This is a genomic window from Bradyrhizobium sp. USDA 3397, assembly GCF_054060965.1.
Map to the genome: position 1 here is coordinate 3,720,988 of NZ_JBSSDS010000001.1, position 57,671 is coordinate 3,778,658.

Here is a 57,671-nt window from a genome sequence, read left to right on the forward strand (position 1 = left end):
TCCTTGCAGGAGCGCAGGGCGAGGATGAAGATGGACGCGTCTCAATGCTTGGCCGCAATAGCTCGGACTTAACGGCCGTAGTAGCCGCCGATATTGTAGGAAGTGGCGTTTGCGAAATCTATTCGGATGTATGTGGGATCTACACTGCCGATCCGAGAATTCTGAGGCAAGCAAGACTGCTCCCGGAAGTCTCCTATGCCAACGCAAGCCGAATGGCGCGCTGCGGTACGAAGGTGCTTCACTATGGCGCAATTGATTATGCCGCTAGCCGTGGAATTGTTATTTCCTGCAAATCCTTGCTGCCAAGTGAGACAACCGGGACGCTGGTGGCGAACGAGGGAGGCGGGGCTTGCGTGGTCATCAATCCATCGGCAATAAGGGTCACATTTCAAAGCGACGTCGACAAACGTAGAGCGGAAGACGTGTTTCATAGGCTTGGTATTATGTGGATCGAGTTAAAGCAGCATAGTGAGCCCGAGGGGTATTTAACTCACGACGTCGAGGCCGCGCTTCTCGCCCTGCGTGAGGAAGGTATCTGCCCTCTTAGAAGCCTGCAGAGCATCGTGATCGTGGAAGCGGGTGAGCGCGAGCCGAAGACATACGAATTTGGAGATCTTGACGCAGCGTCATACTGCGCTCAGAGAGTTCATGCTGAGCTCTGCCCCATTGGAGCGCCTCGTTAGCTGTCTGGCCTGCATTTTGTCATTTTGTCATCTGCCGCTCGGTTAGATCGGGCTAGCCTTGGCTTGCAGAAATGAACCGTCGGTGTCGAACCCGGCCTACTTGACAACTGCTGTGAGATGAGGCGCCGTCAGGATCAGCGCGGACTTGACAGGTCCGCGCGCAGAGCGTGCCGCATGCCGCCTCTGGGCAGCTAAGCGTGTTACGCAGGGCGTCGGACGTACGGGCTGCCAGTACCTACGAGGCAGGTGAATCTCAACCAAGTACCGCTGGTCTGCATCGAGCAGACAGTCCGCGTCAGACTGAACGGTTCTGACGGCTTCTTTTGCTCATTCCTAAGCGCTTAGCCGGAACCCTTGCTTCGGGATCGGTATAGCTGTGCGAAAGAAGCCTCGGGCTTGGACGGAGGTTTGGGATGGGACTAAAGCGGGATGGGTTTAGGCTGAATCGATTTGGGATTCCCAAATCAGCCGGTTTCTGATTCACCATGCTGGCTGGACGGAGGCCAGCATGGATGGGCAAGCCGTACTCTCTTGATCTTCGCAAGCGTGTTGTGGCCGCGATCGAGGGCGGGATGTCCCGCAATCAGGCCGCCAAGCAATTTGGGGTGGCAATCAGCACGGCCATCGGCTGGATGAAGCGGGTTGATGAGACTGGCAGTGTCGAGCCTAGCCAGATCGGCGGCTACAAGCCGAAGGCAATCTCGGGTGAGCACGCGGTCTGGCTGTCGCAGCGGATCAAGGACGGCGATTTCACCATACGCGGTCTCGTTGCTGAGCTCGCCGGGCGCGGCCTGAAAGTCGATTATCACTCGGTATGGGACTTCGTGCATGCCGAGAAGCTCAGCTTCAAAAAAAAGCGTGGCGGCTGGCGAACGCGATCGTCCCGAGGTCGCGCGGCGGCGAGCCCAGTGGGCAAAGTATCAAGATCGCGTCGAAGCTGAACGGCTGGTCTTCATCGACGAGACCTGGACCAGGACCGACATGGCCCCCTTGCGGGGATGGGCGCCGCGCGGGAGCAGACTTCACGCAAAAGTCCCCCACGGCCGCTGGAAGACCATGACCTTCCTGGCGGCCCTGCGCCATGACCGGATCGATGCGCCATGGTTCATCGAGGGGCCGATCGATGGCGTGAGCTTCCGCACCTATGTCGAGAAGGTTCTCCTGCCGACCCTTCAGCCCGGTGACATCGTCGTCTTGGATAATCTCGGTAGCCACAGGAGCAAAGTGGTTCGCCAGCTCATCCGTTCGGTCGGCGCCAAACTCTTCTCCCTGCCAAAATACTCGCCAGACCTGAACCCGATCGAACAAGTCTTTGCCAAGCTTAAGCACTTGGTCCGCAAAGCTGCCGCGCGAACCGTCGACGCTGTCTGCGCAGCAATCGGCCACGCACTCGATGCCTTTACCTCAGAGGAATGCGCCAACTACCTCAAAAATTCAGGCTATCGAACCTAACACTACTTTGGCAGATTCTATTTGCGCCCGTGTTTTTCAAGGATTTGTTTTCGGCAGTAGGGACGCCGTTGAGGCGGCGGCCGAAGGATGAGATCGACGATGGCGTGACGTACGGCGGGCATGGTTGGCTGAGGCGGTGGCCCGTTGATTCTTTTTTTTCCGCCCCGCGTGGGCGAGGCGACGATGTTGCAGGAAGGCGTAGGCGATCATTGTCATCAGGGCGTGGCGATGAAGACCCTGCCATGATCGCCCCTCGAAGTGATCAAGTCCAAGCTCCTCCTTCAACTGCTGATGCGCCTGCTCACAAATCCATCTTGCCTTGATGGTGGCGGCTAGTGTGCGCAGATCTGTCGCCGCAGGGAGATTGGCAAGATAGTATTTCTTCTCCCCTGAGGCACGTTGCTCGCCAATGAGCCAAGCTTCGTCGCCCGGGAGATGCTGCTGTCCCTTGTCCCAAATCCGCTGCGGAGGGCCATCGGCGGTGCGGACCCGGAGAGCAGCAAATCGGGCTTTTAGCCGACCTTTCGTCCCGCTGCGCCAACTCACGGTTTTCCATTTGGCGCTGGCCAGCATTTGTTCTGCCGCAATCGATAAGATATCGGGCACGTGGTGCTTTCGTGGTTTCCCGCGGACTTTAGTAATCGGCCAAATGAGCTTCACATCGACCGGATACACTTTCAGGTGCCGAGGGATACCGACAGCCCAGGCCAGCCCGCGCTCCGTTAGCCCTTGTCGAAACGGTGCGCTGAGGCCGTATCCTGCATCCGCCAGCACACATCCAAAGCGCACCTTGGCTGCCATCGCGCGGTCAATCTCGGCCAAAGCAATCTCCGGCTTGGACCGTGGCGATCGGTGTTCGACTGGTACGCGAGCGCGCTTCAAACGAGACATGTCGCTCGTCCAACTGTCGGGCAGAAAGAGACGTAACGCGACCATCACAGGCACTTCGCCGCGCGCAAGCGTTAAAGACACCAGCGTTTGGCAATTTGCTGTTTTACCGAGAGCCGACGCGTATTGAGCCGCAACACCGACCGAGCGCTCCCCCTTCTTCGGCAGTGAGGTGTCATCAATAACCAACACCGCATCGCGGCCGCCGACAAGTCGGTCCGCCTGGTTGAGCAGCTCTGTCTCCAGCGGCGTCGCGTCCCAGACACCGTCCGCAATGAAATGGTGCAACTGGTCGTAGTTGCTCGTGGCAAGGCGTTCCGCCATCGGCTGAACGCTCTTGCGATCGCCAGGACCGATCAGTCCCGCAACATACAGAGGACACATCCGCTGTCGGGTCTTATGACCCAGCCGGTCCAAGAACGGCATCAGCCAGCGTTCGAGTTCGTCTTCCCATCCCGGCATGGTCAGCCCTCCAAGAGCCGACCACCCATGAATCATTGAAAAATCGATTCGGGAATCCTATAAAACGCGACAAAATCAACAATCTGCCAAAGTAGTGCTAATGTCATCACGCTTTAGACAGCAAAAAGGGAGTCCATTTGCACGGCTCAACGACGGGGTCGGTGAGCCGGCTGGAGGTTCTTGAAGGACCATCCGGGCGCCGCGTACGTTCTGAAGCTGAGAGAGCTCGGATCGTCGACGAGAGTCTGTTACCCGGTGCCCAGGTATCCGAGGCGGCGCGCAAGCACGGAGCGACGCGCTGGCAGATCTACGATTGGCGTCGGCGGTTTCGACAGCGAGGCATGTTGCCGCTATGCGAGGCGATGCAACCGACATTCGCGCCGCTGGTCGTGGAAGGTGCGTTGGAGGAGCGTCAGGTTCCGGCGATCAAGCTTGAGATCGCGATCAGCGATGTCGTGCTGCGGACGGATATGACCATTGATGCCGAGCAGCTGTCCCGACGGATTCGCGCGGTGCGAGCGTCACGATGATCGCGGCTGGTGCGGATCTGAAGATTTACGTTACAACGCGGCCGATCGATTTCCGCTGTGGCCATGATAGGCTTGCGACGAAGGGGCAGGAGATGCTTCGTCTCGAGCCATTCAGCGCCGGCCTTCGTGTTCCGATCGAAACGAGCTGACCGCATCGAGAGTGTGGTCTGGGATCGAACGGGCCTGGTTTTGGTGCACAGACGCTTCGAAGGTTGCAAGTGCGTTTGCCCAATGTCGCGGACGGCGTGATGCGGATGTCGCCGGCGATGTTCGCGACCTTGTTCGAGGTACTGGATTGGAGGTTGGTCCGTCCGGAGGAAGCACGACGCCCGCGGTCGGCGGGATAACTGCGGCAGAATGACTCGGAAGCTATTTTGAACGTTGCAGGCGCCGCGGCGGTGCGCTCGAAATAGCGCATGACATCGCGGCGCTGCGCGACGAAAATGAACAACTGAAAGCGCTTTTTGGCGCAACGCAGGCGGCCTTGAGCGAGCATCAGGCGGCACTGGCGACGTCTGAAGAGGCGCGGCGTCGGTTGGATGTCATTCTCAGCGAATTTCGGCGACACGTCCGAGAAGCTGCCGCCAGATTAGTATCACTTACCGCTGGAAGACGTGGAGATCGCGCAAGGCATCCTGGGCGCGGCGCAGGAGAAAGCCGAGGCTCTGATCAAGGGCCGATCGCGGAGCGCGCCGGATCAAGGTTCTCGTCGCAATCGCGGCTGCTTGCCTGCCCATTTACCGCGGGTGGAACGGATCATCGAGCCTGCGAGCACGCTCTATCCGTGCGGTTGCGGCGCCATGACGAAGATCGGCAAGGATGTCAGCAAACGTCTCGGCGTGATCCCGGCGAAATGGCGGGGTGTTGGTCACGCGCCGTCCCGCCGCTGCTCCGGCCCTGTCGTGCAGGCGCACGCCCCGGAGCACGTCGTACCCAGCGGGCTGCCGACCGAAGTGGCCATTGCGCACGTGGTCGTCTCCAAGTTTGGTGACCATACACCATTTTACCGCCAGTCCGAGATCTATGCGCGCCAGGGCATTCGGCTTGATCGGCGACGCTGGGCAACTGGTCTGGTCGCGCCATGCTTCATCTTCAACTCATCGCAGACCAATGCGCCGCCACCTGGCCCTGGCGGATCGTCTGGTCATGGACGAAACCACGGTGCGCCAGTGCTCGATCCCGGGCGCGGTTAACCTAAGAAAGGTACTTCTGGGCGATCGTGTCCGGTGACCGCGGCCATAGCGGCCCAAGTTCGCCGATCGTGCTGTTCCGATATGCCGCCAGTCGCAGTGGTGCCTTCGCCGAGCAATTCTTGGACGGCTTTGGCGGACACTTCCTGCAATGTGATGCCTATGACGGTTATGATCGGCTGACCGAAGTCGCTCGATTGCGAGCGCCTTGGACGCTCGTGCATTGCTGGAGCCATTTGCGCCGGCGCTTCGTCAAATTGGCCCGCAACAGCAAATCGCCGATTGCCGAGTCCGCCGTTCGGCCCATCGCACAGCTTTACGCCATTGAAGCCATGGTGCGCGGTGCATCGCCGGACATCCGGCTCGCCGCGAAAGGAGCATTCGTTGGCTCTCGTCACCGCTTTGAAAATGTGGTTCGAGAAGCAGCTATCGATGATCTCCAGGGGATCGACACTTGCCGAGGACATCCGCTATGCGCTGAATCACTGGCAGGGTCTGACCCGCTTTCTCGAAGACGGGCGCCTCGAGCTCGACACCAACCCGGTCAAGAACGCCATCCGGCCAGTCTGCCTAACCAGAAAAAATGCTCCCTTCGCCGGGCATGAGGTCGGGGCAGAAAACTGGGCCTTGCTCGCGTCGATCGTCACCACCTGCAAGCTCCACGACGTCAACCCGGTCGCTTACATCGCCGAAACACTCGAGGCGATCATCGACGGCCTTCCTCATAGCAGGATCGAGGACCTCATGCCGTGGCGTTTCCGCAAATAGTCAAGCCGGCCCCAAGAAGGATCCCGCCTAAGCGCTCACGTTCATTCTTGACGTGACGTTGGCGAGCGCCGGTTCGTTAAGCCAAAAGTGGCCCATCTCGCACTGGGATATCGAAGTTCATGCAGCTTTATCATCGCCTGAGTGAGGCGCACTCGTGTAGCCCGAAAGGCCAATTGTTCCAAATGGCCGAGATCCTCACAGGTTGGGTAGCCTAGCGAACGGTGACGCGCGTTCAGTAGCATACGCGTGAACTGATTGAAGATCAAATACACGCTTGATGCTCGAGAAGAGCCATCATCGGGAACTTATCAGAGCTCTGCGCTAAACTAATGTTGATGTTGTCAACTGCGCACCTTGAGCCGACAGCGGCCGTGTCCAAGTGCGGATCGCGCCCCGGCGAGTTGATAAGGCGCGTCTGGAGCGTCACTTCAGGAGAGGTCGCAGACTGACACTCTGGTCCCGAAAGTGTAGCACTCGTGACATGCGGAAAAGGACGACGGCTAACGTGCCCGGCGATGGTCCAGATGGCTTTGAGGGGCCGCCTAAGGGAGAATTGATCGGATGGCACAGGTCATGTCAAAGCAGCGCTCGACTGGCTCACGGTTTCCGCTAAGCTCTCTTCAAAGATGTCCAAGCCTTTGTTCAAGGTCTCAGAGTCGATTGTTAGCGAAGGAAAGAATTTGATGACCTCGCCCGTAGGACCGCATCGCTCGATGATCAAGCCGCGACTGTACGCTTTGCGTGCTGCAGTCTCTGCGATCTCGCTCGTTCCGCAGTCGAAACCGAGCGCCATCCCGCGGCCTCGAACCGTGAACCGTCTACCATGCGTACGCGAGATAGTGTCAAGCCGGTGATGCATCAGCGTTCCCATGTGGTAAATGCTCTGCGAGAAGGCGCCACTCCGCCAGTAGATATTCAAAGCTGCGGTTGCGGAGACAAGCGCTAGGTTGTTGCCTCGAAAGGTGCTCGTGTGCTCTCCCGGTTCCCATTTGTCGATCGCAGCTTTGATCAACAACATGGACAGCGGGAGGCCATATCCGCTCAACGACTTGGACAATATGACGATATCCGGCGACAACTCCGCGAACTCAAAGCTGAAGAAATCGCCAGTGCGGCCACAGCCCATTTGAATATCGTCGACGATAAAGACGGCTCCAACCTCCGCCGCTATGGCCTGAATCGATCGCAGCCATTCCTTTCGGGCGACGTTAATACCGCCCTCCCCCTGGACTGTCTCGAGGAGAATCGCGGCTGGCGCATCGATGCCGCTGCTCGAATCCAGTAGTACGTGTTTTAGATATTCAGCGGTATCAATCTCCTCTCCCAGATAGCCGTCATAGGCCATAAAGGTGACGCCAGAGAGTGCGACTCGGCTGGCCTTGCGATAGAATTGGTCGCCGGTCGCTGCGGCAGCGCCGAGACTGAGGCCATGATAGCCGCGTGTGAAAGAAATGATGTTCTGCCGCCCTGTGACTTTACGCGCGAGCTTCAATGCGGCCTCAACGGCGTTGGCACCTGTGGGTCCCGTGAGTTGAAATCGATAATTTAAGCGCCGCTCCCGAAGGATAACTGAATCGAAAGTCTCCATAAAGGCGAGCTTGGCTGGAGTGGTCATATCAAGTCCGTGAATGACAGCATCCGATGCGAGATAGGCCCTAATAGCAGCTTTTATCTGGTGATTGTTATGCCCGTAATTGAGTGCTCCGGCACCGGATAAGAAGTCGATGAACCGTTGGCCCTCCTCGGTCAGCAGAAAAGACCCGCGTGCACGGCTAAAACAAGCCGGGAAGTAACGTGAGTACAGGCGAACGTTGGAGTCTAGCGAGTCTAAAACCTCTATAGTACGCGAGGAGCCGACAGAGTCATTCATAATCGCACCTTCACCTTGTCCAGGAATATGGCCGGTGCCGATGACTTAGCCGAGCGTCCGAAATATTGAAGCTCTCAACACTGGTAGCTCTCGTTAATCGATCAGAACTCGTGGATTTGGTTGAAAGACCGTCGAGCGCCAGGGCGCTTTGTTGCGAGTGGCCTCCGCGGTTTTTGCCGAAGCTAGGCTTTTGTGGCATCTGTCGATGCGACGGGTGCGACAGGCCCGGCGCTCGTCATAGGCGCTGGGCCGCGGGCGCGAAGCCACTAGAATCGAACGCGGGGCGAATGTCATGCTGGCGGCCATCGTCTCTCATGTGTGAGGCGAAGGGACGACGGCGACAGTGCAGCGTGCAGTCAGCGGAGGAGACAGCTCGAGTCGTTAGTGTTCTCTGACGGCCTGATGAAGTCAGCGGACAGGCTCGCCCTGTGAAGAGCGGACCAGAAGAGCCGTCATGCGTTCTGCCAGCCTCTGGGCGCGTATTGTAGCCGGCGCCCTGCGCCTTTGAGCGTTAGCTCGGTTGCAGGACCGCCGCGAGACCACGGCGGGGTTGTCGACTGGGTTAGGCGTAGCCGTCAACCAGCATAGCAGGTGCGTTCCCCGATCTGGAGTTCAAGCGATCAATACGGTTTTTTTCGCTTACTGGCTATTCGTGGAACAACGACGTATATGGTTAAGGTGCTGGGCTGGCCGCCGGCGAGCAGCGCGCAGAACAGCATGGCAGTGGTGTCTGCGGACCGCTGCTCGGTCTGCGTCTTTGACCGCCGCTTGAACTCTTCGTATACTCGTTCGATCGCAACGGTAGGCGGGTGAGGGCGAACAGGCGCTTGCCCGCATTCTCCAGACTGTCGGCGACGGCGCGGTGCTTGAGCCGCCGTTTGCGGATGAAGGCCTTGCGGCGAGCCTCGATCTCCTCGCAGGTCGTCGCGTAGATGATGTCGCTATGGTCGACGGTGATCTCCTCGTGTGGCGCTCTGGGGCGTGCGCCAGTAGGTTCCTGTGCTTGTGCACCGGGCCGCGCGGGACCGGCACGCCGTCCCACACGGCGGCGATAGCCTTGTCGAGCCCCGGCGCCCCATCGACGATCAGGAACTCGGGCCGCCTGCAGCCCGCGCCGGACGAGATCGTCGAGCACACTGTGTCCGGACCTCGGTACTCTCGCTACCCATGCTCTTGATCGCCAGCAGCACGTTCTGCCCGTCCGCGCGCACGCCGATGACGACCAGCAGCGAGATGGAGGTCGCCTTATGGAGATCGCCTTGCGGTGGAGCCGCACGCGGACCACGGTGCTGTCGAGAAGCAGCCGCACGATCGGCTCCTCGGTCAGTAAGCGGGCAGTCCAGTCGTCCCGGTCGCTCTTCACCTTGCGCCAGGCCCGGCTCACCGTGTCTTTGCCGACGGTCCTGACGAACAAGGCCGCGAGCGCGCGGCGAACTCGGCGAGCGTCGGTTCCGGCGAGATAGCTCGAAGCAATCAGCGCGTCGGCGGCCAGCCTGCGACGCTGGTAAGTCCGCAGTGCCGAGCTGTGCCACTCGGTGGTCTTGCGGTCGGCGTCCAGTCGGGCGCACGGCACTGCGATCTCAACCGGCCCGAATATCCCGGTCAGTGTCCGCTTCCGACTGCCGTGGTGGTGGCCTGCAACACCCGCTCTCCCTTCATCGCAAGCCAACTGACTTCGTCCCGTAATGCGGCCGGACCAGCACGGCGTCGAGTTCGCCGCGGATCAGCTCTTCGATGAACCCCCGCGCTAGCAAGAGATTTGGCCAGTCGGCGGCAAACTGCAGAGGGCATCTATTCCGGAAAGAGGAGTGCACAAACAGCGGTGTGTCTAGGACCAAGCGCGCGCCTTGTCTCAAAGCGGCCAATCGTTCCGAACGCGACGTGATGCATGAAAGGGCGTTGCGCAGTTCTCGCGGTGGCACAAATCCTGCCAGACTTGGAAACGGCGTAACAGCTTGATGCCATCTCAGTGTGCCGACATGCATACTGCTCCTACATGCCTGAAGTGGTGTTGCCGCACTTCGGCCCATCGGTAGACGGGTGTCGGTACGCCAGTTGCTGACTTCCTTCGGTCTGTTGTTCGAAAGAATGCGCGAACGAGGTAATGATGAGATCTGGGACTCCACTTTTTAGATTACGGAACGGTAGCGGCGTTCGTCATCGGTTCTGCCAATGTGGGAACCTCGCGATTACCATGAGGGCTTCGGGTTCGAGCGGCGCCGGACGACGTACTGATATACGCGTAGGTAGCGGCTATCGCCCGACATCCGTTGAGCTTCCGCGGTCCGTCTGGGGCGACGTCCTCGATGGCACTGTGTTCCTACTGCTGCGGCTGCCTCACCCGCGACGCGCGTTGAGATCGACTCGGTCGCGCGCCCATCATAACGCAGACCACGTGGCGTCGCCCGCTGTTCTCGCTTGGCTTTCGCCGGCTCGCTTGGCCACAGCGCTGACCACGGCTGGCTTGCAAATCTCCCAAGCCCCCGACAAGCTGCCGTTTTTAACAACGCTCTTCGTTCGCTTTCCGAATGCTAGTTCGATCGGGCCCGGCTTGGGCCGTCAGCGCGACCGGACCGCGAGTTGATTGTGCAAAACCGCAAGCAAAAAGCGGCGATCCGAGTGGTGATCGCGTTTGTGCTTCCGCTCTGGTTGAAGCAGCCCGTGCGCGCTACGATTGTCCTCGTCGGCTTCATGGGAGCGGCGGTGGCCGATCTGTTCATGCCGATTTACTCGGGTCATTTGGTCGATGCATTGAGGTCGGGTCCGTCCGACCCCGCCGCTCAACATGCGGCGCTGGTCGCGTTCGGCGGCATCGTCTCGCTCGGCCTGCTCTCGGTGGCTCTGCAGCTCGCGGGCGGGCTGGCGAAAGTACCGTTCACACTGAAGACCATGTCGGATGTGGTGCAGGAGACCTTCATGCGGGTCCAGCGATTCGAAACCGACTGGCACGCCAACCGCTTTGCTGGTTCGGTCATGCGCAAGATCACGCGCGGCATGTGGGCGCTGGATGTGCTCAACACGACAGTCTTGGCCGCGCTCTTGCCCTCGCTAGCCGTGCTGACCGGCTCCGTGATCCTGCTCGGTCTGCATTGGCCATTGTTCGGCGGAGTGCTGGCGTTTGGCGGGGTGAGCTATCTCGTGATGACGGCAGTATTTACGATCGGCTATATCGCACCGGCGGCGCGTGTCTCGAGCGCCTGGGACAGCAAGCTAGCCGGCGCCATGACGGATGCGCTCACTTGCAATGCGGTGGTGAAATCCTTCGGTGCGGAGGCGCGCGAGGATGCGCTTCTCCACACAATTGTCAGCCGCTGGCGCAGGCGAGCCAGGCACGCCCGTCAGCGCTATAGCGCGACTCAGGCGGCGCAACTCGTCGTGCTTTTGTGCTTTCGCGCTTCGGTGATCGGTGGTGCTATCCTGCTGTGGCTCAAGGGGCGCGCCACGCCAGGTGACGTCACTTATGTCTTGACGAGCTACTACGTGATCCACGCCTATCTGCGCGAGGTCGGTTGGTATATCTACACCCTGCAGCAATCGGTGGACGAAATCGAGGAGCTGGTGGCCGTTCTCGGCGAGCCATTCGGCATTGATGATGCGCCCGGCGCCCGGCCGATCGAAATCCGGAAAGGAAGGATCACGTTTGAGGAGGTCACCTTCCTCCACCGCGGCCATCGCGCGCCGCTCTATGATGGGCTCTCGGTCGATTTGCGTGCGGGCGAGCGGGTCGGCCTCGTCGGCTGTTCGGGCTCCGGAAAGACGACGTTCGTCAAATTGATCCAGCGAGTGTATGATGTGTCAGCGGGAAGGATCTTGATCGACGGTCAGGATATCGCGAAAGCAACGCAGCGCTCCCTGCGCAGCCAGATCGCGATTGTGCAGCAGGAGCCGATCCTCTTCCACCGCTCGCTAGCGGAGAACATCGCCTATGGCCGGCCCGGCGCCACGATGGCGGCGATCGAGCAGGCGGCGCGGCAGGCCAACGCGGATGAATTTATCATGCGGCTGCCATTGGGCTATGGTACGCTGGTGGGCGAGCGCGGCGTCAAGCTCTCCGGCGGCGAGCGGCAGCGCGTGGCCTTGGCGCGCGCCTTCTTGACGGATGCACCGGTATTGATCCTGGACGAGGCGACATCAAGCCTTGATTCGGAATCGGAGGCTCTTATTCAGAAAGCGATGGAGAATCTGATGAATGGGCGTACATCGATCGTGATCGCCCACCGCCTTTCGACGGTACGTAGGCTCGATCGCATTCTGGTTTTCGACCGCGGCAGGATCGTTGAGCAAGGTACGCATCTCGAGCTTATCAAGCAGCCCGGAGGCACATACCGCGCGCTGTTCGAGCGGCAGGCCGGCGGCTTCGGTCAGATCTCCGCTGCAGAATAGCACCGACCCTGAAAGTTGACTGCGATGGAGCCGGCAGCCTCGTCGGATCGCAATCCGCCACCATTGCCTCGTGTCGGTTCGATCGGTTTGCTGGCAGAGGTGGAGTCGGCCGGGCGTGACCGCTTTGTCGTTGAGTAAGATTGGTCCTTCACGCGCCGCATATCGCGCGCCCAGCGTCGCGTCATGAGGCTGTGACCGACGGTTTCCGGCTGGCTCGAGAACCATGGCCAAGGAATAATGTAGCGCAGGTGCGCGCGGTGGACTTCATGGGCAAGCGCGGCTGCCACCAGGCAAAACCAATTGGCGGCTGAGCGTGATGAGCTTGGAAGATAGTTTGCGATCTGGGGGAGGAACCGATTGTTGCCAGGGAGAACTTGGGGATCGAACCGTTGAATGCGGGTCGAATGGATCTTGCGGACGCATCGAGTAGCTGAGTGTGTTGAACGTGTGCCACGAACAATATGCCGTCATGGCGTGTGTCAGCCGGCTCGCAAGTTGACGTATGCTGTGGCACGATGTCGCTGCGAACTGTGCGCTCGTACTGAGTATCGAGGACGTATCGCGCCGGAGGTCGAGATGGCCGTCGTTGAGCTGGCGATCGACCAGCCCGCCTGGGGTCAGGTGCGAGTAAGCAATGAACTCAGGAGCCGCGGCCTGTCGATCTCCCGTTCGGCATGCGGCTTCACGACCGCGCCAACGTCAAGAAGCGGCTGACGGCGCTGGAGGCCATGATAGCCCAGGCGGGTGCTGAACGAGGACTAGCTCGTTGCGTTGGAAGAGGACAATACCGAGAAGGATCACGTGCGTACTCGGGGCGCCGCCTCGTCCACTCCAGGTCCGGCAGCGGGCTGGGGTCCGGGGTGGCTTGGAAACCAGGGCGTGGGCGGGCTGCGCGACGAGCCGCGCTTCGAACGCGACCGCCGACCCGCCACCTGGTACGCCGCCGCCCTTGCCAAGGCGATGACTTCGAATTCCTGATCTACGACGCAGGGTCCAATGTTCTTGTCGAGTGTTTCGACGGAGTCAGTCAGCGTGCCCTTTGGGATCGCAAGTCCTTGTCAAGGCGGTGGCACCGCAACCAAGACGCGGGAGACGCCCCTTGCGTTGTGCGCAGCCCTCTTGCGATATGTATCGTGCGCGTCTCGCCGGCAGTGTGTCGCTCGATGAAAGAGCCGATATCGGCCCTTGGGGCGGCTACGCTGCGACAGGCGCCCGCCAATTCTTCTTATCGGTGAGGAGCGCGAAGAAGCGCTCCTTCTCCATCCTAGGCAGAGCGACGCAAGACGACTGCGGATCAACGATTGCGGACTGATGGCTCGGGGCACTAGCGGGGCACAATGACCATCGCAAAGCATGCACGAGTATGCTTGAGAATGCGATGCGCCGGAAAATCGGCTCCCTAATACCTCTCTTCTCCTCTACGTATGGTGTCATCTTGTCGCTGCTAGTTCGGAGGGGGCCAGCGTTTCAGAGGCAAAGCTTTGCATTGACTAGTCGTGAGATGAACGTGCCAAAGTCGGGCATGTGGCTTGAGTCCGCGCGTGCCAGGTCACGGTGTAATTGCTGGACGGGGCTTAGAACACGGCGTCAACACCGCACTCGGTCAGGATGGCAGGGTGGCGTATGCCCGATGGTATGGGAACGCCAGGGGTGCAGCGTCGGCCGTAATCTGTGGGCACGTGAACCATGTCATCTGAGGATACGTCCCTCTGAAACTGCATCCGAACGCATTGAAATCGACATTTCGTACGCATTCAGCCTTTCTCCACGTCTCTGTAAAAACCATGGATGTCTTGGGTGTAAGCTCGTTTGCTATTGATGCGTGATTTCATTGATCCCAATCTCCGGTAGCGCCGCTTTGCCTGTTCGATGACAGCACAATCGGCCGTAGCTTCTCCTAGGGCTTAAAGGCTTGAACGGAGTGACGCAGAGATAGCAATCAAATACGCAGTCGATGTGGCGCAACGGCCTTCTGGCAGATGTTGCGATACGGCTGATGAACTACTTTACTGGCGCGCGTTGGCGGGCGCTGATGCGAACGTAGCGATAGGAGGGCGAGCATCTGCCGGTGTCACGACATCGATCAGCAGTGGACGTCGCAGTCTCCGGCTTTTCTGGAGCGCAATGTCGAATTCTGCCGGCGTAGTGACCCTTATGCCGTCGCAGTTTAGTGTGCGTGCCAGCTCCGCATAATTGACGGGGGTAAAAGACGTCTCGACTGTCTTGCCGAAACGATGGATCTCGTAGTGCTTCTGAAAGCCTAGTATGCCGTTATTGAGCACGATCACGCAGATCGGCACGTTGTAGCGCGCCGCCGTCTCCATCTCCATCGCAACATAGGAGAAGCCGCCGTCACCGGTGACGCAAAACACAGCTGCTTCCGGCTTAGCGAACTTGGCTCCGATTGCCGCTGGCACGCCCCATCCGAGACCGGCGAAGCCACGCGGCGCAAGGAACTTGCGACCCGCCTTCTTGTAGCGCAACAGGTCCATGCCCCAAGCCGACGAATAACTCGCATCCGTGGTTACAATGTCGTCTTCGCCAAGGATGGCATTGAGGGATCTATAAATGAGGCGTGGGTCGATCTCACCAGAGCTCATGTTGATCGCTTCAAAATCCGCGTGCCAGGCCGAGATCTTAGATTGCAGATCGCGAGTCCAGGCAGATGGCTTTGTTCGCGGGGCTAGCGACTGACCAAGTTGATCAATTGCCAACTTTGCATCAGCGGCGATCTCAAGCGCAGGATAAGTTCGGCCAAGCTCTACTGGATCGATGTCGATATGGATGATCTGCTGGCCGACTGAAGGGACGGTCCAATCGCTTGTCGCGATTGAGTCAGTTTTTGTACCCACGAGGATTACCAGATCTGCTTCGCGAATGGCTTGGTTCGCGATCCATCCCCGCGCCTCAAAACCCGCCGTGTAAGCACCGACCACGCCGGCGGCCAGCGGATGCGTCTCGGCAATGGCCCCTTTGCCCAACGGTGTAGTCGCGACTGGAATCTGTAGCCGCTCCGCAAACGCTTGCAGCGCCTCGTAACCCTGAGAGAGATGTAGCCCGCCACCGGCAATGACTATCGGACGAGAGGCAGACTCAATCTGCTGCACGGCTATGTTAATGAGCGCCGGATCTGCCGCCATGCGTACGCGAGGATAGGTAGCTGGCTCGGTGATGTGTGCGGGATTGACGGGACCGTTGGTCAGAGCGAAATCTGGGAAGGTAAGCAGAACAGGTCCTGGTCGACCTGTCGTTGCCACGCGCATCGCATGAGCGACGTACTCAGCAGTTCGCTCGGGAGTATCGACCCGCCTGCCCCACTTGGTCACCTGCTCAAATAGGCGGACGTGGTCAATACCTTGTATGGGGTTGCGGTCAATATTTGCAGTTGCGACGTCGTTGACGAGGGCCAATACCGGCGTAGACGAGTTATAGGCCTCCGCTAGGCCTGAAACCAGATTCGTTGCGCCAGGACCGCGAATTGCGCTACACACTCCAACTCGACCTGATGCCCTGGCGAACGCGTCGGCCATAACTGCGCCTGCGCGCTCATCGTGGATTGTGATTGCCCTGATGCTCGGATCCAAGTCAATGTATAACGGCGCAGGGGTATCCATGCCGAAAATATGTGTTACACCAAGCTTGACGAGCGTATCACTTACGGCCTGAGCACCTGTTGTGTTACTTTTGTTAGACATAGCGTTCCTTGCGAATTTGCTTTCGAAGATTGGCGAACATTTACCGGCGCGCACGGCGCGGCAAAACGCGAGAGTTCTAGCGCTTTGACGTGAAGAGAACCTTCACGTTATGACATATCCTCCGTTTGGACTTAGCACCTGTCCGGTAATGAAGGACGCCTCGTCCCCAGCCAGGAAGGCAATAGCTTCGCCCATTTCCCGCGGTTGAGCGTACCGCCCGAGCGGGATTGTCTTAGCCTTGGCGGCGCGTGACTCCGGTGCGTCATTGCGCACCGTCATCTCAGTCTCCGTATGACCAGGTGCAACGACATTGACGCGGATATTCCAGGGCGCGAATTCCTTGGCCCAACCCTTGGAGAGCGCGAGGATAGCGCCCTTCGCCGCGTTGTAAGTCGCGCCTTCGGTCCAACCAACAAGTGCCTGGATCGACGAGAGATTGACAATGCTCCCTGAGCCCCGACGCTTCATGTCGACGATGACCGCTTGCGTGGTCCAGAGAGTCCCGCCGACATGTATTCCAATCGAACGCTGGAACATTTCCTCTGTGACTTTCTCAATAGGACATCGGTCGGACGCAATTCCAGCATTATTGATCAAGGCGTCGATTTGGCCAAAGCGACCCACCACGGCCGCCACGACATCATGCATACTCTCGCGATTGGAAACATCGGCGACATAGCTGTGCGCATCAACGCCTAGCTCGCGGATGAGCACAGCGGTTTCGTCTGCCGTCGCCTCATCAATGTCGTGCACGGCCACGTCGAAACCACGACCACCGAGCAAGACAGCAGTCGCCTTGCCGATTCCGCGACCCGCACCAGTAACCAACGCAACTTTCCGCCTGCCTTCGGACATCGTAATTCTCTTTCTCGGATCCTAGCTGGGACACTTCAATACGAACTAGAGCTTCCTCAAAGCTCAGACTCCTAGTCGAGCGAAGCTCACGCCCGCACTATGGGCACGCTGGCATAGCCAGCGAGATAGCGCGTGGCCGCAAAGCTCTTCCCTGGGTAGGCTCCCGCGGAGCGGTTGCCTGTGTCGCGCCGGGCAGTTTTGCCACCCGATCGCTACGCTATGCTCTCGCTGGCTCCGACTTCAGGGGCTGGTTTCCGGAAGGGACCCGTGTTGCGTGACATTTTTTCCTCTTGGCCATACCATCGTTGCACAGCAAAGTTTGTGCCAGTGAACAATGGCCTCTCGCCCAGCAATGACCAATTTAAGCGGGGAACTCGGAAGATTATTGGTCTAAGAAGGGTGAGCGGCGCCGCTCGCCCTCGGCGCTTCTTGAGAGGCGAGCGATGCGGCTCCCGATGGCTCGACCGACTCAGATCAATTCGTTGAACTTGACGCAGTGCCCACGTGCTGGTGCCGGCCGACGTGGGGCACGTCAGGTAGATTCGACTCGCCCATACTGGATGTCGGACAAGGATAAAGCTTTGTCAGATTCAATGCAGTGAGCGTCTTTGTCGGCAAGTCGTTTTCCGTGGCCAATCAGGGAATAGCCAGGTATAATTGGCATGAACATTGCTGCATGAACTGAAGCCGTCAGACCGGCCGATTGAGGATCACGATCAGCTTGCGCATGCGGGCGGTGAGTACAACCTTCGGTTCTTTGCCGTTGACGATCAGCCGATGTAGAGGCCTTGAGCACTGGATTGTGCCGTGACGCGGCTCCCACGCACTGTCAAGCAAGGTTTGCCTTGGCGCCAGCGCGCAGAATATTGGTCAGTGGATCATCGATCTCGTCGGGCTGACGAAGCGGGACAATGTTGCTGGTCTCGTTGATGGCGTATCGCTCTTCTACGCTGCCCATCCCATTCCGTCATCACCCACTTTCCTGCATAGTTCCCGACCCACCGGCTCTGTGCGCGCTCAAGCCCACTATGCGCCGATGATCGCCATTCTTGTTGAGAGTCTCAAGTATCTCCGGAATTCTGTCGTTCTAGAATGAACATATTGAGGTCTAGCGGGGCGATGATCCATCTCTCCCCTTGGATTCATCTCACGTCGTTTCGCACTCTTAATGTCTCATATCCGACATGCAAGTCCTCTCAGTGGCGCGCGTTGGCGGGCGCTGATGCGAACGTAGCGATAGGAGGGCGAGCATCTGCCGGTGTCACGACATCGATCAGCAGTGGACGTCGCAGTCTCCGGCTTTTCTGGAGCGCAATGTCGAATTCTGCCGGCGTAGTGACCCTTATGCCGTCGCAGTTTAGTGTGCGTGCCAGCTCCGCATAATTGACGGGGGTAAAAGACGTCTCGACTGTCTTGCCGAAACGATGGATCTCGTAGTGCTTCTGAAAGCCTAGTATGCCGTTATTGAGCACGATCACGCAGATCGGCACGTTGTAGCGCGCCGCCGTCTCCATCTCCATCGCAACATAGGAGAAGCCGCCGTCACCGGTGACGCAAAACACAGCTGCTTCCGGCTTAGCGAACTTGGCTCCGATTGCCGCTGGCACGCCCCATCCGAGACCGGCGAAGCCACGCGGCGCAAGGAACTTGCGACCCGCCTTCTTGTAGCGCAACAGGTCCATGCCCCAAGCCGACGAATAACTCGCATCCGTGGTTACAATGTCGTCTTCGCCAAGGATGGCATTGAGGGATCTATAAATGAGGCGTGGGTCGATCTCACCAGAGCTCATGTTGATCGCTTCAAAATCCGCGTGCCAGGCCGAGATCTTAGATTGCAGATCGCGAGTCCAGGCAGATGGCTTTGTTCGCGGGGCTAGCGACTGACCAAGTTGATCAATTGCCAACTTTGCATCAGCGGCGATCTCAAGCGCAGGATAAGTTCGGCCAAGCTCTACTGGATCGATGTCGATATGGATGATCTGCTGGCCGACTGAAGGGACGGTCCAATCGCTTGTCGCGATTGAGTCAGTTTTTGTACCCACGAGGATTACCAGATCTGCTTCGCGAATGGCTTGGTTCGCGATCCATCCCCGCGCCTCAAAACCCGCCGTGTAAGCACCGACCACGCCGGCGGCCAGCGGATGCGTCTCGGCAATGGCCCCTTTGCCCAACGGTGTAGTCGCGACTGGAATCTGTAGCCGCTCCGCAAACGCTTGCAGCGCCTCGTAACCCTGAGAGAGATGTAGCCCGCCACCGGCAATGACTATCGGACGAGAGGCAGACTCAATCTGCTGCACGGCTATGTTAATGAGCGCCGGATCTGCCGCCATGCGTACGCGAGGATAGGTAGCTGGCTCGGTGATGTGTGCGGGATTGACGGGACCGTTGGTCAGAGCGAAATCTGGGAAGGTAAGCAGAACAGGTCCTGGTCGACCTGTCGTTGCCACGCGCATCGCATGAGCGACGTACTCAGCAGTTCGCTCGGGAGTATCGACCCGCCTGCCCCACTTGGTCACCTGCTCAAATAGGCGGACGTGGTCAATACCTTGTATGGGGTTGCGGTCAATATTTGCAGTTGCGACGTCGTTGACGAGGGCCAATACCGGCGTAGACGAGTTATAGGCCTCCGCTAGGCCTGAAACCAGATTCGTTGCGCCAGGACCGCGAATTGCGCTACACACTCCAACTCGACCTGATGCCCTGGCGAACGCGTCGGCCATAACTGCGCCTGCGCGCTCATCGTGGATTGTGATTGCCCTGATGCTCGGATCCAAGTCAATGTATAACGGCGCAGGGGTATCCATGCCGAAAATATGTGTTACACCAAGCTTGACGAGCGTATCACTTACGGCCTGAGCACCTGTTGTGTTACTTTTGTTAGACATAGCGTTCCTTGCGAATTTGCTTTCGAAGATTGGCGAACATTTACCGGCGCGCACGGCGCGGCAAAACGCGAGAGTTCTAGCGCTTTGACGTGAAGAGAACCTTCACGTTATGACATATCCTCCGTTTGGACTTAGCACCTGTCCGGTAATGAAGGACGCCTCGTCCCCAGCCAGGAAGGCAATAGCTTCGCCCATTTCCCGCGGTTGAGCGTACCGCCCGAGCGGGATTGTCTTAGCCTTGGCGGCGCGTGACTCCGGTGCGTCATTGCGCACCGTCATCTCAGTCTCCGTATGACCAGGTGCAACGACATTGACGCGGATATTCCAGGGCGCGAATTCCTTGGCCCAACCCTTGGAGAGCGCGAGGATAGCGCCCTTCGCCGCGTTGTAAGTCGCGCCTTCGGTCCAACCAACAAGTGCCTGGATCGACGAGAGATTGACAATGCTCCCTGAGCCCCGACGCTTCATGTCGACGATGACCGCTTGCGTGGTCCAGAGAGTCCCGCCGACATGTATTCCAATCGAACGCTGGAACATTTCCTCTGTGACTTTCTCAATAGGACATCGGTCGGACGCAATTCCAGCATTATTGATCAAGGCGTCGATTTGGCCAAAGCGACCCACCACGGCCGCCACGACATCATGCATACTCTCGCGATTGGAAACATCGGCGACATAGCTGTGCGCATCAACGCCTAGCTCGCGGATGAGCACAGCGGTTTCGTCTGCCGTCGCCTCATCAATGTCGTGCACGGCCACGTCGAAACCACGACCACCGAGCAAGACAGCAGTCGCCTTGCCGATTCCGCGACCCGCACCAGTAACCAACGCAACTTTCCGCCTGCCTTCGGACATCGTAATTCTCTTTCTCGGATCCTAGCTGGGACACTTCAATACGAACTAGAGCTTCCTCAAAGCTCAGACTCCTAGTCGAGCGAAGCTCACGCCCGCACTATGGGCACGCTGGCATAGCCAGCGAGATAGCGCGTGGCCGGCCTCCTTGGCTCCAAGCACGTCGTGTTGAGTAGGGCTGCCGCGAGATGTTGCACAACTGTTGAAATGCGCTCGGCGGCACTTGGGCGAGTTCTTGCATAACCAGTATTTCCTAGGGTGGTCGCGATCGATCTGCGCGCCAATAGCGGTAGGATTGCAGAATTCTTCTGCATTGCTAATAGCGCAATGCCTTGCAAATAATGCAATTATCTATCGATGCTAATCCCACAATCACGCGAAAGATGACCGGCAATCCTGGGGGCTCATACTTGCACGTCATCAGGAAAACATGACCGGCGCGACTTGAGCCCTCCCAAGAATCCAGACCATCTACATTATCGATTAAGATGGATTGCTAGCGCCGCATCACCTGATCGCAGCGTGGACCGTGACCTTGCCCACGAGTTTGATCCCGTTTGAATTGCGTTCTGGCCCACGACGAGGACTAGCGCATGAATCGCGCTCGCTTTTCGGACAAGCCGAACACAGGGACCTTGAGGACAGTTGGACTCGCAAGGTCGGCGGCCGCGAGTCTCGATGCCACTCGGCTGAGGAAACGGCAGGATGAACAGACGCGGCTGAAGCAGTTGCTCCCCGGCACCCTCCTCTACAAGGCGGCTTTAAAGGATAGAAAGAAGTCGTGATGCCCCCGATTGAGCCGAAAAGCCGTCGCTCTCCCGCGACTTCTTCGTGATAAGCGAACGTTAGGTGTGGAAGCCGTCGGCCGCTCTCGGATAACCGTCCGAGATCAGACGACCCAAACTTCCACGGAGCGTCACCCCCGATCTCTGTTCGCTCATGCCCCAATAATCTGCCCGTCCCGGCCAGTCGGGCTGTGTTTCATTTAGCTCAGTGCCATGTTCTGAACGCGACACACGGAATCACAAATAGCGTCGGAGTTCGCAACGGTCTTATCTCTTCAAGCGGCGCATGATCGCGCCGCCGGTAGTGCGCCGATTACTAGGAAACTTAAAGCGGTGATATTGCAATTGGTCGCCCTCGACGAGGTGCTCACATGAAGCATGCGATCCAATGCTTACCATTGTCCGACGTTCTGGCACGCCGATTGCTGGAGAGCCGGCAAGGATCTTACGATCAACAGCGGTCTTGCGGACGCCGACGGAAACGGCGCCAATCTACAAGATGCGGGGCAATGACGTCTACAGTCAGCCAACACTGAGGGGGATACCATGCGGGTAGCTGTCGCGTGGAACGAGCTGATTGAGATCGAGGCACCCGGGCAGTATGATTTAGGGTGTTTTCGCACGATCAAGATTGCCGAGCTTGCAGTGCAGGCGAGCGGCACGAGAGTCTCTATGAATGAGAATAGAGTATTATTGGCTCTACTCGGGCGGCCTTGTCCGTAGGAAGCCTGCCCCGGGCACGATCGCCATAGCAAAATGGTGGGTACCAAGGTTCGCTGGAAGCGCGGGTTGTCCTACTGATTCAAATGTTGAAAGAGCACAGCTGTTAAAACCTCGATAGGGGCCTATGTTGTTGCAACCGACCAATCCACAGACAAAGGCAGTCGATCATGACTAAGTGTTTCCACACGCGAGAAGAACTTGACGCGTATGACGTGACTTCTGAAAGCTGGCAAGAAGCATTGCAGCGTCGCTACAGGACGCATCAGGACCTGAAAGGCATTCTCAATTTCGTGGAGGAAGTAGATATGTCGATCTATAACCATTTCGACATGCGTGTGACGCCATATCTGGCCCAGTTGATGGATCGCGACGACCCGAACTGTCCCCTTCGCAAGCAGTACATACCCTTCCAGCGAGAGCTAAATGTTCTGCCGTATGAAGTCGCCGATAGTCTGGCGGAGGATCATGGTATGCAGGGCAACAGCACTGTTGTTCATCGATATCCCAACCGCGTGCTGTTTCTCATTACGACCAACTGTGGGGCATATTGTCGTTACTGCACTCGCAAAAGGCTTGTTTCGCATGGAGAAAGGGCTATCAACAAGCAACAGCTTGAGAGCGGATTTCGGTACCTAGAAAGTCATCCAGAGATCGACGATTGTCTCCTGTCGGGCGGAGACCCTCTGTTTCTGAGCGACCGACATCTGGAACATGTGCTCAGCCAGATTAGGGCCAGAGCGCCGCACGTCAGATTTCTGCGCATCGGAAGTCGTTTGCCTGTACAACTACCAACTCGAATTACTCCTGAACTCTGTCGCATTCTCGAGCGATATGACGTGCAAATGCTTAACGTCCAGGTCAATCACCCCAAGGAAATCACTCCGCTCTTTGTCCAGCGCATTAAGATGCTACGGAAGACTGGCATGATGATCGGAAATCAATCAGTGCTATTGAAGGGAGTGAATGATGAAGTAACTACTTTGCGTGATCTGTGCATGAGGCTTCTCTCTTGCGGCATTCGTCCATACTACTGCTATTCTTGTGATGTTGCTGAGGGAAACCATTCGTATCAACTTCCGCTTGGCCGAATCCTAGAGTTATATCATGGCTTGCGAGGCTTCATTAGTGGTCCTGCGGTGCCGACTTTCGTGGTCGATGGTACGGGTGGCCTAGGCAAGATGCCGATAATCCCCGAGTACGTACGCGAGGTTGACAACAGCGAGATTTGGGCGACAAATTTTGAAGGTAAGGTTCGCCGCATGATTAATCTCGAAGCACGGGCTTCTGATAGTTGAAGTCGCTTGGGCAGAGGCGCCGACTCTGCCCTCAATTATCCAGGTCTGCGCGAGTTCGCCCGGAGGCGATCACCATATCGGTTTGTCGTGTTCTATGATCAGTGGCTCGAGCTCACGTGCCTCAAGTCGCCAGTAGAGCTGGAAAAGCTTCTTGTGTTTGATCAGATAGTCCAGACCCTATATTCGCGATCTGAGGTGACAGGCGGCTCGCCCCGCGGCAAGCTCCTATCGAGGGTTGCGCCGGATGGTCGAAGTGCTGGGTCGCGCCGAACTATCACGTAGAGCTCGTAGGTCATTATTGCTCCGTGCCCTCACGTCTGATCCGCGAAGAGCTCGAGGCGCGCCATAACCGACAGGGCGATCGAGATCCCGCACAAGGGCATCTGGGTGGCCAGCCATGCCCGCTCTGTGAGCGTCTCGAGAGGATCACCGTACACGGCCTTGACTTGCGCGGAATGGTTTGGATTGCCTGATGGAGCTGTGACGCTACCTTTGCGTGATGATGGTGATCACGGGTAGGGCGGGCAACGGGGACCTCGGAAGAGCAGCGAGTCGCAGCTACGCGAAAGCTTCGGAAGATCGAGGCGTTGTTCGGCGGGTGCCGGAACTGACGGTGAGCGCCTTGCGGCCGAGGCTGCGCTATAGCGGGTGCATGCCCGGGTCGTTGAGCTGGCCCGCCACGATCCGCCGATCGAGCAGCAATTCTCACTTCCTGACCAATGGTCGCGGCACATGTTTTTGGCGCTTTGCCGCCGGTACGGGCTGCGGCCATTTCGTTATCACCGCCCGCGACGCGACTCGGTGATGATTCGTACGACACGAGGATTTGTCGACAAAGTTCTGCCGCCGGAGTTCACCGAGGTGGAGAGAGCGTTTGCAAGTCTATCTGCACGAGGTGACGCTGGGTGCGAGGAGATCCATGACGATACCAGCGATGCGCAGGAAGTTCCAGGTGCCCCGCCGTCGAACTGATCATGCGGCGAGCTTTGCCTGCGAACTGTCGCGCCCGGCCTTCCAATTCCGCGGCAACAGCATGCGCAACTTATTGATCTTTGTATGTCCGGAGACGATGCGCTCGAGAACATCGGTCAGATAATGCCGTGGGTCGATGTCTTGCAGCTTTGCCGTGCTGATGAGCGACCCGAGAATGGCCCATGTCTCGGCGCCGCCTTCACTGCCGGCGAACAAGTACTTCTTCTTTCCCAGGCCTATCGGATTAATGCTGCGCTCGACCGCATTGCTGTCTATTTATGCGTTCGTCATCGATGAAGCTCCTTAGGCCGTCCCAATGGTTGAAGGTGTAGCGGATGGCCTTGCCCAGACCGGACGTATTCTTCCGTTGAGGGCCGCCTTGTTTGACGGACGCGAACGCTGAAGCGTCCTAGGGATAATCGTAGGAGAAGCGTTATGACGATTTCGAGGGCGGAGGTGATTACTGAGCTGCTGCCGGTTTGATGGACACCGAGTTGTTTCATGAAGCCGGAGGTGGTCATGCAGAGACGGAAGTTCAGTCGAGAGTTCAAGGTCGAGGCGGTCAAGCTTGTCAGGGAACGAGGGGTATCGGTGGCGCAAGCGGGCCGAGAACCTGGGCGTCCATGAGAACGTGCTGCGCAAATGGGTGAAGGAGTTCGGCTCTGATCCTGTTCAGGCCTTTCCCGGCCACGGGTAAATGAAGCCTGAACAATTGGAAATCGAGCGGCTGCGGCGCGAGGTCACGAAGCTGAAGGCGGAGCGGGACATCCAAAAGACTGTCACGGGCCGTTGCCCGCCTGCGCGCGGTAGAAACAGCCCGTGCTATCTTCGCATTGCGGAGGGTAGCGGCCGTCGGCTTATTGGAGGCTTGTCCCCGTAAAAAAACGTGGTCCATGGGCGTATGCGAACTTGAGGGTGGCGACCCCGCCCCGGCGGCGATCCCGATTAGGAAGATGATGATTGGCATAGCCCAGACCCTCCCGCCCATATTTTGACGGAGGATTGCGATGCCAAAGACGAAGACCGGCGACCGTCCGGAATTGAAGCCGGTCAATGTTGGAGCAGCGGCCATAGACATCGGATCAAAAATGCACATGGCAGCGGTCAATCCAGCCTGCACGGGCACCCCTGTGCGGGAGTTTGCCACATACACAGGACCTGCATGATCTGGCCGACTGGTTCAAAGCGTGCGGAGTGACTAGCGTCGCGATGGAATCAACCGGGGTCTATTGGATCCCTGCCTAGGAAGTTCTCGAGCAGTGCGGCTTTGAGGTGATTCTAGTCAACGCGCGTTATGCCAAGAACGTGCCGGGGCGCAAGACGGACGTCAGCGATGCCGCTTGGCTGCGTCAGCTACATTCCTATGGCCTGCTGCGCGGCAGCTTCCGCCCTGATGCCGAGATCGCCACCCTGCGGGCTTATCTGCGTCAGCGGGAGCGGTTGGTAGAATACGCCGCCGCCCACATTCAATACATACTCCATCACGTGGTGTCAGACATCACCGGAGCGACCGGAATGCGGATTATCCGAACCATTGTGGCGGGTGAGCGCAATCCCGACGTGTTGGCAACCTTCCGCGATGTGCGCTGCCATTCCTCCATCGAAACGATCCGCGCCGCGCTGGCGGGCAATGACCGGCGTGAACATATCTTTGCCCTGACTCAATCGCTGGAGCTCTACGACACCTATCAGGCCAAGATGCTCGACTGCGATCGCGAGCTGGAATCCTTGATAGCGGCGCTTACAGACAAAGGGGCCAAGCCCGTCGGCAAGCTCTCCAGGCCGCGAGTGAAGACCAAGCAGGTCAATACACCAGCGTTCGATGTGAGGACCGCTTTATACGGCGTCCTCGGCGTCGATCTGACTGAAATCCATGGGTTGGGTCCGTCACTCGCGTTAAAGCTCATTGGCGAGTGCGGTACCGATCTGAGAGCATGGCCGAGCGCCAACCACTTCACCTCTTGGCTGTGCCTCGCACCGAGTAACAAGATCTCCGGGGGCAAGGTGCTCTCTTCGCGGACAAGAAGATCCTCCAGTAGGCAACTGCGCTGCTGCGGCTGGCAGCCACGACCATAGGACGGAGCGATACGGCGCTTGGAGCCTTCTATCGTCAGCTATCCTCACGTGCCGGCAAAGCGAAGGCCGTGACGGCGACTGCCCGCAAGATTGCTGTTCTGTTCTACAACACCCTAAGGCACGGCATGACCTACCGCGATCCCGGCGCTCACCACTATGAGGAACAATACCGCAGCCGGGTCCTTGCCAATCTTAAGCGTCGCGCCAAGTCGTTGGGCTTCGTCTTGCAAGCTGTTTCAGGCGACGCTGAGTTGGCTGTTTCTTAGGAAGCCGCGGCCTACTTCGCGAAGGAAGCGACATGAAGTTCGGTTTCATCGCGAAGCACCGGAATATCTGACCGGTGGCATGGCTATGCCAAGCAATGGGCGTATCGCGGTCGGGCTTCCATGCCTGGTTGGACCGATCGCCCAGCGCCAGATCCCGAAGCGACGAGACGGTAGGCCAGCGGGTCAAGGCAAGCTTCCTGCCAGTGACCGGACCTTCGGCGCACGGCGCGTCTGGAGAGACCTTCTGGCAGACGGTGTCGACTGCGGCCTGCATCGGATCGAGCGGCTGATGCGCCTGCAGGCCTTGCGGGCGAGGCCAAGGCACCGGCGCCTGCCGAAGGACGAAGGCGATCGTCAGATAGTGAACATGCCGGCGAACCTTCTGGATCGTCAGTTTGTGGCCGAGCGGCCGAACCAGAAGTGGATTGCCGACTTCACCTATATCTGGACCGCCGAGGGCTGGCTCTACGTGTCGGCCGTGATCGACTTGTTCTCGCGCCGGGTGGTCGGCTGGTCGATGAGCTCCAGTATGACAGCGCGATTGTTGCGGATGCCCTGTTGATGGCAGTCTGGCGGCGTGGCAAGCCGGATGCTCTGATGCATCATTCCGATCGCGGCAGCTACGTCAGCGAACAGTTCCAGCGCCTGATGGCAGACAGTGGGATCGTTTGCAGCATGAGCCGATCCGGCAACGTCTGGGACAACGCGGCCATGGAGAGCTTCTTCTCGTCGTTGAAGACCGAGCGAACCGAGCGCAAGACCTATCGCACCAGGAACGAGGCAAGAGCAGATGTGTTCGACTACATCGAGCGGTTCTATAACGCCGTCCGGCGTCATTCGACGATCGGATACCTCAGCCCTTTTGAGTTCGAACGCAAGGTGGGACTAGCTTAACCGGGTGTCCATCAAACCAGCGCCAGCTCAAGCCTGCATAGCCAGCTTAATCTGATTGCTTCTTGCTCATAATATTCGATTGTGGTTGCCTAAATTAGGAGACTGCTTCCCGTGCGAAACTCAACTTGATACGAAGCGGGAATGCCTCGGCCTCGCTGGCAGATCTTCCTGATCACTCGAAATGAGCGGCCGTACAAAGGATCGACCACCTCCGCAAATGATTCGTCAGACTCACTATTTGGGACATTCCTCGATCCCTCGCCGACCGGAATCGATTGGCGCAACCCGCAAGGTTGAGTTGCTCGCCCTCGCCCGGGGCGACGGCCGCCATGTCCGCTTTGTCAGGACCTGGCGCGCGTGTAACTCCTGACCGTTGAAGACAGGGGCTTGCCTTGATAACGGCCGAGCAGTAACGGGACCCGCTGGCGATGATGAGGATCGCCATAGCCGCGGCTCGACCGTAGTGACAAGCGAGCTCCCGGTCGAGCATTGGCATGAACTCATTGGCAACCCAAATCAAATGCGCCTGACGCGCTTGCAAAAACCCCGCGGGCGGGCGGTGCCCCCTCCCGAGGACCGGCAGGGGAATCGCATATGATTTTTGTGGGTCTATTGCATTGAATTGCAATATGGATTCTGAGGACGGCTCCCTGTTGATGGAGGGTGTCGGATGCAGAAGTTCAAGAAGGCCTTCCGGCGCTTGCCGGACCCGCGCGCGGCCAATGCGAAGCACCCGCTTCTCGAGATTCTTGTCGTCTCGCTGGCGGCTGTGGTTTGCGGGGCAGGCAGTTGCGCGGAGATTGCGGAGTTCGGACAGTCGAAGGAAGAGGTGCTGCGGCTTTTCTTGCGGGTTGGAGCATGGCGTTCCGAGCCATGACACGTTCAGCCGAGTGTTCCGTCTGCTGGATCCGCAGGCCTTCGAACGCGCGTTTCGTCAGTTCATGGCGGCATTTGCCAAGACCAATGGCCTTAAGCTTGGCGGCGTGGTGGCGGTCGATGGAAAGGCGTTGCGTGGCGCCTATGAGCGCGGCGCCAAGGCGACGCCGCTGCACCTGGTCAACGTCTTTGCAGTGGAAGCACGGATGGCCTTGGCGCAGCAGAAAGCACCTGGCCGCAATGAGACGGCGGGCGCCCTGGAGGTGCTGGAGCTCCTGTGCCTTGATGGCTGCATTGTCACGGCCGATGCGCTGCATTGCCACCGCGGTTTTGCTGAAATGGTGCTTAAGCGCGGCGGGGACTACGCCCTGGTCACCAAGGGCAATCGCGGCCCCTTGTTCAGACGGTTACGCAGCAGTTTGCCCGATCGGGCAAGCGCAGCACGACCCGGCAAACCGACAGCTCCATTCACGACCGGAGCGAGACGCGTACGGCGACCGTCATGCGCAACAAGACTTTGGCTCAACGCTTCCCCGGCGTCGCCGCCGTGGGCCGGATCACGTCGCGCAGGCGCCTGCACGGCCAGCGCGCCGATCCGGCGGTCGTTCGTTACTATCTCTTGTCGAAATACCTGCCGCCCAAGCGGTTGCTGGACGTCGCCCGCAGTCACTGGAGGATCGAGAATTGTCTCCATTGGGTCCTCGACGTCCACTTTGGCGAAGACGCAAATCGCGCGCGAAAAGATCATGCGCCGGAAAACTTCGCCATTTTGCGGCGGTTGGCTCTCAACATCTTGCGAACCTATCCCGACAAAAAATCCATCCGTCTCAAAATCAAGCGCGCAGGATGGGATAATGCCTTCCTTCTCCAGGTTCTCAGCCATATGCGATAGCCCTGCGAGGACCGGGTGTAGCGCGTCGATCTGGATGGGAAGGCGCGGCAATCTGGATGGCGAGTCAGTGTCGCGGCGAGGTCATGATTGCCGCGCAGATTGTCCCGCGCAAGAGTTTTGTTGAACTCTGATTGTCGCGGAGCGTCAATCAGCGACGGATTTGGGTGTCGCGTGCGCGGGCGGCCGTCCCGGACCGCGTTTTCGGTCGAGCGCGGTGCGCCTGCGATAGCTCTCGACGTTCATCTCGACGATGGTGGCGTGGTGAACGAGGCGATCGATGGCGGCGAGTGTCATGGCGGGGTCCGGGAAGACCTTGTTCCATTCTCCGAACGGCTGATTGGCGGTGATCAGCATCGAGCGCCGCTCGTAGCGTGCGCTGATGAGTTCGAACAGCACGCTGGTCTCGGCCTGGTCCTTGGTGACGTAGGCAAGGTCATCGAGGATCAGGAGATTGAAGCGATCAAGGCGGTTGATGGCGGCCTCGAGGTTGAGCTCGCGGCGAGCCAGCTGGAGCTTTTGCACGAGATCGGTGGTGCGGGTGAAGAGGACGCGCCATCCGTTCTCGATGAGGGCCAGGCCGATAGCTGCCGCCAAGTGGCTCTTGCCGCCGCCGGGCGGCCCGAACAGGAGCAAATTGGCGCCCTTGCCCAGCCAGCTGTCGCCGGCGGCGAGCGCCATCACCTGCGCCTTGGAGATCATCGGCACGGCCTCGAAGTCGAAGCTGTCGAAGGTCTTTCCGGCTGGCAGCCGCGCCTCGACGAGATGGCGCTCGGTGCGCCGGCGACCGCGTTCGGCGATCTCGTGCTCGGCAATGGTGGCGAGGAAGCGGGCCGCCGGCCAACCTTCCTTGTCGGATTGCTCGGCAAATTGCGCCCACAGCACCTTGATGGCTGGGAGGCGGAGCTCGTTGAGCAACAGATTGAGGCGCGCGGTATCAACGGTATTGGCCACGCTCATGCGGCACCTCCGGTCTCGGCAGTACCGATGAGGCATTCGTAGGTGGCAAGCGGCGCGAGCTGCACCACGACGTTCGGCAGCTGGGCGGGGTCCGGAGCGAAGTGAGCGCGCAGCCGGTTGAGTTCGGGCAGTCGGCCGGCCTCGAGGTCGGCTGTGAGCTGATCGGCGAGTTCGGCCTCGCAGCCACGCTCATGAGCGAGCGCGAGAAGATCGACCATGATCCGGCAGGCCTTCTTGTCCGGTAACCGCTCGCGCAATCGGTCGAAGGTTCTCCGATAGCCCTCGCGCGGGAACAGCCTGTCCCGATAGACCAGATTGAGAAGCGCCATTGGCTTGCGCCGCAGGGAATGGATCACGTGCCGATAATCGACGACCTGGTCGTGCTTGCCGCTGGGATGCGGCCGCCCGCGCGGCAAGGTCAGGAGATGCGTGCCGCCGACGAACACGTCGAGGTGATCGTCGTAGAGCCGCGCCCGCAGCCGGTGACCGATCAGGCGCGAGGGGACCGTGTAGAACACCTTGCGTAGGGTGAAGCCGCCTGACGACGTCACGCGGACGATCACCTCTTCGTAGTCGGAGGTGCGGCGATCGGGCAGCTCCTGCAATACCACGCGCTCGCTATCGATCCGCTTGGCGTTGCGGGCATTGCGGCGGCTGACGATCTCGTCGATGAAGCCGCGATAGGTGGCAAGATCGTCGAAGTCGACAGTTCCGCGCAGGAGCAAGGCGTCCGCGATTGCTCGCTTAAGATGACCGTGGGGCCCTTCGATCGAGCCATTCTCGTGGGCGACGCCTCGATTGTTGCGGGAAGGCCGCATGCCGTAGTGGGCACAAAGGGCCTCGTATCGCTGCGTCAGATCGTCCCGTGCATCAAGATCGAGATTGCAGAATGCGGCCGACAGACTGTCGGTCCGATGCTCCCGCGGCGCCCCACCGAGCGACCAGAGGGCATTCTGCAGGCCTTCGGCCAGGGCAACGAAGCTCTCGCCGCCAAGCACGACGTGGGCGTGCTCGAACCCGCAATAGGCCAAACGGAAGTGATAGAGACGATGATCCAGCGGTGCGCCCGCGATCGTCACACCCAACTCACCCATGTCTGTGAAGTCGGAGAGGCCGAGCTGGCCGGGCTCGTGGGTCTGGCGGAAGATCACCTCCTGCTCCTCGCCGTGGATCGCCCGCCAGGCACGGATACGTCGTTCCAGGGTACGACGGATACCGCTGCCGAGATCTGGATGACGTCGGAGCATCTCCTCAAAGACCGCCACCGGGCGTAAGCCAGGCGCCGCCTTCAGGATCGGGACGATCTCGGTCTCGAACACCTCGCTCAACGGGTCCGGTCGTCGCCGGCCGCGGGGAGCCTTCCTTTGCGATGGAAGTCGGGGGTCTCTCTCGATCCGATAAGCGGTCGACGCACTGAATGATGCCTTGGCCGCCGCCGCCGGCGGGCTATCGGTCTGACGGTACTTCATGTAGAGCCTCATTTGGTGATCTGTGATGTGTCGGCCGGGCAAGCGAGTGATTCCTCTTGGCGGAAGAACCACTTGCATAACCTGCCGGCCGCGATCACCAGTCGGCGCGGTCCCTCGCGGATCGCGCCGACGCCGGGCTCGTACCTCCGGTCGGGCTACGCCCTCCCTACGTCACGAGCCCGGCGAAACTCTCTCACCTTGATTGACGCGCTCTTCCATCCTGATCGCCGCGCGACAACCGGGAAGGCGCGGCCGACCGAGGCGTCGCGACCAGGTACCTAGCTTCCGCTTTAGCACGGTCAAGTCGAACTGACAGAGGTGGGACAGTCATAGACCACTGTGCCTCTCAAAGTGCGATATAATGAGCTTTGCTACGTGATCCGATTGATCTACCCCCGAGGCCAGCTTCGCATCGTATAGCCCTCCGGGATCGCTAAGATTAATATCTATAATGTAGGGGTAAGCCATATCGAGACCGACGAAATTGATTCCATAGTCCATCAGCTTTCGACCGACCAACTCAGCGAGCTCGACCTCGGTGGAATGCAATTCGACTGGAATTGGCCTCCCTCCCTGCGCGATATTAGACCTGTGATCATCAGGCGGCGCCTTGCGGCCGTGCCAAGCAACTGCGCGCCCGCAGGCAACGACGACCCGCTTTTCGCCCTCGCTCACTTCGGAGATGAAGTGCTGAAGAAGAGCGTATTGAGCCTTGAAACCACCCAGGCCGTATTCGTACTGGTGTCGCTCCGCAATAGAGTCGCGTTCCGTGAGACCACCGAATTGGCTCTGGGCATCAGCATTTCCTGTGAGGCATTGGAGGATCGTTCGAGCGTTTGGTCCGTTGGGAGGGAGCAAGAAGACGTTTTGTCCGCAATAGGCGTTTGGCGGTTTCGCAATCCACCAGAGATCGGGGCTCTGCCGATAGCGCTCCCAAAGTAGAGAGAACTCATTGGATGCATATGAAATCACTCTATGCTCTTTCGGCACGATGAGGCCCAACGCATGCTTTGTTTCTAGAAAAAACGTACCGTCAATGCTGTTAACGAAGGGAGTATGTTGCGAGGCTAGCCATAGCATTTGCCATACATCGCGGGAGATGCTGGTCGGCGCCCCACCGTTGAACCAGACGAGCTGACATTCGTCGATGAAATATACGCCCCGCCTCCCCTCCGCTGCGCAGCCAAGCTGGTGTGGCTCTTGGTCTGGGGATACCAATACTCCGCGAGTAAAATAGCGATAGTCTGCTGATCCTATGCCTGTGATTTCAGCGAAAATCACCTCCCATCCGAGACGACGGAACGCGTTACCGATAGGTACATCATTTTCACCCAGGCAATCGGGTCGGGCTGTGAGTATGAGCAGTCTCATCACATTTATCCTAGCTTGATAAGCACCAGCACAGCTGGCATAAACAGAGTGTTTTAGGCATTTGAGTGCCATCGTGTGCCGTTCCCTTTGGGTAGGCAAACATCGCCCCAAAATACCGTTCGTTGCGAACACGATGATCTTCTCTGCCCCGAGATGTTCGGGCGTTCCGCGCCTTGAGGCTGCCTCTCCGAAGAGCAATCTCCATGCCAGCCGAGATTTCGGTTATCTGAACCGCCTTTTCCTACCTAAAGAGGTATTGCGAAGGACATCGGTGGCTTGAAGCCGCCAAGCTGTGCGCCATTGTCAGAAACTATACGAGGCTTATTTGAGACAAGCTGTGCGCGACCACGGGCTGGCATCGCGGGCATGCAGTGCGCGCTCTGGCAACGCGAGGCGGTCAGACCGGGTGACGTTGAGGCATTAACAAAGCGGAGCGCAGATAGGGCGCGACGGTCAAGGACGCGGGGAGCAATTCCGGAAGTTCATCACCTTCTATTCTCCCTCCGGTAAGGGCCGCCTTGTCGGGTTAGGGCGCGTGCTGTGTAACAGCCCTTATGGACAGCAATAAGTTCAGTGCTCAGATTGAACGGTTCGAGGTTGTTGAGACTGGCCGTCGCCGTCGCTGGACCGATGATGAGAAGCTCAAGATCGTTCTGGAGAGTTTGCAGCCCCGCGCGCGGTCTCATCCACAGCGCGACGATACGGCATCTTGCGCTCGCTCCTGTTGACTTGGCGACGTTTGTTTTGGACGCGGACGAGCAATAGTGAACGACCTAGCCAGCCTTTGTGCCGGCGATGTTGATGCCGGAGCAGCCGCCGGCGGCGCCAGTAGCTTCAGTGGCGCCAGCGGGCTGATGCATGGAGATTGTCGTCGGCAAGGCCTGTCGCGTGTTGTGGACGCCGGCGTTGATATGACCGCGTTGTCTCGCTGTGGATCTGCTGGAGCGGCGATGATCCCGATCTCAGCAGGAGCGAGAATCTGGATCGCAATTGGTTACGCGGACATGCGCAAAGGCATGCAGGGTTTGGCATTGCTTGTGCAGGAGGGGCTGGGGCGAGATCCTCTTGCCGGCGATGTCTTTGTGTTCCGTGGTCGTGCTGGCACCCTGATCAAAGCCCTTTGGCACGACGGGATCGGGCTGTCGCTCTACGCCAAACGACTGGACCGTGGCCGCTTCATCTGGCCGACGACGGTGGATGGCGTGGTATCGCTGACCGCAGCTCAGATGAGCTATTTGCTGGAGGCGATCGACTGGCGACCCCTCAACAGCTGCGGAAGCCCCCATCGGCCCTGACGCTCACCGATTTGGACGCAACGTTCATCGGCGCGTTCCTCACCGACCTTGAGGTAAAGCGCGGCGCCAGCGCGAAGACGCGTAACCTGCGTCTGACCGCCATCAGATCCTTCTCCAGGTTCGTGTCCTTCGAGGAGCCGGCACACAGTGCGCTGATCCAGCGCGTGCTCGCCATACCGAGCAAGCGCCACGATAAGCGGCAGGTGCACTTCCTGACGCGCCTCGAGATCGAGGCGGTTCTAGCAGCGCCCGATCGAACGACGTGGCTTGGCCGCCGCGATCACACCTTGCTGCTGGTTGCAGCCCAGACGGGTTTGCGCCTCTCAGAGCTGACTAGCCTTGATCGGGATGCCGTCCGCCTCGGGTCTGCTGCACACGTACGATGCGTCAGTAAAGGGCGGAAGGAGCGCACCACTCCGCTCACCACACTCGCTCGGTGTGCGCTCCAGGCATGGCCCAAGGAACCGTTGCGGAAAGGAGCAAGAGCGTTGTTCCTGAACGTGCACGGGGGCCGGCTGAGTGCCGACAGCGTCCAGTCCCTGCTAGGAAAGCATGTTCGTGTCGCTCACAAGAGTTGCCCATCTTTGAAGGCCAAGAGCGTGTCGCCGCACGTGCTGAGGCACAGCGCAGCGAAGGAATTGCTGCAAGCCGGCGTCGACTACTCCGTGATCGCGCTGTGGCTCGGTCATGAATCGGTCGAGACGAGGCAGATGTACCTGCACGCCCACCTCGCCCTCAAGGAAGCTGCCCTGGCGAAGCTCAAGCCGTACGAGCGCGGCAAGCGAATCCGCTTCCAGCCGAACGACCGCCTGCTCGCCTTCCTCGAGGCGCTCTGACCGACCAGACTATGCCGAATGGAATGGGGCTGCCCTGCACGCGATCGACGCGTGCCGGCGTGACAAAGGCGTGCCATACCAAATCCGTTCGGCATAGTTCGGTGGGCGGCATAAACGGCCAAAATGAACGACGTGGATCCACAAGCCTGGCTCGCCGACGTCCTGGCGCGTATCGCTGCACATCCAGCCCAAAGGCTCGACGAACTGCTGCCCTGAAATTGGCGAGACCGAAACAAGCAAGTCAATCCGGCAGCCTGAGTGACCGCCCCGCGGTCCTCACCGGCTTTCAATTACCCACATTTAGCCGAATGGGCTGAGGGAGCACACAAACCATTGCACCCTGTCTGGCACCGATTCGCAGGGGGCGGTGCCATGGACGAAGAAGCCGACGCATGGTTTGATCGCGAGCTCGCTGGCTGCAGCCTTGCCGACGAGCGCCTGAACAAGCGGCGCCGCAAACTGGTAGCGCAGATCGGGAGCGCCATGGGCGAAAGCATTCCGCTGGTGTGCCAGGACTGGGCTAACACCAAGGCTGCGTATCGTTTTTTCTCCATCGACCGGGTCAGTGAGGCGGACATTCTGGCCGGCCACTTTCAATCGACGCGTGAGCGCACGATTGCCACCGGCGGTCCTGTTCTAGTGCTCCACGATACGACCGAGTTCAGCTATCAAAGAGAGAACTCAGACGCGATCGGGATCACCAAGAGCATAAACAGCGGCCAGGACAAGGCGGACCGCTTGAGATCGCACACGGTTTGCGGCATCCTGATGCACTCGAGCGTGGCGGTGACGACTGAAGGGCTGCCGCTTGGACTGACGGCCGTCAAATTCTGGACCCGGAAGAAATTCAAGGGGACCGCCGCGCTTAAGAAGAAGATCAATCCGACGCGCGTCCCATCGAGAAGAAGGAGAGCATTCGGTGGCTGGATAATGTCCGGCAATCCACGGAGCTGCTGGGCGATCGGGGGCGATGCGTTCATATCGGTGATCGCGACATCTATGAGCTGTTCTGCGCGGCTCGAGAAGCTGGAACGCATTTCGCGATTAGGACTTGCGTTTGACCGTTTGGCTGGGATGGAGATCACACGATCGCCGACGAAATGGACGAGGTCGCCGTCAAAGGACTGCATCGCGTCAACGTCAGAGACAACAACGGCGATCCGACGAGGCCATTCTCGAGATCCGATATCGCAAGATTCGCATCCTGCCGCCGATCGCAAAGCAGAAGCGCTATCCCGCGCTGACCTTGACGGTGATCCCTGCCGAAGAGCGCGGGACGCCGAAGAAAAGAAAGAAACTCGAGTGGAAGCTGATCACAGATCTGCCTGTTGGCTCCCGCACCGACCATTGAGAAGCTTGGATGGTATGCTTTGAGATGGAAGATCGAGGTGTTCCATAAGATAGGATTCTCAAATCGGGCTGCAGAGCTGAGGAGTCGAAGCTTAGGACCGCCGAGCGTCTGACGAATCTGATCTCGCTCTTTTGTATCCTGAGTTGGCGGGTCTTCTGGATAACGATGCTCAACCGTTTCGCTCCAGACGCTCCGCCAACCCTCGCGTTGACCGCGACTGAAATCGCCGTGCTCGATCGCTTCGTCAACGACAAACCAAAAGCCAAACAGAAAATGCTCTCGCACTATCTCATCAAGATCGCCCGGCTCGGTGGTTATCTCGCCCGCGTCAGCGATCCGCCCCCCGGCAATACGGTGATGTGGCGCGGGCTGTCACGCCTCACCGACATCGCGCTGGGCGCCATGGTCGGAGGAGAACTTGTGGGTAATTGAAAGCCTCACCGGATGCTTACCCCTTCTAGTCGGGACATGTGGTTGTTCACGGGCGAGGACAGGTCCGTTGTCATAGCCGTGGATCATGGCCTGAAACGTCCGAGAGCCGGCAGCTCTGGCAGCGCGTAACGTCGCGGCGCAAGATCGATTAGGACCGTGGTGCGGAGTTGCCGCTGAGCACCACGGTGCGAGCCCGCTCAACTTCAGCAGGATGTTGCATGAGCCCGGGTTAAATCGGCATGACCTGTAGTAAGGAATAGGGACGGAGAGTAACGAAGCAGGCGCTGTTTCAAAAATCACTTCGTCATGATCGTGTGGCTTTGCTCGCGCATGAATTGCGGGAGGAACCACGCACCGAGGCCACCCTTGCCGCTAATTCCCGAGCCTTTCCAGCCGCAGAAGGGCTGCGCGCCCGGCCATGCGCCGGTCGTCGCGCCGCTGGAACGGTTGGCATAGAGAACACCTGCTTGCGCAGTAGCCGAGGAAATATTGAAACTCATTCTGGTCGTGGGTGAAGATGCCTGCCGACAGCCCATAGGCGGTGTCATTGCCTTCGGCAATAGCGGCCTCAATGCCGTCGACGCCGCGAACGACGACAAACGGAATGAACAGCTCTTCGCGGGTGAGCTTGTCCGGTCGGTCGAGTTCGACTACGGTTGGCAAAACATAGTTGTCGGCAAAGCCCCGGCCGAATGCGGCGCCGCCGAAATGGACCTTTCCCTGACCATGCACCTCGGAAAGAGCGGATCTGAAACGCTCGACCATCGCGCCCCCGTAAAGAGGGCCCATGAGGTCTCAGCCTTTCGTGGATCGCCCACGACCAGCTTGGAGCAAATGTCCACGAGTTTGGCGATGAACTCGTGTTTGACTAAGTTATCAAAGTAAACGACCGAGCAAGCGGAGCATTTCTGCCCCTGCAATCCGAAGGCGGATCGGGCGATCCCTTGCGCGGCGCGCTCCAGATCCGCACTTTGCGTGACATAGGCACGGTCTTGCCGCCCATCTCGGCAATCACTGGTTTCATTCGCTCCCGCATCGCCGCGTGGCGAAAGATGCTCATTCCCGTCTTGTGCAAACCAGTGAACGCGACGCCGTCGATGTTGTCGTCCGCGGCCAGCATACGCCCGACCTCACCATCGCCAAGGATGAGATTGAACACTCAAGCCGGTAAGCCGGTCTTGCTCAGCGTTTCTGCTATCAATAGGCCGGTCAACGAGCATCCCGGAGAAGGTTTGAAGACGACCGAGTTACCCGTCGGCGCGCCTTCTTGCGGGGTTTATCAGACGGCTTCGTCGCAGGCGCATCGTCGTTCGCAGCTGCAGGCGGGGCGGCGCCGGTCTCAAGGTCGTCAAGCTCAAGCGCGAGTTGCTCGGCCACGAGCGTGGCAAGCCGCTCCGAGCGCTTCCCGAAGATTATCTCCTTGAGCGTCTGCATCGCCACGCGTAGCTTCTCGTTCTCGACGTCAAGCGTGAGCACCATCCTCGGTCAGAGCCGCCGGATCGGACGGGAGAGCATCGGGGCGAATCGCCATGATCGAACGATACATGCGCCCACTCCATGCTCCAGCGAAATCCTCACCTCTCGGCCAACAACGGCTTGACATCAAACCGCAATTAAAGGGCCGAATGACAGTTCATGAAAGGCGCTGTCGTTGTCAAACTCGAGGCCACGAACGGGCCAGGGAAATAGGCTTTGCGCGCGTTCGAGAGCCTCGACCACAAGAGCTGCTTCGCGCACGACGGGCGGAAGGCATGCGGTCCCCCCGTTGCGAGATCCACCATTGTTAGCGTCTGAATGAACGCGCCGGATACGGAAATGTCGCCATGCGCAACCAGATGCGCTTCGCAGTAACCAGTTGAGGTGTTCCCCAGTCATCGAACGAGCGCACCGGGACCTGGCGCCGTCCCGCACTCAAGAACGCCCGCCCGCCGTCGGCGTCCTCCGGCTGCTGCGATCCTTACCTCGCTCAGTAGGCGATCGATCGTCGCCGCGCTCGCCTTCCAAACCAGCGAGCGCTCTTCAGCAGAAAGAGTCAATCTGCCGTGCTGTTCAATTTCGCGAAGCAAGAGCGGGATCATCGCGAGGAGCCGCTTACTGCAGAGCCGGTCAGAGGCATCCCACATCGCAATCAGCGCATCGCGAATGGAAGACCTATACGTCCGGCCCCGCCGCCGCAGCGGGGCGATACCGATGATCCGTCCACTGAGAGTGCCCGGATCGCTTGCTTGCGATGCTCCCGTGACGGCGCAACGCTTTTCAAAGATCCGTCCCTCCTCGCGCCGACCGCCCGCTCGATAACGCTCGGCCAGCGCTGATGTGATCTTGCGCCTTGCGCGCATGCTGATTTCCCTGCCATGCCAGCCACCAAACTGACACGGCAGCTCCGCCCCAGACACGACGGGGAAGTTCTCCGGCAACATTCTTAATGAGGCAATGCGACTGCGGTGGGTCTCGTCACGACGAGAACTCCATGATCTGTTCTTGTTCATCGTTGTGTCTCGGCTCTCCACGTGAGAGCGCCTTGCAACACTGCGGGACAGCTTCCATGCCCGACGACAGGTAGCTGCAGCTAATTTCTCAGAAGAGACCCTGCTTACACCTAAATGAGATCCTCGATAGTCCTTCGTGCTGTTTCCCATAGTCAATGGCTTACTCTCCTGACGTTTCTTCGCGTGCGAGCGCCAGATCGCCTGATCATTGGATCACAATGCGTCCTTGCTCAAGACCCGCGGATCTCGCTCCGCAAGGTAAAACCACTCAGTGTCCGGGTCGGCGCAGGCGTTCGGAAATACGATAAACCCGTCGGTAGGCGAGATCACAGACGTGCCGTCTGAGCGATACGCGATAACGTCGCCGCGACAAAGACAGTCGAAGTTGTTCCACTCGCGCGCGAACCAATCCTTCGTACTGTTTCTGTCAACTACCTCGTACATACGTAACAATTGGATCTTCCGCTGAGGCGGTGGTGGTTCCGCGGCTATTAGCTTCAGGTGGGCGAGCACATTTCGGATCGCATTGTAAGCGCGCACTGGAGCAAGAGGATCTGTGTGTTGACCGCATTCTAGTGTCACGGCACACCCGCCGATTGACCGCATATAGTCGGTTATTCCCTTGCAGTGTTGAATTGAGCGGCCGCGCCTGAAAGCGCGCTGCATATTAGTTGATAGCCATCCATATAGCACCCGGTCGACTCCAAGGCGCCCGGCTAAGACCTCTTCGTCGCATGCTAACCCGAATTGCTGCGGATCGCGTGCGCTGCTTTGTGGACCAAGAAGTAACATTGGGCCAGATTGCCAACTGAATGAATGTATATCGATCAAGACTGTGTGTTCGGCAAGCAGCAGACACAATTCGTTCGTAATGACGTCTTCGTTATTTCGTGGCGTCGATGTTGGCGCGAAGTTGCGATTCAGATCGCGATCGCCGTTTCGAGTGCCACGTTTATATGCGAGGCGATTGGCAACTGGCACAAGCGTGAGCTGGCCAGCAATTAGTTCCAGCTCTCCGCATTCGAGTTCTTGCAGGATTCGCTCAATGGCTATTGGGCCGGAGGGCTCGTTTCCATGTACCGCGCCTAAAACAATTAGTCGGGCGCCAGGGCGCGGACCTCTGAATTTATGCGCATCAACAAATGTACGAAATGCAGCGGGTCGATTAGCCATCATAGCTACCTCTCGCGCCAGCCGAGTCGCAGGCCGGTTTTTCCGAGCTGGGCGGCCCATCGATCATCCTCTTGGTCGTCCTGGCAGTGCGGCACAGGACACACACTTGTCGGAAGTAGCCGTGAGACCACAAACCAGATGCCGCAGGTCATGGCACTGAGCATGGAAGGCAGACGGAATAGCGAGTCGCGCGGTCGGTAAGGCATGTCAATATGACATCGCTTGATGGAGCAGGATTGCGGGCTCCAAGAAGACTTACGGCGGCAACTGCGAATCACGAAGTTTTGCCGGGGCATGGTGTTGCGATGACCAGGACGCAACCGCCCGTATTGCCTCTCGTTGCCGGCGGCTAACATCATATTCGTGTTTACCACTTAGGTGCCTCATCCCGCCACGCTACTAGACCTCTCCGTCGACGCGGCGAGACGCACTAGCGCTCACGTTTTAGCGCGGTAGGGTTGTTCCAATTCCGAGAGCACGCGCCTGTCGGATTGCTAGATCCGCAATTGCCAAATCCGCGATTGCAAAACCCCGGAATCCGAATAATGTCCTCACGCGCGAACGGGATTCCGAGGAGCTACTCGTTAGATTGCGCAGGTCTTCTTGAAATGCGATGTGCTTGAGTGGACGATTGGCTGCGTCAACTGGTGACGCTGATTGCTCTAAGCTGTCTGTGACAAGCCTGTCGAAACAGGTGAACGAGTCCGATCGCCAGCTTCTGCCCCCGTCGACTGCCGATACAAAGGAGCAAGACTGAAGCAATCTCCCATTTAGAAACGACTCTAGACCCGGCGAACTTGGAACCATAGATATTACAATATCGCTCTTTTTCACCAGCGTATCCGGATTGTTAGATATAATTGGCTCGCGGTGCTTCTTGGCAGCGGCCGCAGCAAGTGCTTCGGCAGACGGAGGACTCCGGCTAAAGAGGTAGACCTTCCGAAGTGATGGGTGCAGGTCGACGAAAGAGTCGAGGTGACTTAGGGCTTGTAATCCGCACCCGACCAAACCAATACTTTCGGGCGCCTCTGGTGCGAGATAACTCGCTGCAGCTGCGGATGTCGCTGCGGTTCTAATCAGAGTGATGTTGTTCCCATCGAGGACGGCAAAGGGTTTCCCGGTCTTGTAGTCACTTACGCAGACCAGACCGTTCACTCTAGTGCTTACAACACTTTCGTCTGGCGAAACCGCTACCCATTTAGTTGCAGCAATGCCGTGGGTCTCGGATACCGCGATCATCGAGCTAAACCAAGAGGAAGCGGTATCGATGCCGAACTTTGGCAATCCAACGGCTCGGCCTGCGGCATAGTCACGAAATGCGGCCACGATGGTCTCGCGCGCCTGCCGCGATGATATTCTCAAGTGTTTGATGTCCTCGCCGGAGAGGTAGAGCAGCTCTGCAGTCATGACTTACCTTTCCATACCGGTTGCCAAGCGCACGAGATACGTCAGCACATTCGCTCTCAACCATGGGCCCCCATCGCTCCAGCAAGGACCGTGCCATCGTCGGATCTGCGGCATCGGCTGTCTCCGAAGATCAAGCTCTCTCATTATAGTGATCTGCGCTTGACCGATATTGGAGACCTCGCTTCCTCTGATTGTTCGAGAACAGACATACGTGTGAACGGAATTGGCGGGTTCGCAGGAGGTTGCGATCGGCGTATTCAGTTCTGGACGACGCTGGCCGATGGGCGACGCCCCCCGTTCTAGACGTGGGCAATAGACTTGGCGGCTTTGCACTTTGTGGGGGCGTTGAAGAAGCTGCAATTGGCTGATTCCATTCTCGTCGGCGATTTGCGCTCGGCGGAGCAAAGGAGTGCTGGTGATAAGGTGCATGCGCAACGCGCTGGCGCACGCCGGCAAGAACAGGCGACCCGTGGCCTCCCACTTCATCGTCACCGCGTTTGCCCAGGATGATGCGGTCGCGGCCAGCGCCCAGTGGCGTCGGGTCGCCAATCAGCTCCGCCCCAAGCTGCCGAAGTTCGCGACCTTCCTTGGCGAGGTGGAGACCGATGTGCTCGCCTGTATGACGTTCTCGCCGCAGCATGAACTGAGCTGTACTCGACGGATGAGTTGGACAATCGTGTTTTTTGACCGAGACGAAGATTGAGGAAATCGCGGCATGTCCATTCTTTTGTTCGGCCGCGACGCCGGTCAATCTTCCGTCCCGGCCATCATGCTTGCAGCCGCCGCGCGCAGGGGCGGTCAAGGCTGGCCGCACTTGCGGCCACCGCAAGGCTTGGCCTTGACCGGTCCGAGCACGGTGGCACGATGCATGGAACGGACTTGGCTAGGTTGGAAGTTGCCGTCAGATGCGATTCGGTTTGTCGGGCGCGGGCGACCTTGTGGCTAAGCGCGCACGTCGGCTGCAAGTGTCACCGGACCGTCTATGTTGTCTTGGCGAATTGCGCCTTGCGTCCGCTTTTGGCCGCCGTGCTTTCCATTGCGACACGAACTTGCGCCGTATTTGATCGAACCAAGTTAGCTGCAGGCTGGTCCGACATCGGGCCTGCGATCATCGAGCACGAATTGTCGACCGTGGCTTGGCTTGACGACCAGAGGTGCGTACCATGAGCTCATTAAACGCAACCGGCGTATCAGGATTGGAGAAGCCGAAGAGCGCCTTGTGCTCTTCGTGGAAAGCTTTGTAGAAACCATCTAGGCCTGTACCGTTGCGGACGGCTTCGGTCAAATTAACTGGAATGGTGAACGACTGCGCCGAATATCGCATGTCCCCCAGGTAAAGTTCGTCAATGCCTTCGAGCTTTCCGGCAGCTCTCTGGCTTTGGAACAGCAGAGCCAAAATTGAGCCCGAGAGGTCCGCCAGGGTCCCTGTCTGCAACAGCAGAAGAGCAATCTGCGCTGCGACGCTAAGGGAGAAGCCCAAGGTTTGGAATGTGACAGACTGCCCTTTCCATCTGTTCCAGCGGAGACTTGGGCGAGGTTCAAAACGCGGAGAAAGGACGCGAACGTGTGGTCTTGCTTACGAAGGGCAAATGCGATCCAAAGGTATAAGACTAGGAACTCAGCCGCCACGGCGACTATGCTAAGCGAAAGGCGATGAAGCCTACTGGATATCACCTTGGCCCGCAACGCGGCACATTTTTAATGCCGAAAGTGCGCCGCTTTACATCCAGTCCGTGATCGTGTGAGGGGCGCTTTGAGGAGCCGATCCAAATAAGAGCACCGCCGACCGCCCGAAGAAGAAAAGCTGAATGAATGCCATAGAACGCCGCTGATCGCTATGGCTGGCGAGCTATTGTTCTTGGGACGATCCAAGCCTGAGGGGACATCGTGGTTGTAATTTTCACTGCGCCGGCGCGGCGCTCATCTTCGGAGCGCCAGCGGGATCTGCTCGCGGTCAATTCGGCAAGCATACTATTAGCGTAGAAGTCAGCCCGGCCGCGATCTCGGTGCAAATCAACGCGAAGATCGTGCCAATCTGGGCTCGGGAAAACGATCAAGCAAGGCATCGTTGAAGACGAGCTGCCAGCCAAACGCGCGAATGTCGAGGCTGGAACACGCGCTTTTTGACGCCCACGCTGCACTCGCCCGGTGGCGAAGTTACTCACGGCGAGCTTTGCCCCCATCCATCAGTTCGAAAGGATCGACAGGCCGTTCGAGTAATGGAGGTAAGCATCGACCGCAAGCGCACCTTATTGCAACAACCCGATGGTCCAAGCGCAAAGACAATACCGGGCGGCCATCTGCGAGCGCGCCGACAAGGCGCGGGCATCATGACGGTGAGCACCGTAGAGGAACCTATGGCGGACTTTTTCGAGATTGATTTCTTGGACGTTGAGACGAAGAGCAGCGGCGACGCGATTTGCATCCGCTACGAGCTGGGCGGCGAGACCTACATCCACGTCGTCGACGGCGGATACCAGACGACCTACGACAAGATCGTCAAGCACCTGAACACCCAATACGGCCAACCCTCGTTCATCGACACGTCGTGGCCACCCACAACGACGGCGACCACACCGGCGGGCTGCAGCAGATCCTGGAGAACTATGACGTCGGTTGCTTCTGGATGCTCGGTCCCTGGAACTATGCCGACGAGCTGTTGCCGCGCTTCAAGAACTACACCAACGCCGACAACCTGCGGCGAAAGCTCAGGGAGGTCTATGGCAACCTCGCCGCACTCGAAGACATCGCCAAGAAGCGGGGGATCACGATGCTTGAACCGTTCCAAGGCGCCCAGATCGGCGCGTTCCGCGTCATGACCCCGACCAAGCAGCGCTTCCTCGACCTGGTCGCGTCCTCGGAGAAGACGCCTGAACAAAGCACACTGTCGCAGGCCTTGATTGAAATCAGCAAGCGCAGCTTCGCGAAGGTCGCCGCGCTGGTGAAGGCAGCCTGGGGCGACGAGTATTTCCCACCGGAGGATACCAGCTCCGAGAACGAGATGAGCGTCGCGCAGTACGCTTACCTCTGCGGACGGAAGATCCTCCTGACCGGTGATACAGGGCGCGGCGGGCTCAACGAAATCATCAACTACGCGCCGTTCGCCGGCCTGGCGCTGCCGGGCATCGACAGGTTTCAGGTGCCGCATCACGGCGGCCGGCACAACGTTAACACTGAGCTGCTGGACAAGCTGCTCGGCCCGCGGCTACAGCAGCAGCTGACCACGAAGACCTTCAGCGCGATCATCAGCAGTGCGGAGGAGACGGCGATCATCCGCGCAAGTCGGTGGTCCGCGCGATGATCCATCGAGGGGCCGCCGTCCTCACGACCGAGGGCCACTCGATCCTGACCTACGGCGGGGCGTCCAACGGTCATGGCTGGGGCGCCGCAACCCCTCTGGATTACCCGGACGAGCAGGAGGACTGATGCTCACCGGCCTCACCAGCTTGTTTGATGCTTATGGCCGGCAAGCGCGCCTGTTCCCCAGGCTGCTCACGGTGTTTCCGGTCTTGCTGTGTGCCCTGGCCTGGTTTCCGGAGCTGCTGTCGGGCATCGGCTCCACGCTGCTGACCATATGCTCGTCCTGCGGACTGCTCTATGGGCTGAGCTCCCTGGCACGGACCAAGGGCAAGCAGGTCGAGGACCGGCTGCTTAAGGCGTGGGGCGGCTGGCCGACCACCTTGGTGCTCCGCCACGCCAACGGCGATCTCGATGCCCACACAAGGCAGCGCTATCACACCTTTCTCGCCAACCACGCGAGGCTCACGTTCCCCGATGCGGCCGCCGAGGAGCAGAATCCCACCGCCGGCGACGCGGTGTACGCGTCTGCGGTCAAATGGCTCAAGGAGCGGACCAGGTCGAAAGAATACGCGCTGGTTGAGAAGGAGAACGCGCAGTACGGCTTCCGCAGCTTCGTAGGAGCCGTCCGGCCGCCAATTCAACTTGCGCATAAGCAGATCGACGGCGGCACTGGTCAGCGGCGCGAGAAGCGTCTCGCCCGAGGGATCGCCGTAGGCGGGGCAGCTAGACTCGGGGTAAGGATCGAAGCCATGCACCGAGGCATCGAAGCGGCCGGTCACCTTGCCGTTTTTGCGGTCGAGCTCGCGGCTGAATGTGCCGGCATCAAAGCGGCCCGCAAGCCGACGGCTCACCGCTTGGTCGATCCCAGTTAATGCGGCAACCTTGTCGGCGAGGCGCGTGGCCGCCTCCTTATCCGCCCTGCCTTTAACGAGGTCGACCAAGAACTCGCCGCGCGGATAAGCTTCGACGTCGGCGAGATCGGCCCGCTTCACCGGCCCCTTGCTTTCGCGTACCGTCGCGCCATAGCTGGGCAGCGTCGAGACATATTGAAGAAGGCTCGTGCCGCCGAACTCACTGTAGTCAAACACCGGTGAGGCCATGATCAGACCCTTAACGCCGACACCTTGTTGCTTTTGCAACTGGCGCACGACCTTCGGCCCGCGAATGCCGCCATAGCTTTCGCCCACGACATATTTCGGCGACAACAGCCGCTCGTGCTTCTCGAGCCAGCGGCGGATCACGACGGCGAGCGCGTTGACATCGCCGTCAACGGAAAAGAACTGCTTGCGGACATCCTCTCCGGTAGCGACGAAACGGCTATAGCCGGTCCCGACCGGATCGATAAAGACGAGATCGGTGAAATCGAGCCAGGTTTTGGCATTGGGCTTCACCTCCGGAGAGGTCGATGGTGTGACCTCGTCGGCATTGATCGGCAGCCGCCAAGGACCGGCACTGCCGAGCTGTAGCCAGGCCGACGATGCACCAGGCCCGCCGTTGAAGAAGAACGTGACGGGGCGTGTGGCGCGGTCGCCACCGTCGAGCTGATAAAGAGGTGTATGCGATGTCGGCCTGCGGCTCGCCCTTGTCGTCGAACAGGCGGATGGAACCTGCGGTCGCCGTGAATGCGAGCGTCCGCCCGGGCAGCTCGAGCGCTTGCCTGGTGGTGGAGTCCGGCGGAAGGCGATGCTGCTCGGCCGCTGACAGCGTGCTAGGTGTGTGGCCGGCGCGCGCGCCGGTACTGCCCTTCTGGTCAGCCAGCGTTGTGGCCTCGGGGCGCGACGGCGGATCGTTGGCCCAAGCGCTCCCCATCACGCCACAGGCAAACAGAGCCAGCGCAAGCAAGGCGCGGCGCAGCGCAGTCCAATCGAATTGCATCGCGTCTCTCCTATCCCGGCCGCGCTTTCGTCTCGGCCACACTTTGCGCGCATGAGGCGTGTCTCCCAAGAAGGCCCAACGACTTAGCTGACAATCGAGGACCACCGAACCTATCAAGTCCGGTAGTAATTACCCCATGGCGATCGGCAGCAGAGTCAGTCAGGAGACGGTGCTTGAAAAAGCCAATCATTTTTCGACGAGCAAACGGATGCCTTAAGAGCGTCTGGTGCGCGCTGCATCGGAACAACCGAATCTCGCCCGATAGATGCGGTTCGTGCACTCGGCTATAGCCGCTTGGCGGTGGCTTCTCGGACAAATCTGGAGCGATGTAGCACGGCAAGCGGGAAGGCGGACAAACTCAACACGCTATGTTGCTCACGACCGAGATGCATGTTGAAGCGCTGCATACGAGGGCGCCATTGCGCTATCCAACGCGACACCACTCGTGAGCGCGCATTGTGTTGCCCCAGCTTAATGCACGCTCAGGAAGCAGATTGGGAAACTTGCATTGATTGCTCTGCCGGATGATCTTCGACGTGAGTTGCGCGCGGAGTTCCGTCGCGCTTTAGCGTACGGCTGACGGCACGAATTCCTAATCTCGCAGAGGGATTGGCGTTTCAATCCGCCAACTGTAGCAAAACGGGCTCAAAAAAGCTCCGCGCCACCATAACTTGCGCTCAGCATAAGTAAGGAGCGCGCAAAGAATGGTGGATTCAGGCAATTCGGTTTTAGGACCTTGTCAGGTTGATGTCGCAAATGCGACGGCCGATCAACAAACCAGCTAAATTGGGATTGATTGCAAGAAAAAAGGGCCGCTCGAATGACAAGCGGCCCAAGTCTAGGGAGGAAACGCCCAAGGAGGACGGCGGTCGCGCGAAGCGCTACCGCACTGCAACAATACACGACCGCACTGCACACGCAAGGGACTTTTTGGCGGGCGTTCGCGTTCTTGGCGGCGAGCGGGTTGATCGCGGCGAAATCAGATTGCGAGGTCAGGGGCCGCTATGCTCTCTCAGCCTTGCTTGCTGCGGCATTGCTCCGCCGAAAACGGCACCACGGCGACTGGCGAGAGACTGATGCTCAGTAAGAGCTTCCCAGAAAACGTTTGGAAAACCAAATTAGGCCAGTTCTGATCCAAGCTTTCTGCCGGCAAAAGTTACCGGAAGGCATGGCCCTCATCACTTTCGATCCAGGCGGGTGGTCGCCTCGTCGAAGCATGTCGCGTCACGAAGTCCGGTGCACTCTCGAGTGAGCGGGGCGAGCATATCCGTTGTCAGGCGAAGTGCCGCAATCACTTCGCCCCACTCTGGTGGGCGGACTGAAGATCAGATCGCATCATCAAACTCGTCGCAGGTCAGACGTAGGCGCAGGATACCGGAGCTGCCGCAACGTTGTCTCAGACGCAGTATTGCCATTGCAAATAACGCCGGCTAAGCCTTTCTGGAAACCCTCACTACCGCGTTTCTCTTCTAGGAACGGAACGGCGTGCCATGGGGCGACGACTTTAGCGGTCTTCCGGCCAGGGACCGTCAAGCCACTCCTTCACGTAGTTGAATAGTTTGGCAACATCATCTTGAACTCGCTTAAGAACATCGAATTCGAGTCTGTCGAGTGATAAGGGTTTCTCGTCAAGATCATTTCGCCACACTCCGGCCCGCTCAGCTTGTCACTGTCCATGGTCGATCGCTCGAGTGGCTCGACATCCGCACCGACACAGTCGCCCAGTTGCGCGATCCGGTGACGCTCGAACGAGCGTGGGTGCCGCTGGCCACGATCACCGTTCCGGCGCGGCCAGAATGGGCGCGGACGCATCCCGCAGTCAGTGAGGCCAATCGCCCACTTTCTATTTTTTTTCATCGCTTCCGTCGTCGGAAGCAATCAGCTGATACGATCGCGCTCCAGGATCGTGGGTGAGACATGGCTGGTATATGCAGACCCGGTTCGAGAACGGCGCGACGAGTTCGTCCGTCCCTTGTAACGGAGCTCTGCTGACCATTAAGCAGAGGCCAGCGCTTTCCATTGTGTGAAATGTCCCTCGATCACCTGCAGGATGGCACTGAACGTAAGCTCGGCGGCTGTAATCGCGAGGGTACATCTGCGAGATCAAAAACTGTACTGGCTGTTGATGATGAAATAGCCCTTTGACATCGGATGCGACGAGCACGCGCATGACCGAGGCGCTCGCGAGGCGAATGCCGACGACGATCGTCGGAAGCGCCGCCGGAAGGATCACCGCGGACAGTTGCTGCGGCATCGCGCGCATCGCCCGCGCCGACGTGATCCGGAGCGGCTCGACCTGCTTCACCGCCGCGATCGAGTTGAGCAGGAGCGACCAGGCGCAGCTCTCTATATATATATCACATCGTGATCTTGAGAGCTCGCGAATGTCCAGAAAATAGGATGAAGACATGCATTACCGCGAGTGATGCGGTGTTCTGGCAGATCTCGGTGAACTGATTCAGGAGATTTCCGAGCCGGGCGCACCATCCGGCGCCTAGCCGACCGACATCAAAAATCCGCTCAAGGTATGCAGCACGCTCCCCGAGATGCCGTCGTACTATTCTTCCTAACTGCAGAGCTGCCATCCGCCCGCCGGTCACCTGCGAGAACGGCGGCAGGAACACCGGATCGATCAAGCTGAAGTCCGGAGCCGCCTTCCTCACCGACAACGGCACGAATGCCCGAATACGGTGAGCCCGCGTATGACCGAACCGACCCTGCGCAAACGTGGCTCGTTCCGTCAGGACTATGCGGGTCGCACTCTTCGTGATTACTATGGTTTGACTCGCCCCCCGTGAGCGTATTCTCGCGCTCCCTTCAAGCGATCGCGACATCCATTGAAGACCGGTCACGTCGCGCGCGGCGTGCGCCTTGCTTTGCCACGCGAACGAGCGGTTTGTGCGCTCGCATACTCAACATCGGCTTCGCAGCCATCGAGTCGAACCAATTCGCATTGCCGAAATGCCGGCCCTGTTTTCGAGAGCAACAAGAGAGTGCCGCGATCGAGCACATCTGGCGATCCCTCGATCAGCAGCCGCGCACCCGTTCGGGCCTCGATGAGCACGCAAGTGCGCCAGCGCATTCTCCGGCATACTGGCTGCGATGTGCTGGAAAGTAGTCCGCCTGCAGTTGATCCATAATCGGAGAGTTGGATTCGGTCGCCCACAGCTACCAGGTCTCAGTAATCTGGACCGCGAAGTAGCTGCGGCGCTGATAGAAACGCCATGCCCGAGGTGCCACGGCTTTTCCTCGCACAGGAAGGATGCAGCTTTTCGTTGCCCCCGCCGTGTTTCGCAGATTTTTCCCGCGGCTCTGCGCATCTCCGGAAGCGGAAAGGCTTGGCCGTTCGGCACAGGACCGAGAAGTGTGAGCAACCAGTCGAGTGGATTGGAAAATCCTGCTGCAGAATTAAGCAGCCGAAGCGCGTGACCGCATTCTGCGGACGCTGGCCGAAATGGAAAATCTGCGCAAGCGCACCACCAAAGAGGCCGCTGACTCCAAGCTCTACGGCGTCACCGGCTTTGCCCGTGACGTGGTCGACATCGCCGACAACCTCCAGCGCGCGCTCGATGCCGTTCCGGCCGAGGCGCGTGCCGCTGCCGATCCCGGCCTGATCGCGCTGATGGAGGGCGTCGAGCTCACGAGCGTTCGCTGCTCAACGCGCTGGAAAAGCACGGGCCTTGCGTGTCGATGCCGCGGCAGATCAGGAAACCGATTACGTATTCGGGCTCCGGAGGCTGATAGTCGTTCGGCGGCTCAACAGCCGAGATAAGCGGAGCAGATGGTTGTCAGAGTGCCGACGATCGCGCCGACGCCAGACGACGCTTGGGAGACCCCTGAAAATGGATAATTTACACCCCAGTTCTGTTATCTTCCGACGGCAGGGTCCTGGAAATAACGACGACCACCGGTTGGTTCGTCGGATGCACTTATTGTCCACAGGGCAAGTTCGCGATCCGACAAAGGGCCGTATCTCACGCAAGGCATCTTCGGTTTGAAGATTTCAAGAAATGCCTGGCGCGCGTACCAGCAGCTGTCGGTATCAGCTTCTCAGGCTATTCGGAGCCTTCTCAATCCGGACTTTAAGGAAATGGTTGAGCATGCCCACGCATCTGGCCAGGGCATCCGGATTTCCACGACGCTTGTAGGAATGAATGAGCGGGATCTACGAGCCTGCAAGCGGTGGATTTCCGAGCTTTTTTGGTACATGTTTTTGACGACGGCACCTACACGGACAGTGGCCTAGTCGGGCGCAACTATATCGACTTGACGCGTCAACTGATCGACGCAGACATCTCATCCTTGCTCTTCATAGTGATGGGAGAGATCCATCCTGACCTTGTCGAGATCATTCCCTACAAAGCGCTGATCCGCTCTCCTCCGCTGCGTGGAGGCGTCAATCCTGAGATCCTTGAAACACGACAGCCGATCGCCGGAGCACTGAATTGTCCTGACGAACGACAGCATCGCAATGCTCTTCTTCCAAATGGCGACGTTACTCTCTGCTGTATGGATTTTGAGCGGCGGCACGTTTTAGGCAATCCTCTCCGGGACAGCTATACGGATCTGTTCGAAGGGCCGGCTTTTTACGAGATAGCCGAACGCTTGAACGGAAAGGACAGTTTTCTGGTTTGCCGTCTGTGTGAATTTGCCAGTTGATGGCAAAGGTTCACTCAAACAAACGGCAAATAGATGCCGTTCCGACCTGTCAGAGCTGATCGCCGGAAAAGCAAAGACCTTGGGGCGAATGATGTGCATTTCACGATCTGCCAACCTCAGGGGTTAAGAGTAGATGCCATTTCATCGATATGTGAGTCGATCCGCGCGAGAACCTGCGCAGGCACAACGTCGCGCTCCGGAAGAACTGACCATTTGTCCCGCACGGCAGCCGCGATCTCGGCTACGGCGGTCACCACCGCTCCTTCCGGAAGACGGCTGCGGTTCGCGAAATTGCGCCAGCGTTCTGGAGTCAGCGCCTTGAACGACTTTTCGCCGCCGAGGCTTAGGGCCAGCCCGTCCTTCGGAATGTAGGGAACTGTTGAGAGCACGTCATAGACAGGCGACAGCGTGGGTGTCCGGCCATCTCCGGGGTAGAGCAGCGACCAATTCTTGAGATGCATATCTCCGTTTCCAGTGATTGCGGTGAGTGCGAGACGCCGAACAAACTCGATTGCCGAATCGAAGGAGACCCCGCTAGTGAGCGCTGCAGCGATATTGTGGTACGCTGCACCGGTATATTTCTCGGACGGATAGCGCCCGAAGACCTGCGCGAAGTCTTCCATATGCACGCGCGCGCCGTCAGCGCCGCGGTCGAAGCGGCGGACCAGCAGCACCTTGCCCGTGGACATGGTGTTGAACTCTTCCGGAATGCCGGTGAACTCCATCTTTTCGACGAGTTCGCGTGCTGGCACTTCCATTCCCAACGCTTCCGCCAAGGCCAGGATCGCGAATTCGTTTTCTGAGAGTCCGATGTGCGTGAGGGAGGGAAATTTCGCGATGTACTGCCCTTGCTCGTCGTCGACGGCAAGCGTGATCCCCCTCTCCTTTCCTGTGTTCTTCATCACAGAAAGCTTCATCTGAACGCCGGCGAGCGAGAAGCGTGCTTTCTTTTTGCCTTCGGCCTCCAGGCCGGCTGGATCAGGGCTACCGTCGCTTGGCACCGCGCGTACCGCTCCTGGCAGGTTGGTCCCGAGCGCAGCGAGGAGATCAAAGTCGTTTCCCGGCCTGACTGATCCCGCGTGGTGCTTTTCCATCGCTTCGCGCAGTTTCTCTTCGGGCAGCAGATTCGCAAAGAACGGAGGTAGCGCCCCGCGTAGAGGTTTGGGATCCGGCCGGAGGCCGCCATCCGCTGAGCGAAGCGACAGGCTGAAGATCGGTGGATTGTTCGCGCCCCGGTAAGCGGGCAAAAGGTTGAACGCGTGGTAGTCACCCGGCGTGCGAACAATTGTGCCGACGGGAACATAGTTCAATAAGATATCGAGCGATTGGATTCTTTCAGCCGCGAGAACGCCCTGATTCATCATCGTTCGTCCTCTTCGGCATCTGACGTGAATGCGGGGCGATCTTCATCGTCGGCAGCGGGCTGCAGCATCGACTGAATGGCGGGCACCATCGCCTGCGGGATCAACATCATTTCCATGCCAAGGGCGCGGGCGATATTGACGAGTGTCGTTGCACGGGCGGCAGCAGCTCCCGTTTCAATGTCGCGATAGCGAGGTCTGCTGATGTTCGCACGAAGAGCGGTTTGCTCCTGAGACAAGCCAGCAGCCATGCGGGCCTTTCGGAAGCGCAGACCGAGTTCTTGGAGAAGCGGGTTTGGGATGGAAGCCATGATACGCTTTCGGATCTCTTAGTATATATTGATATGTAAACAGATCATCGAACGCAACAAGGAGAATCGGAAACAGATCTTTTTCTCGCTAGTGATCCGTAAACGTATCATTCGGCGAGTTCCCATCCTTCAGGCCTGTCGAACACGCCTTCGTCCACCGGCGATCGAGTGGCTAAGCCAGAGAGGGGCCTTTGACGCGCGATGTGAGATTATCTTACCTATCCTTCGGATTAAGGAGGTCTCCTGGAACCCCTCCGCATTGAAAGAGAAGCTGTTCGTCATCCTAGGTCCGATTCAGGCCGATCGCCTCAAATGCCCTCCTCTCTCAGCGGCGGCACCGAGCCCGTCGAGAACCTGCCGAAGGTTCGATAGCAAGGTCTGGCTCGCCACCGAGATCGGCGCGACGATCCCAAACGACGCGAAGTTCGACGAGACGACCAAGCTCCCGCGCTGCATCGACGAGACCGCTGTCTTCGTCCGCGATCTACTCAAAGGCAGAGCGAGAGGGTAGCGGCTGCAGCATGACCGAGCTCGATTCCACCAAATGGTCGCAGATCGCCCAGCGTCTGAAGGAACGCGCAAGCTGGCCGGCCTGTCACAAGACCACGTCGCGAAGATGCTCCCACTGCATGCAATCGCCGCCTATCGGCTGGCGAGCTCGCCCGGCTTGCCGAAATCTATGACGTCAACGTTGCCCGGTTGCTCGGCAAAGCGCCCGAGACGTTCGATGTCCAGGACCCCGGCTTGAGCTTGCCGCACGGAACTCTCCAAGCTCAAGCCCCATGATCTGGAACGCCTGCTCAAGCTACTAGCCGCCATGCGCAGCGATTCCACCGCGAACGGCGGCATCGCTGATAAATGTGATGCGCACCACGAAGCTCAGCTTCAAGCGCCACGCTGCGACCCAGACCATGCAGGCCACCACGGCTACGCGCGCCAAAGCCAAGCTCGACCAAGCCGGTCGATTTTCAATCTGCAGGCTATGCGAGACGCTGAGTGTCGCTTTGCGCTTCAGCAACATCAACATGGAGGGAATGTATCAGCGGCGCCCTTCTGCGCATTCATCTCTGTGCGCGACGGGCGCTGCCGCGGCGAGCCTACAATTGCGCGCATGAGTTCGGCCATCATGTGTCCGGTCACGTCTATTGCGGGAGGACGCCAAGGAGCTTTTGCCCAATAGCTTCGCGAGTTTCATTCTTAATCATTGGCCTGCGCCGTGCCTTGTGCGCGTGTGGGCCCCGGAGACGGCGACACCGGCGCAGATCTTCACCATCGCCGGCGACTTCGGCGCCGGAATAACGACGCTGCCACCCACCTGTAGGTTGGGTGAACATTTTGTCGCGCGACCCCGCCACCGCTCCGCAACGTGTCACGCCCAAGGCCCTGCGCATGGAGGTCCTGGGCGCGCTGACGGAGTTGTTCGTCATCGTAACGTGCCTACCTTGGACGCGAAGGTCAGGACGCTGCTTCTTCTGCCGGCGGGGCGCAGAGATTTCAGGGCGGCGGGGCTTGCGCTCAAGCGCGTTCGCTGTTCCGGGCGGTAAGGCTGGGAATCTTCCAGACCAACTGGGGCGAGATTTTACTCGCAAATAAAGTTGAAGATGATGACAAACGCGCCCCCTAAATTTGGTAGGTTTCAAGTTGGATCGCGGTGCTTAAACTGGTCAAGTGAATCCAGTTTCCACGAGTAGCACCAGTTCGCATTGTTTTGGCAAAGCAAGACTGCTCTTGGCTTCTGTTGCTATCGTCGGGCTGGCAAACGTTGTTGTTAGCACACCTTCCTTGCACGAACACATGACGCGTACAGCGCAACAAGTACGGGTCCTCACCGTGACGTATAAGGATCCGGGTCTCCCATTGAGGAAGCTTCGTCCGAAGCGGCTAGGCGAGGCCTTGATCAGGATGAGGGCCTAGACGGCAAACAAGCGCATCCGACGCCCCCTCCGCCTCGCACACATTCTGCTCACATCCACATCTGTTCCATATTCCAACCTCATCATTCCGCGCGCGAAGGGCCATATCATGATAATGGAGGCGGATATCACAACTGCGAACGCAAGCATTCGGGTAAACGCTGTTTGGACCATTGTATGCGCCTTTGCCGCCGATCCGTTGATGCGCTGGAGTTGGCCTGACATCCGGCAATATCTTACGAGCATGCCACAGTACATTAGCGCCTCTGGCGGACGAGCGTTCGAACATGGCACAGCATACGCCACGGGAGACAGTCGTGCGGCGGCTCTGTGGCTGCCTCCCGGCGTGCAGCAGGATGAGGAGGCTCTAAACGTACTAATGGCGCTGTCGCTAAGCCCCGATGTAAGTGAAGACATGGCCCACCTAAGGCGACAAATGGCCGAACATCGTCCCTCCGAGCCACATTGGTATCTGCCTCTCATTGCCGTCGATCCGAATTGGATCGGGCAAGGGCTTGGCACATTGCTGATGAAGCGCGCTCTCCAACGATGTGATGAGCAGGCCTCCGCTGCCTACCTCGAAAGCTCGAATCCAAAGAACATTCCCTTTTACCAACGCCATGGCTTCAAGGTTATTGGAGAGATACAGCACGGTGGATCGCCGCCACTGACGCCAATGTTGCGGACGGCGTATTAAGCGTACAGCGGTCGCGGAGGCCTACGATAGCGGATCAATGCGCAGTTGAGGGAACCGATGGCAAGCCATTTGCCGAATTCTGTCGATCGAAAACAGGCGTTGAGTCGCATCCATTGAAGCGGGGCATACATAATAACGTCATCGAAGCGCAACCTGGTGGGAAGAGCAGTTGGGAGAAGCGCAAAAATCTCGTTGAACCGATTCCGCCGTTTCGTCTTCGTCATCGCCCGGATAAGCCGCGCCCGGCCTCCCGCCGCCCAAGCTTTGTAAACAGCGGCAAATTCAGGATCGCGATCGTTCGATAGGTTTTCTTAAGATCCTTGAAGATTTTCAGCAGCGACTGCAAGCGGAGACCGCGCTTCATCCCCTCGATGGCTTTCTCCCTAACCTCTTCCTGATGCCTGACAAGGTCACACTTCACCACACAAACGATCCCGATCTGCGAGCCGAAAAAACGCGAAGTACGCGCTAGGTTGGATCCGTCTTGGGCCAATGATCGGACACGCGCAATCTCGATTCAATCACCACCAGCCAAGCTTTCGGTAAGCAGGGTCAGCTTAGCTTTCGCGCTGCCGCACGTATCGCCTCCGCGGCGCTATCAAACAGTCCGGCTATCGCGCACGATATCATCAGGTTCTGGTTGAGACCGAAATCCTCGACTTCGAGCTCTTGTTCGTCCCTCAACCGCCGATCGGGGCCTCTCTTCGCCGATATTCGCCGAGCGAGAGGGCGAATGTCGCGGCTGTATGCGAAGATTGGGAGAGCTATAGCGTTAGCGAAGCCGATCTCGAAGGCAGTCCCATCATCAACATGCGGCCCCCTAAACGGAGAAACGTCGGCAACGACAACGTCGCATCCTCGAAGGCAGCTAACGTTGTGCTCAAATATTTTCTGGGCTCCGACGTCGGACTCCAATTCATCCAAAGGAAACACGCCGATCAAACCGTATTCGGCACAAACCTTCTTGAGCACATTCCCTTCGTTGAGTGCATTGGGCAGGAAGACCGTAGGCCCTGCGAGGTACACTCTCTTTGCGGTATGCATCTCTCGGCTCCGTTATTTGAGCTTCAGCTCCGAAATTAGGCTGGCATCACGAACGGCATCTAACGATACCGTTATAGGCGAACCGACAATCCTCCAACGCGACGCATCAGAGTTTTGTCTGGCATCCAGCGTCGCTTCAAACAGCGGATCGCCGTGGAGGCTAATTACGACGCCATGATCGCCCGGCGGACAGTGCACCATCTGCGCAGTGCCTGTTGCATCCTTCCAGAGTCCGACTGCCCAACTGGGTTCTCGCGATCCCTTCTCTTCTGGCGACATTCTTTCGAGCGCAGCGTTTGACCTCGATATCAACCCCCGAGAAGTAAATGTTAGAACCGAGCTGCCAGGATCGTCTGAAAGCGCCGTCGCATAACGCGCGGACCACCGAATAGGGATTTGCGGTCCATCCATGAGGAGCACGAATACCAAATTCGGTCCA

41 protein-coding genes and 12 pseudogenes (2 of these 53 only partly in view) are annotated in these 57,671 nt (G+C 58.8%); 24 read left to right on the plus strand and 29 right to left on the minus strand.

The window, feature by feature from the left end; all coding sequences use genetic code 11:
* Positions 1-683: the 3' portion of an amino acid kinase family protein gene (locus ACVWYQ_RS17215; RefSeq protein ID WP_456726078.1), read on the plus strand. It extends 424 nt beyond the left edge of the window; the window shows 683 of its 1,107 coding nt (coding positions 425-1,107); the start codon falls outside the window, past its left edge; it ends in the stop codon at positions 681-683.
* 512 nt (positions 684-1,195) lie between these two features.
* Positions 1,196-2,135, plus strand: a protein-coding gene (locus ACVWYQ_RS17220) for an IS630 family transposase (protein WP_456726079.1) whose coding sequence is annotated in 2 segments (ribosomal slippage) — positions 1,196-1,531 and positions 1,533-2,135 — 939 coding nt in all. Because the reading frame shifts where the segments join, the coding sequence is not laid out codon by codon here.
* Positions 2,136-2,171: 36 nt separating this feature from the next.
* Here the strand turns inward: ACVWYQ_RS17220 and ACVWYQ_RS17225 are convergent.
* Complete coding sequence (locus ACVWYQ_RS17225; RefSeq protein ID WP_456726080.1) at positions 2,172-3,521, minus strand: IS701 family transposase; 1,350 nt, start codon at positions 3,519-3,521, stop codon at positions 2,172-2,174.
* Between the two features lie 125 nt (positions 3,522-3,646).
* On the opposite strand from ACVWYQ_RS17225, the gene ACVWYQ_RS17230 reads away from it, so the two are divergent.
* From ACVWYQ_RS17230 to ACVWYQ_RS17250, 5 genes and pseudogenes are all read left to right on the plus strand, one after another.
* Positions 3,647-4,015, plus strand: coding sequence for a transposase (locus ACVWYQ_RS17230; protein WP_456726081.1), 369 nt, complete (start codon positions 3,647-3,649; stop codon positions 4,013-4,015).
* Positions 4,016-4,078: 63 nt separating this feature from the next.
* Positions 4,079-4,264 (plus strand): IS66 family insertion sequence element accessory protein TnpB, encoded by a 186-nt coding sequence (tnpB, locus tag ACVWYQ_RS17235; protein ID WP_456727179.1) that lies wholly within the window; start codon positions 4,079-4,081, stop codon positions 4,262-4,264.
* 365 nt (positions 4,265-4,629) lie between these two features.
* On the plus strand, positions 4,630-5,208 hold the full coding sequence (locus ACVWYQ_RS17240; RefSeq protein ID WP_456726082.1) for an IS66 family transposase: 579 nt from the start codon (positions 4,630-4,632) through the stop codon (positions 5,206-5,208).
* A gap of 68 nt (positions 5,209-5,276) precedes the next feature.
* Positions 5,277-5,763, plus strand: a pseudogene (locus ACVWYQ_RS17245) (IS66 family transposase); the annotation flags it as partial.
* A gap of 69 nt (positions 5,764-5,832) precedes the next feature.
* Positions 5,833-5,973: a transposase domain-containing protein gene (locus ACVWYQ_RS17250; RefSeq protein WP_456727180.1), complete on the plus strand. Its 141-nt coding sequence runs from the start codon at positions 5,833-5,835 to the stop codon at positions 5,971-5,973.
* A 571-nt stretch (positions 5,974-6,544) separates the two neighbouring features.
* Here the strand turns inward: ACVWYQ_RS17250 and ectB are convergent.
* Positions 6,545-7,843, minus strand: a complete 1,299-nt coding sequence (gene ectB / locus ACVWYQ_RS17255; protein WP_456726083.1) for a diaminobutyrate--2-oxoglutarate transaminase — start codon at positions 7,841-7,843, stop codon at positions 6,545-6,547.
* A 680-nt stretch (positions 7,844-8,523) separates the two neighbouring features.
* A pseudogene (locus ACVWYQ_RS17260) lies at positions 8,524-9,591 on the minus strand (IS256 family transposase); the annotation flags it as partial.
* An 838-nt stretch (positions 9,592-10,429) separates the two neighbouring features.
* On the opposite strand from ACVWYQ_RS17260, the gene ACVWYQ_RS17265 reads away from it, so the two are divergent.
* Positions 10,430-12,226, plus strand: coding sequence for an ABC transporter ATP-binding protein (locus ACVWYQ_RS17265; RefSeq protein WP_456726084.1), 1,797 nt, complete (start codon positions 10,430-10,432; stop codon positions 12,224-12,226).
* A 2,006-nt stretch (positions 12,227-14,232) separates the two neighbouring features.
* Here ACVWYQ_RS17265 and ACVWYQ_RS17270 read toward each other — a convergent pair.
* From ACVWYQ_RS17270 to ACVWYQ_RS17290, 5 genes are all read right to left on the minus strand, one after another.
* Positions 14,233-15,921, minus strand: coding sequence for a thiamine pyrophosphate-binding protein (locus ACVWYQ_RS17270; RefSeq protein ID WP_456726085.1), 1,689 nt, complete (start codon positions 15,919-15,921; stop codon positions 14,233-14,235).
* Between the two features lie 102 nt (positions 15,922-16,023).
* Positions 16,024-16,776, minus strand: coding sequence for an SDR family NAD(P)-dependent oxidoreductase (locus tag ACVWYQ_RS17275; RefSeq protein WP_456726086.1), 753 nt, complete (start codon positions 16,774-16,776; stop codon positions 16,024-16,026).
* Positions 16,777-17,605: 829 nt separating this feature from the next.
* Entirely contained in the window at positions 17,606-17,734 is a 129-nt protein-coding gene (locus ACVWYQ_RS17280; protein ID WP_456727243.1) for a hypothetical protein, read from the minus strand.
* 238 nt (positions 17,735-17,972) lie between these two features.
* Entirely contained in the window at positions 17,973-19,661 is a 1,689-nt protein-coding gene (locus ACVWYQ_RS17285) for a thiamine pyrophosphate-binding protein (protein ID WP_456726087.1), read from the minus strand.
* 102 nt (positions 19,662-19,763) lie between these two features.
* The gene (locus tag ACVWYQ_RS17290) at positions 19,764-20,516 is read right to left on the minus strand and encodes an SDR family NAD(P)-dependent oxidoreductase (RefSeq protein ID WP_456726086.1); all 753 of its coding nucleotides are present in this window, start codon (positions 20,514-20,516) and stop codon (positions 19,764-19,766) included.
* Between the two features lie 1,672 nt (positions 20,517-22,188).
* Between ACVWYQ_RS17290 and ACVWYQ_RS17295 the strand changes: the two genes are divergently transcribed.
* Complete coding sequence (locus ACVWYQ_RS17295; RefSeq protein ID WP_456726088.1) at positions 22,189-23,316, plus strand: KamA family radical SAM protein; 1,128 nt, start codon at positions 22,189-22,191, stop codon at positions 23,314-23,316.
* Positions 23,317-24,288: 972 nt separating this feature from the next.
* Here the strand turns inward: ACVWYQ_RS17295 and ACVWYQ_RS17300 are convergent.
* Together ACVWYQ_RS17300 and ACVWYQ_RS17305 are read right to left on the minus strand one after the other, a co-directional pair.
* Positions 24,289-24,504 (minus strand): transposase domain-containing protein, encoded by a 216-nt coding sequence (locus ACVWYQ_RS17300; RefSeq protein ID WP_456726089.1) that lies wholly within the window; start codon positions 24,502-24,504, stop codon positions 24,289-24,291.
* Positions 24,505-24,516: 12 nt separating this feature from the next.
* A pseudogene (locus tag ACVWYQ_RS17305) lies at positions 24,517-24,564 on the minus strand (hypothetical protein); the annotation flags it as partial.
* A gap of 243 nt (positions 24,565-24,807) precedes the next feature.
* Between ACVWYQ_RS17305 and ACVWYQ_RS17310 the strand changes: the two are divergent.
* From ACVWYQ_RS17310 to ACVWYQ_RS17325, 4 pseudogenes are all read left to right on the plus strand, one after another.
* Positions 24,808-25,063: pseudogene (locus ACVWYQ_RS17310) on the plus strand (transposase); the annotation flags it as partial.
* 232 nt (positions 25,064-25,295) lie between these two features.
* A pseudogene (locus ACVWYQ_RS17315) lies at positions 25,296-26,630 on the plus strand (IS110 family RNA-guided transposase).
* A 5-nt stretch (positions 26,631-26,635) separates the two neighbouring features.
* A pseudogene (locus tag ACVWYQ_RS17320) lies at positions 26,636-27,524 on the plus strand (IS3 family transposase); the annotation flags it as partial.
* A gap of 670 nt (positions 27,525-28,194) precedes the next feature.
* Positions 28,195-29,292, plus strand: a pseudogene (locus tag ACVWYQ_RS17325) (ISAs1 family transposase).
* Between the two features lie 144 nt (positions 29,293-29,436).
* Here the strand turns inward: ACVWYQ_RS17325 and istB are convergent.
* The 3 genes from istB to ACVWYQ_RS17340 form a co-directional block, all read right to left on the minus strand.
* Positions 29,437-30,249, minus strand: coding sequence for an IS21-like element helper ATPase IstB (gene istB, locus ACVWYQ_RS17330; protein ID WP_456726090.1), 813 nt, complete (start codon positions 30,247-30,249; stop codon positions 29,437-29,439).
* On the minus strand, positions 30,246-31,760 hold the full coding sequence (istA, locus tag ACVWYQ_RS17335) for an IS21 family transposase (RefSeq protein WP_456726091.1): 1,515 nt from the start codon (positions 31,758-31,760) through the stop codon (positions 30,246-30,248). Before istA ends, istB begins: the two co-directional genes overlap by 4 nt.
* Positions 31,761-32,045: 285 nt before the next feature.
* Positions 32,046-33,089: an ATP-grasp domain-containing protein gene (locus ACVWYQ_RS17340; RefSeq protein ID WP_456726092.1), complete on the minus strand. Its 1,044-nt coding sequence runs from the start codon at positions 33,087-33,089 to the stop codon at positions 32,046-32,048.
* Positions 33,090-33,853: 764 nt separating this feature from the next.
* On the opposite strand from ACVWYQ_RS17340, the gene tnpB (ACVWYQ_RS17345) reads away from it, so the two are divergent.
* From tnpB (ACVWYQ_RS17345) to ACVWYQ_RS17365, 5 genes and pseudogenes are all read left to right on the plus strand, one after another.
* Positions 33,854-34,384: an IS66 family insertion sequence element accessory protein TnpB gene (gene tnpB, locus ACVWYQ_RS17345; protein WP_456726093.1), complete on the plus strand. Its 531-nt coding sequence runs from the start codon at positions 33,854-33,856 to the stop codon at positions 34,382-34,384.
* 11 nt (positions 34,385-34,395) lie between these two features.
* Positions 34,396-35,220, plus strand: coding sequence for a tyrosine-type recombinase/integrase (locus ACVWYQ_RS17350; RefSeq protein ID WP_456726094.1), 825 nt, complete (start codon positions 34,396-34,398; stop codon positions 35,218-35,220).
* A gap of 114 nt (positions 35,221-35,334) precedes the next feature.
* Positions 35,335-35,436 (plus strand): annotated as a pseudogene (locus ACVWYQ_RS17355) (transposase domain-containing protein); the annotation flags it as partial.
* Between the two features lie 156 nt (positions 35,437-35,592).
* On the plus strand, positions 35,593-36,594 hold the full coding sequence (locus tag ACVWYQ_RS17360; protein WP_456726095.1) for an IS4/Tn5 family transposase DNA-binding protein: 1,002 nt from the start codon (positions 35,593-35,595) through the stop codon (positions 36,592-36,594).
* A gap of 142 nt (positions 36,595-36,736) precedes the next feature.
* Positions 36,737-37,003 carry a hypothetical protein gene (locus tag ACVWYQ_RS17365; protein WP_456726096.1) on the plus strand — a complete coding sequence of 89 codons (267 nt, stop codon included), beginning with the start codon at positions 36,737-36,739 and terminating at the stop codon, positions 37,001-37,003.
* A gap of 372 nt (positions 37,004-37,375) precedes the next feature.
* Here the strand turns inward: ACVWYQ_RS17365 and ACVWYQ_RS17370 are convergent.
* The 5 genes and pseudogenes from ACVWYQ_RS17370 to ACVWYQ_RS17390 form a co-directional block, all read right to left on the minus strand.
* Positions 37,376-38,216: pseudogene (locus ACVWYQ_RS17370) on the minus strand (aldehyde dehydrogenase family protein).
* Positions 38,213-38,482, minus strand: a complete 270-nt coding sequence (locus ACVWYQ_RS17375) for an IS66 family transposase (RefSeq protein WP_456726097.1) — start codon at positions 38,480-38,482, stop codon at positions 38,213-38,215. The pseudogene ACVWYQ_RS17370 and the gene ACVWYQ_RS17375 overlap by 4 nt, the downstream one beginning before the upstream one ends.
* 392 nt (positions 38,483-38,874) lie before the next feature.
* A complete protein-coding gene (locus ACVWYQ_RS17380) occupies positions 38,875-39,492 on the minus strand; it encodes a hypothetical protein (protein ID WP_456726098.1) in 618 nt (205 codons plus the stop codon).
* Positions 39,493-39,705: 213 nt separating this feature from the next.
* Positions 39,706-40,725 carry a succinylglutamate desuccinylase/aspartoacylase family protein gene (locus tag ACVWYQ_RS17385; protein WP_456726099.1) on the minus strand — a complete coding sequence of 340 codons (1,020 nt, stop codon included), beginning with the start codon at positions 40,723-40,725 and terminating at the stop codon, positions 39,706-39,708.
* Between the two features lie 384 nt (positions 40,726-41,109).
* Positions 41,110-42,072, minus strand: coding sequence for an ornithine cyclodeaminase family protein (locus ACVWYQ_RS17390; protein ID WP_456726100.1), 963 nt, complete (start codon positions 42,070-42,072; stop codon positions 41,110-41,112).
* A gap of 418 nt (positions 42,073-42,490) precedes the next feature.
* Here ACVWYQ_RS17390 and ACVWYQ_RS17395 point away from each other — a divergent pair.
* A pseudogene (locus ACVWYQ_RS17395) lies at positions 42,491-42,744 on the plus strand (transposase); the annotation flags it as partial.
* A gap of 436 nt (positions 42,745-43,180) precedes the next feature.
* Here the strand turns inward: ACVWYQ_RS17395 and ACVWYQ_RS17400 are convergent.
* Both ACVWYQ_RS17400 and ACVWYQ_RS17405 read right to left on the minus strand, forming a co-directional pair.
* Positions 43,181-43,552, minus strand: a complete 372-nt coding sequence (locus ACVWYQ_RS17400) for a hypothetical protein (protein ID WP_456726101.1) — start codon at positions 43,550-43,552, stop codon at positions 43,181-43,183.
* A gap of 769 nt (positions 43,553-44,321) precedes the next feature.
* Positions 44,322-44,600 carry a hypothetical protein gene (locus ACVWYQ_RS17405; RefSeq protein WP_456726102.1) on the minus strand — a complete coding sequence of 93 codons (279 nt, stop codon included), beginning with the start codon at positions 44,598-44,600 and terminating at the stop codon, positions 44,322-44,324.
* Between the two features lie 20 nt (positions 44,601-44,620).
* On the opposite strand from ACVWYQ_RS17405, the gene ACVWYQ_RS17410 reads away from it, so the two are divergent.
* On the plus strand, positions 44,621-45,373 hold the full coding sequence (locus tag ACVWYQ_RS17410; RefSeq protein ID WP_456726103.1) for a hypothetical protein: 753 nt from the start codon (positions 44,621-44,623) through the stop codon (positions 45,371-45,373).
* 610 nt (positions 45,374-45,983) lie between these two features.
* Here the strand turns inward: ACVWYQ_RS17410 and ACVWYQ_RS17415 are convergent.
* The 3 genes and pseudogenes from ACVWYQ_RS17415 to ACVWYQ_RS17425 form a co-directional block, all read right to left on the minus strand.
* Positions 45,984-47,247, minus strand: a pseudogene (locus ACVWYQ_RS17415) (S10 family peptidase); the annotation flags it as partial.
* A 1,843-nt stretch (positions 47,248-49,090) separates the two neighbouring features.
* Entirely contained in the window at positions 49,091-49,552 is a 462-nt protein-coding gene (locus ACVWYQ_RS17420) for a hypothetical protein (RefSeq protein WP_456726104.1), read from the minus strand.
* 52 nt (positions 49,553-49,604) lie between these two features.
* The gene (locus tag ACVWYQ_RS17425) at positions 49,605-49,883 is read right to left on the minus strand and encodes a hypothetical protein (protein ID WP_456726105.1); all 279 of its coding nucleotides are present in this window, start codon (positions 49,881-49,883) and stop codon (positions 49,605-49,607) included.
* Between the two features lie 776 nt (positions 49,884-50,659).
* Here ACVWYQ_RS17425 and grpE point away from each other — a divergent pair.
* A pseudogene (gene grpE, locus ACVWYQ_RS17430) lies at positions 50,660-50,925 on the plus strand (nucleotide exchange factor GrpE); the annotation flags it as partial.
* Between the two features lie 504 nt (positions 50,926-51,429).
* A complete protein-coding gene (locus tag ACVWYQ_RS17435) occupies positions 51,430-51,906 on the plus strand; it encodes an SPASM domain-containing protein (RefSeq protein WP_456726106.1) in 477 nt (158 codons plus the stop codon).
* Positions 51,907-52,022: 116 nt separating this feature from the next.
* On the opposite strand, the gene ACVWYQ_RS17440 is transcribed toward ACVWYQ_RS17435, so the two are convergent.
* Positions 52,023-53,267, minus strand: coding sequence for a type II toxin-antitoxin system HipA family toxin (locus ACVWYQ_RS17440; protein WP_456727181.1), 1,245 nt, complete (start codon positions 53,265-53,267; stop codon positions 52,023-52,025).
* On the minus strand, positions 53,267-53,578 hold the full coding sequence (locus ACVWYQ_RS17445; protein WP_275503676.1) for a helix-turn-helix domain-containing protein: 312 nt from the start codon (positions 53,576-53,578) through the stop codon (positions 53,267-53,269). Before ACVWYQ_RS17445 ends, ACVWYQ_RS17440 begins: the two co-directional genes overlap by 1 nt.
* A gap of 259 nt (positions 53,579-53,837) precedes the next feature.
* Here ACVWYQ_RS17445 and ACVWYQ_RS17450 point away from each other — a divergent pair, with 259 nt between their 5' ends.
* The gene (locus tag ACVWYQ_RS17450; protein ID WP_456726107.1) at positions 53,838-54,089 is read left to right on the plus strand and encodes a hypothetical protein; all 252 of its coding nucleotides are present in this window, start codon (positions 53,838-53,840) and stop codon (positions 54,087-54,089) included.
* Between the two features lie 297 nt (positions 54,090-54,386).
* Here the strand turns inward: ACVWYQ_RS17450 and ACVWYQ_RS17455 are convergent, their stop codons facing one another.
* A complete protein-coding gene (locus tag ACVWYQ_RS17455) occupies positions 54,387-54,605 on the minus strand; it encodes a hypothetical protein (protein ID WP_456726108.1) in 219 nt (72 codons plus the stop codon).
* A gap of 995 nt (positions 54,606-55,600) precedes the next feature.
* Between ACVWYQ_RS17455 and ACVWYQ_RS17460 the strand changes: the two genes are divergently transcribed.
* Positions 55,601-56,188, plus strand: coding sequence for a GNAT family N-acetyltransferase (locus ACVWYQ_RS17460; RefSeq protein WP_456726109.1), 588 nt, complete (start codon positions 55,601-55,603; stop codon positions 56,186-56,188).
* Between the two features lie 220 nt (positions 56,189-56,408).
* On the opposite strand, the gene ACVWYQ_RS17465 is transcribed toward ACVWYQ_RS17460, so the two are convergent.
* From ACVWYQ_RS17465 to ACVWYQ_RS17475, 3 genes are all read right to left on the minus strand, one after another.
* Positions 56,409-56,612, minus strand: a complete 204-nt coding sequence (locus ACVWYQ_RS17465; protein ID WP_456726110.1) for a hypothetical protein — start codon at positions 56,610-56,612, stop codon at positions 56,409-56,411.
* 128 nt (positions 56,613-56,740) lie between these two features.
* Positions 56,741-57,232, minus strand: a complete 492-nt coding sequence (locus tag ACVWYQ_RS17470; protein WP_456726111.1) for a nucleoside 2-deoxyribosyltransferase — start codon at positions 57,230-57,232, stop codon at positions 56,741-56,743.
* A 12-nt stretch (positions 57,233-57,244) separates the two neighbouring features.
* A protein-coding gene (locus tag ACVWYQ_RS17475; RefSeq protein WP_456726112.1) for a hypothetical protein crosses the window boundary here: on the minus strand, positions 57,245-57,671 show its 3' portion. The gene runs 1,343 nt beyond the window's last position; the window shows 427 of its 1,770 coding nt (coding positions 1,344-1,770); its start codon lies off the right edge, out of view; its stop codon occupies positions 57,245-57,247.

What these genes read in the sequence shown, in the direction of transcription:
- ACVWYQ_RS17225 (WP_456726080.1), bottom strand. Translation starts at nt 3,521, where the DNA reads ATGATTCATGGGTGGTCGGCTCTTGGAGGGCTGACCATGCCGGGATGG.
- tnpB (WP_456727179.1), top strand. Translation starts at nt 4,079, where the DNA reads ATGATAGGCTTGCGACGAAGGGGCAGGAGATGCTTCGTCTCGAGCCAT.
- ectB (WP_456726083.1), bottom strand. Translation starts at nt 7,843, where the DNA reads ATGAATGACTCTGTCGGCTCCTCGCGTACTATAGAGGTTTTAGACTCG.
- ACVWYQ_RS17270 (WP_456726085.1), bottom strand. Translation starts at nt 15,921, where the DNA reads ATGTCTAACAAAAGTAACACAACAGGTGCTCAGGCCGTAAGTGATACG.
- ACVWYQ_RS17275 (WP_456726086.1), bottom strand. Translation starts at nt 16,776, where the DNA reads ATGTCCGAAGGCAGGCGGAAAGTTGCGTTGGTTACTGGTGCGGGTCGC.
- ACVWYQ_RS17280 (WP_456727243.1), bottom strand. Translation starts at nt 17,734, where the DNA reads ATGGGCAGCGTAGAAGAGCGATACGCCATCAACGAGACCAGCAACATT.
- ACVWYQ_RS17285 (WP_456726087.1), bottom strand. Translation starts at nt 19,661, where the DNA reads ATGTCTAACAAAAGTAACACAACAGGTGCTCAGGCCGTAAGTGATACG.
- ACVWYQ_RS17290 (WP_456726086.1), bottom strand. Translation starts at nt 20,516, where the DNA reads ATGTCCGAAGGCAGGCGGAAAGTTGCGTTGGTTACTGGTGCGGGTCGC.
- ACVWYQ_RS17295 (WP_456726088.1), top strand. Translation starts at nt 22,189, where the DNA reads ATGACTAAGTGTTTCCACACGCGAGAAGAACTTGACGCGTATGACGTG.
- istB (WP_456726090.1), bottom strand. Translation starts at nt 30,249, where the DNA reads ATGAGCGTGGCCAATACCGTTGATACCGCGCGCCTCAATCTGTTGCTC.
- ACVWYQ_RS17340 (WP_456726092.1), bottom strand. Translation starts at nt 33,089, where the DNA reads ATGAGACTGCTCATACTCACAGCCCGACCCGATTGCCTGGGTGAAAAT.
- ACVWYQ_RS17360 (WP_456726095.1), top strand. Translation starts at nt 35,593, where the DNA reads ATGGACGAAGAAGCCGACGCATGGTTTGATCGCGAGCTCGCTGGCTGC.
- ACVWYQ_RS17365 (WP_456726096.1), top strand. Translation starts at nt 36,737, where the DNA reads ATGCTCAACCGTTTCGCTCCAGACGCTCCGCCAACCCTCGCGTTGACC.
- ACVWYQ_RS17375 (WP_456726097.1), bottom strand. Translation starts at nt 38,482, where the DNA reads ATGGTGCTCACGCTTGACGTCGAGAACGAGAAGCTACGCGTGGCGATG.
- ACVWYQ_RS17380 (WP_456726098.1), bottom strand. Translation starts at nt 39,492, where the DNA reads ATGAACAAGAACAGATCATGGAGTTCTCGTCGTGACGAGACCCACCGC.
- ACVWYQ_RS17385 (WP_456726099.1), bottom strand. Translation starts at nt 40,725, where the DNA reads ATGGGCCGCCCAGCTCGGAAAAACCGGCCTGCGACTCGGCTGGCGCGA.
- ACVWYQ_RS17390 (WP_456726100.1), bottom strand. Translation starts at nt 42,072, where the DNA reads ATGACTGCAGAGCTGCTCTACCTCTCCGGCGAGGACATCAAACACTTG.
- ACVWYQ_RS17440 (WP_456727181.1), bottom strand. Translation starts at nt 53,267, where the DNA reads ATGAATCAGGGCGTTCTCGCGGCTGAAAGAATCCAATCGCTCGATATC.
- ACVWYQ_RS17445 (WP_275503676.1), bottom strand. Translation starts at nt 53,578, where the DNA reads ATGGCTTCCATCCCAAACCCGCTTCTCCAAGAACTCGGTCTGCGCTTC.
- ACVWYQ_RS17455 (WP_456726108.1), bottom strand. Translation starts at nt 54,605, where the DNA reads ATGTTGATGTTGCTGAAGCGCAAAGCGACACTCAGCGTCTCGCATAGC.
- ACVWYQ_RS17460 (WP_456726109.1), top strand. Translation starts at nt 55,601, where the DNA reads ATGATAATGGAGGCGGATATCACAACTGCGAACGCAAGCATTCGGGTA.
- ACVWYQ_RS17470 (WP_456726111.1), bottom strand. Translation starts at nt 57,232, where the DNA reads ATGCATACCGCAAAGAGAGTGTACCTCGCAGGGCCTACGGTCTTCCTG.